This is a genomic window from Bacteroidetes bacterium GWF2_43_63 (genome assembly GCA_001769275.1).
Classification (GTDB): Bacteria; Bacteroidota; Bacteroidia; order Bacteroidales; family DTU049; genus GWF2-43-63.
On sequence record MEOQ01000017.1, the window covers coordinates 1 to 53,215 of the forward strand.

At 43.4% G+C, this 53,215-nt stretch carries 40 protein-coding genes and 1 tRNA gene; 23 read left to right on the forward strand and 18 right to left on the reverse strand.

What is annotated here, in order from left to right; all coding sequences use genetic code 11:
- Nucleotides 1-269 precede the first annotated feature (269 nt).
- The 4 genes from A2W93_03750 (at nt 270) to A2W93_03765 (ending at nt 2,515) form a co-directional block, all read left to right on the forward strand.
- Entirely contained in the window at nt 270-623 is a 354-nt protein-coding gene (locus tag A2W93_03750; protein ID OFY55378.1) for a thioredoxin, read from the forward strand.
- 57 nt (nt 624-680) lie between these two features.
- A complete protein-coding gene (locus A2W93_03755) occupies nt 681-908 on the forward strand; it encodes a hypothetical protein (GenBank protein OFY55342.1) in 228 nt (75 codons plus the stop codon).
- An 80-nt stretch (nt 909-988) separates the two neighbouring features.
- On the forward strand, nt 989-1,726 hold the full coding sequence (locus A2W93_03760) for a hypothetical protein (GenBank protein OFY55343.1): 738 nt from the start codon (nt 989-991) through the stop codon (nt 1,724-1,726).
- A 180-nt stretch (nt 1,727-1,906) separates the two neighbouring features.
- Nucleotides 1,907-2,515, forward strand: coding sequence for a hypothetical protein (locus tag A2W93_03765; GenBank protein OFY55344.1), 609 nt, complete (start codon nt 1,907-1,909; stop codon nt 2,513-2,515).
- A 93-nt stretch (nt 2,516-2,608) separates the two neighbouring features.
- Here A2W93_03765 and A2W93_03770 read toward each other — a convergent pair whose 3' ends face one another.
- From A2W93_03770 to A2W93_03790, 5 genes are all read right to left on the reverse strand, one after another.
- Nucleotides 2,609-4,024: a hypothetical protein gene (locus A2W93_03770; GenBank protein ID OFY55345.1), complete on the reverse strand. Its 1,416-nt coding sequence runs from the start codon at nt 4,022-4,024 to the stop codon at nt 2,609-2,611.
- Nucleotides 4,024-5,256: a hypothetical protein gene (locus A2W93_03775; protein ID OFY55346.1), complete on the reverse strand. Its 1,233-nt coding sequence runs from the start codon at nt 5,254-5,256 to the stop codon at nt 4,024-4,026. Before A2W93_03775 ends, A2W93_03770 begins: the two co-directional genes overlap by 1 nt.
- 219 nt (nt 5,257-5,475) lie before the next feature.
- Entirely contained in the window at nt 5,476-7,635 is a 2,160-nt protein-coding gene (locus A2W93_03780) for a ribonuclease R (GenBank protein OFY55379.1), read from the reverse strand.
- Between the two features lie 108 nt (nt 7,636-7,743).
- Nucleotides 7,744-8,619, reverse strand: coding sequence for a hypothetical protein (locus A2W93_03785; protein OFY55347.1), 876 nt, complete (start codon nt 8,617-8,619; stop codon nt 7,744-7,746).
- Between the two features lie 9 nt (nt 8,620-8,628).
- Complete coding sequence (locus A2W93_03790) at nt 8,629-9,021, reverse strand: hypothetical protein (protein ID OFY55348.1); 393 nt, start codon at nt 9,019-9,021, stop codon at nt 8,629-8,631.
- 353 nt (nt 9,022-9,374) lie between these two features.
- Here A2W93_03790 and A2W93_03795 point away from each other — a divergent pair, with 353 nt between their 5' ends.
- The 9 genes from A2W93_03795 to A2W93_03835 all read left to right on the forward strand — a co-directional run bounded on the left by A2W93_03795 (nt 9,375) and on the right by A2W93_03835 (nt 20,272).
- Nucleotides 9,375-10,385 (forward strand): glycosyl transferase family 2, encoded by a 1,011-nt coding sequence (locus A2W93_03795; protein OFY55349.1) that lies wholly within the window; start codon nt 9,375-9,377, stop codon nt 10,383-10,385.
- A gap of 114 nt (nt 10,386-10,499) precedes the next feature.
- Nucleotides 10,500-12,830: a hypothetical protein gene (locus A2W93_03800; GenBank protein OFY55350.1), complete on the forward strand. Its 2,331-nt coding sequence runs from the start codon at nt 10,500-10,502 to the stop codon at nt 12,828-12,830.
- Between the two features lie 87 nt (nt 12,831-12,917).
- Nucleotides 12,918-14,078: a hypothetical protein gene (locus A2W93_03805; GenBank protein OFY55351.1), complete on the forward strand. Its 1,161-nt coding sequence runs from the start codon at nt 12,918-12,920 to the stop codon at nt 14,076-14,078.
- Between the two features lie 17 nt (nt 14,079-14,095).
- Nucleotides 14,096-15,058, forward strand: a complete 963-nt coding sequence (locus tag A2W93_03810; GenBank protein ID OFY55380.1) for a hypothetical protein — start codon at nt 14,096-14,098, stop codon at nt 15,056-15,058.
- Between the two features lie 17 nt (nt 15,059-15,075).
- A complete protein-coding gene (locus A2W93_03815) occupies nt 15,076-15,552 on the forward strand; it encodes a hypothetical protein (protein ID OFY55352.1) in 477 nt (158 codons plus the stop codon).
- A 481-nt stretch (nt 15,553-16,033) separates the two neighbouring features.
- On the forward strand, nt 16,034-16,384 hold the full coding sequence (locus A2W93_03820; GenBank protein OFY55353.1) for a PadR family transcriptional regulator: 351 nt from the start codon (nt 16,034-16,036) through the stop codon (nt 16,382-16,384).
- Complete coding sequence (locus A2W93_03825) at nt 16,372-17,850, forward strand: hypothetical protein (GenBank protein ID OFY55354.1); 1,479 nt, start codon at nt 16,372-16,374, stop codon at nt 17,848-17,850. The genes A2W93_03820 and A2W93_03825 overlap by 13 nt, the downstream gene beginning before the upstream one ends.
- A 19-nt stretch (nt 17,851-17,869) precedes the next feature.
- Nucleotides 17,870-18,892, forward strand: a complete 1,023-nt coding sequence (locus tag A2W93_03830; protein ID OFY55355.1) for a hypothetical protein — start codon at nt 17,870-17,872, stop codon at nt 18,890-18,892.
- Between the two features lie 201 nt (nt 18,893-19,093).
- A complete protein-coding gene (locus tag A2W93_03835) occupies nt 19,094-20,272 on the forward strand; it encodes a hypothetical protein (protein ID OFY55356.1) in 1,179 nt (392 codons plus the stop codon).
- A gap of 578 nt (nt 20,273-20,850) precedes the next feature.
- On the opposite strand, the gene A2W93_03840 is transcribed toward A2W93_03835, so the two are convergent.
- Nucleotides 20,851-21,798, reverse strand: coding sequence for a hypothetical protein (locus tag A2W93_03840; protein ID OFY55357.1), 948 nt, complete (start codon nt 21,796-21,798; stop codon nt 20,851-20,853).
- A 384-nt stretch (nt 21,799-22,182) separates the two neighbouring features.
- Complete coding sequence (locus tag A2W93_03845; GenBank protein OFY55358.1) at nt 22,183-22,824, reverse strand: hypothetical protein; 642 nt, start codon at nt 22,822-22,824, stop codon at nt 22,183-22,185.
- A gap of 463 nt (nt 22,825-23,287) precedes the next feature.
- Between A2W93_03845 and secA the strand changes: the two genes are divergently transcribed.
- From secA to A2W93_03860, 3 genes are all read left to right on the forward strand, one after another.
- The gene (gene secA, locus A2W93_03850) at nt 23,288-26,608 is read left to right on the forward strand and encodes a preprotein translocase subunit SecA (protein ID OFY55359.1); all 3,321 of its coding nucleotides are present in this window, start codon (nt 23,288-23,290) and stop codon (nt 26,606-26,608) included.
- Nucleotides 26,609-26,730: 122 nt separating this feature from the next.
- Nucleotides 26,731-27,531, forward strand: coding sequence for a hypothetical protein (locus tag A2W93_03855; GenBank protein ID OFY55360.1), 801 nt, complete (start codon nt 26,731-26,733; stop codon nt 27,529-27,531).
- Between the two features lie 142 nt (nt 27,532-27,673).
- Complete coding sequence (locus A2W93_03860; GenBank protein OFY55361.1) at nt 27,674-30,148, forward strand: pyridine nucleotide-disulfide oxidoreductase; 2,475 nt, start codon at nt 27,674-27,676, stop codon at nt 30,146-30,148.
- 15 nt (nt 30,149-30,163) lie between these two features.
- On the opposite strand, the gene A2W93_03865 is transcribed toward A2W93_03860, so the two are convergent.
- From A2W93_03865 to A2W93_03900, 8 genes are all read right to left on the reverse strand, one after another.
- Nucleotides 30,164-32,149, reverse strand: coding sequence for a hypothetical protein (locus A2W93_03865; GenBank protein ID OFY55362.1), 1,986 nt, complete (start codon nt 32,147-32,149; stop codon nt 30,164-30,166).
- Nucleotides 32,150-32,322: 173 nt separating this feature from the next.
- Nucleotides 32,323-35,085 (reverse strand): hypothetical protein, encoded by a 2,763-nt coding sequence (locus A2W93_03870; protein ID OFY55363.1) that lies wholly within the window; start codon nt 35,083-35,085, stop codon nt 32,323-32,325.
- Between the two features lie 143 nt (nt 35,086-35,228).
- Complete coding sequence (locus A2W93_03875; protein ID OFY55364.1) at nt 35,229-35,795, reverse strand: hypothetical protein; 567 nt, start codon at nt 35,793-35,795, stop codon at nt 35,229-35,231.
- Nucleotides 35,796-36,321: 526 nt separating this feature from the next.
- Nucleotides 36,322-37,335 (reverse strand): hypothetical protein, encoded by a 1,014-nt coding sequence (locus A2W93_03880; protein OFY55365.1) that lies wholly within the window; start codon nt 37,333-37,335, stop codon nt 36,322-36,324.
- A gap of 217 nt (nt 37,336-37,552) precedes the next feature.
- Nucleotides 37,553-38,545 (reverse strand): hypothetical protein, encoded by a 993-nt coding sequence (locus tag A2W93_03885; GenBank protein ID OFY55366.1) that lies wholly within the window; start codon nt 38,543-38,545, stop codon nt 37,553-37,555.
- Nucleotides 38,508-41,333, reverse strand: coding sequence for a hypothetical protein (locus A2W93_03890; GenBank protein OFY55367.1), 2,826 nt, complete (start codon nt 41,331-41,333; stop codon nt 38,508-38,510). The genes A2W93_03885 and A2W93_03890 overlap by 38 nt, the downstream gene beginning before the upstream one ends.
- Nucleotides 41,333-42,070, reverse strand: coding sequence for a hypothetical protein (locus A2W93_03895; GenBank protein ID OFY55368.1), 738 nt, complete (start codon nt 42,068-42,070; stop codon nt 41,333-41,335). The genes A2W93_03890 and A2W93_03895 overlap by 1 nt, the downstream gene beginning before the upstream one ends.
- Nucleotides 42,067-43,341, reverse strand: a complete 1,275-nt coding sequence (locus A2W93_03900) for a hypothetical protein (GenBank protein ID OFY55369.1) — start codon at nt 43,339-43,341, stop codon at nt 42,067-42,069. The genes A2W93_03895 and A2W93_03900 overlap by 4 nt, the downstream gene beginning before the upstream one ends.
- A gap of 297 nt (nt 43,342-43,638) precedes the next feature.
- Here A2W93_03900 and A2W93_03905 point away from each other — a divergent pair, with 297 nt between their 5' ends.
- The 4 genes from A2W93_03905 to A2W93_03920 all read left to right on the forward strand — a co-directional run bounded on the left by A2W93_03905 (nt 43,639) and on the right by A2W93_03920 (nt 45,857).
- Nucleotides 43,639-44,172, forward strand: a complete 534-nt coding sequence (locus A2W93_03905) for a 50S ribosomal protein L21 (protein ID OFY55370.1) — start codon at nt 43,639-43,641, stop codon at nt 44,170-44,172.
- 33 nt (nt 44,173-44,205) lie between these two features.
- A complete protein-coding gene (locus A2W93_03910) occupies nt 44,206-44,466 on the forward strand; it encodes a 50S ribosomal protein L27 (GenBank protein ID OFY55371.1) in 261 nt (86 codons plus the stop codon).
- Nucleotides 44,467-44,535: 69 nt separating this feature from the next.
- On the forward strand, nt 44,536-45,324 hold the full coding sequence (locus A2W93_03915) for a hypothetical protein (GenBank protein ID OFY55372.1): 789 nt from the start codon (nt 44,536-44,538) through the stop codon (nt 45,322-45,324).
- A complete protein-coding gene (locus tag A2W93_03920) occupies nt 45,321-45,857 on the forward strand; it encodes a hypothetical protein (protein OFY55373.1) in 537 nt (178 codons plus the stop codon). The genes A2W93_03915 and A2W93_03920 overlap by 4 nt, the downstream gene beginning before the upstream one ends.
- Before the next feature lie 252 nt (nt 45,858-46,109).
- Here the strand turns inward: A2W93_03920 and A2W93_03925 are convergent, their stop codons facing one another.
- The 3 genes from A2W93_03925 to A2W93_03935 are packed head-to-tail and all read right to left on the reverse strand — an operon-like array spanning nt 46,110 to nt 50,321.
- A complete protein-coding gene (locus tag A2W93_03925; protein ID OFY55374.1) occupies nt 46,110-47,063 on the reverse strand; it encodes a thioredoxin-disulfide reductase in 954 nt (317 codons plus the stop codon).
- A gap of 9 nt (nt 47,064-47,072) precedes the next feature.
- Nucleotides 47,073-47,954 carry a hypothetical protein gene (locus A2W93_03930; GenBank protein ID OFY55375.1) on the reverse strand — a complete coding sequence of 294 codons (882 nt, stop codon included), beginning with the start codon at nt 47,952-47,954 and terminating at the stop codon, nt 47,073-47,075.
- A gap of 3 nt (nt 47,955-47,957) precedes the next feature.
- The gene (locus A2W93_03935; GenBank protein ID OFY55381.1) at nt 47,958-50,321 is read right to left on the reverse strand and encodes a TonB-dependent receptor; all 2,364 of its coding nucleotides are present in this window, start codon (nt 50,319-50,321) and stop codon (nt 47,958-47,960) included.
- Nucleotides 50,322-50,524: 203 nt separating this feature from the next.
- Between A2W93_03935 and A2W93_03940 the strand changes: the two genes are divergently transcribed.
- From A2W93_03940 to A2W93_03950, 3 genes are all read left to right on the forward strand, one after another.
- Nucleotides 50,525-50,598, forward strand: a tRNA-Pro gene (locus A2W93_03940).
- Nucleotides 50,599-50,647: 49 nt separating this feature from the next.
- Nucleotides 50,648-50,899 carry a hypothetical protein gene (locus tag A2W93_03945; protein ID OFY55376.1) on the forward strand — a complete coding sequence of 84 codons (252 nt, stop codon included), beginning with the start codon at nt 50,648-50,650 and terminating at the stop codon, nt 50,897-50,899.
- Nucleotides 50,900-51,326: 427 nt separating this feature from the next.
- Nucleotides 51,327-53,003: a hypothetical protein gene (locus A2W93_03950; protein ID OFY55377.1), complete on the forward strand. Its 1,677-nt coding sequence runs from the start codon at nt 51,327-51,329 to the stop codon at nt 53,001-53,003.
- Nucleotides 53,004-53,215 lie beyond the last annotated feature (212 nt).

A 53,215-nucleotide genomic window follows, 5' to 3' on the forward strand; every position in this document is an offset into this window, starting at 1 on the left:
TCACAAAGAAATAAAAATCCGTACGCAGTATAACCAGAAAATCACTGAATATTTACAGGCTCTGAAACTGTCGCACTAAAATGGACAAGTCAGGAGTGAAGTTTTAATTTGAGAAAATGATATTTAGCATAATCCGGATGAATGCTGGTTCCGGATTATGCTTTACCTTTGGTATTATTTTTGAAAAAGCGCAATCCGCAAAAACGAAAAACATGAAAAACAGACTTCTGCTTATTGCCGGCACCATGGCCGCACTTGTATTGACGAATATCAGCACCGTTCAGGCACAAACTGAGGAAAAGAAAAGTCACACCAAGGTTATAACCACCGAAAATTTTGATGAGACCATAAAAAAAGGGGTCGTTCTTGTTGACTTCTGGGCTGTATGGTGTCGTCCCTGTGTTATGCAAGGTCCTATCATCGATCAGCTGGCTGATTCACTCCATGGCAAAGTGGTAATCGGTAAGGTTGACACCGATAAAAACAAAGCCCTGTCAACCCGTTTTGCCATTCAGTATATCCCAACAACCATCATTTTTGTAGATGGAGTAGCTGTTGACAAGGCCTCGGGATTACAAAGCAAAGAAGTATTGCTGAACCGGCTGGCTCCATACATGAAATAAATTCCGCATTGATTGTAAAAAAGTATAATTTTGTGTCACGTCATTGCCTGTTCATACATGAAAAAAGTATTTAAAAGTCTATTTAATCTTCCTGCTCTGATTGGTATGTTTCTGGGTGCAACCGGCGGATACATGTACTACTATTTCGTAGGCTGCAACAGCGGTTCATGCCCCATCACCTCTAATCCATGGGGGTCTTTGGCATGGGGATTGATTACTGGCTGGCTCGTAGGCAGTATGTTCTACAAAGACAAGGACAAAAACTCTAAAAACATTCAGTCATGAAAACCAGGAATCTCATTTCATCCGCCACACTTATTATACTATTCTTTTCTTTCCTCGCGGCCAATGCTCAATACAGATCGATGCCCAACACCGCCTGGAAACGTGGTGAAAAGCTCACTTACATTATTTATTTCGACTCTTTTTTGACCGGAAAGATCAAAGCGGCCTACGGAACATTCGAAGTAATGCCCGAAACAGAAACAGTTGGAGGTCGCACCTGTAATCACATTGTTGCTTCCGGAGCCACCTTTAAAAAATACAACTGGGCTATTTTTGTAAACGACCGCTTCGACTCTTATGTTGATGAACAGGGCCAATTCCCGCTTTTGTTTTTACGCCGCGCTCACGAAGGCAACTTTACGGCTGATCAGGATATCATTTTTAATCATGGTAAAAACCTGGCACAGTTCAAAAACAATAAAAAGGATGTTTCTGTCAATTACTATATTCCAACTTATGCGCAGGATATGATTTCTGCTGGTTATTATGCACGTAATCTCGATCTGTCGAGCTTTACTACCGGACAAAATATCACGATCCCTTATGTTTTTGAAGACAGTCTTTTTTCAACTACACTGGTATATGACGGCATTGCCAACCTGAAAATGGGTTTAGGCACATTCAGCTGTATTAAGCTGAAACCCAAAGTGCTTGTTGGAACAGTGTTCGGCGAAGCTTATCCGCTCACCATCTATGTTACCAACGACAAAAACAGAATCCCGATTTATGCAAAAAGCTCAATTCTAATCGGCACGGTGAAGTTTGAACTGATTTCCTACTCCGGACTAAAAAATCCGCTCGACTCTAAAAAGAAATAATTCTGAAAGCCTCGCAAGAGGCTTTTTTTATTGCCTGCAAAAAGCTCTCGCATTTTCGGGTAGGAAAACATTTGACGTAAAGTGATTTGTTTTCAAATTAGACTTTAAGTTAAGCGAGGCCCAATAACATTTGTATAACTTTGTATATTTGCTTATTGTTAATTATCGAAAATCTCAAAAGTGTCAAAAATTCAGCTTTTTATATTTTTATTGATCCTGATGACAGGTTGCAGACCAGCTGCAGACAATGAGCCGGAATTACCAGACTATTATTTCCATCCGCATAAAGATAGCATGAATTTATTGCGATACGTTGACTATGTGCCAAGAAATATTGAGTTTGTGTTTGACCTGGATTCAGCATTGAAACTTAGTCAAATTAAAGACAAACCGATCTTGATAATATTTACCGGTGTAGGCTGCAAAAGCACTCGGGATATTGACTGGAAGGTTGTAAAAACAAGTGACTCAGAGAAACTAATCAGGGACAATTTTATAGTCGCATTTCTGTTTGTTGATATAAAAGGAAAACTTAAAGAACCGGTGCAAATCATGTATGAAGGCCGACCAAAAATTATTTCCACCATTGGCAGATATAATTGGTATTTGCAAATTGAAAGATATAAATCAAATGCACAACCATATTATTGCATAGTTGACCATAACATGGTTGACCTTGCTGATCCTAGAGGATATGATTTGGATTCAGCCGGATTTAAGGATTTTCTGATACAGGGACTGTTAGAATTTAGAAGCAATAGCCTGAAACTAAAATCTAGCCTGAAATAACAAAGTAAGCACCGGTTTTATAATGGAAAAAGATTTGACATGTAGGACAGGTCACGCGTCGTGAGACGCGCGCCCAAATTTTAATCACCGAAATTATTTTACATCAATCACCATCCGGCGGGTCACAGCTTCAACCCATCTCACCATGCGTGTAAACTGAGGCTGGTTAATGATTTCTGGAGTGTCCGACGGCAGGTGCAGTTGCTGATGTGCGTTGGTATTCACAAAATATAATCCCGGGATACCGGCTTCGTAAAACGGCTTGAGATCGGCGCCACCGCCTTCCCAGGTGCGTTGCGACATGGGCCATTTGTGCTGTTTTGCCACTTCTGCTGCCGTGTTCCAGAGGTCAGGGCAGCTTTTCCCGTTTCCAGCCATCAATGAATCGCCGCACCCAATGCAGTCCATATTGAACACGGCCACAATATTTTCTTTTGGCACTGGTAAATGATTTACAAAATACGACGAGCCATCGAGCCCTTTTTCTTCGCTGCCGAAAAGAACAAAAATCACTGACCGCTTCAACTTACTTCTGTCAGCCGAAAAAATCCGGGCAAGTTCAAGCACTGCCGCGCTGCCAGAGGCATTGTCGTTTGCCCCGGGATATAAAACTGAATTTCCGATGGAACCAACATGATCGAGATGTCCGCCCAGAATGATGTACTCGTCTTTCAGCACCGGATCGACACCGGGCAACATTCCTATAACGTTTGTGGTGTGTCCATTTGAATTATAATTCGCTTTTACATACACCGAAGCTTGCTTTTTTGCAGCAATACTGCATGGCTTTTTCAGTGAATCGATCGAGGCCTGTAGTTGTTTCAGTGAGTATCCGGAATTCGACATAAGGTACTCCGCTTTTTCAACCGAAATCTGAATCTGCGGTAAATCGGCATGCATCGGCCCAGCGCCATGCATCATGCTTCCGATGGGTTCCTGAGGGTGATTCTGATTTGGTTGCGAAACAAATATGACTGCAATCGCTCCATGTTTATATGCAGCATCGGCCGCACCCCGAATGGAATAATCCGGCATTGTGCTTTTGAAAAACGGAGGAATCGTTTTAAAAATCAAAACAATTTTTCCTTCAACGTCGATGCCTTTATAATCGGAGTATTCATCTGAATCGAGCCCGTAGCCACAGAATACAACCGGTGCAGTAACATCACCGCTTCCGGAATAACCGCGGACGGAAAAATCAACACCGGGAATCAGTTCCATTACATCGCGACCTGTTTCAATCAGCACCCGGGCAGAATCAATCAAATTGGTTTCAATTGGAATATTCTGACGCCACGAAATATTCCCAACCTGCTGCAAACCATGATCAACAAAATAATCTTCAGCATACTGAACTGCTTTCAAATATCCCCCGGTGCCAGGCAAACGGCCATTCAGCGCGGGAGAGGCAAAATAATTCACATGCTTCATCAGACTATCGGTACTGACCGACAATGTCTGAGCCTGCATCACAACAGGAAACAAAAAGATCCAGAAAATATTTTTCATTATTCAGGTATCACAACCGGGAAGTTGTATTTGAAATCGATAAAAGTGCGATCACCCAGAATATGATGCATGAAATCGAAATAAGCATCGGTGAAACGGAATTCATCGACATCGTAATACTCTTCCGGGAGTGGCTTGTTGCCTACATTTCCCATATCTATGCTTCCCGTGTTGAATTCTTCCAGTTCCGGATAGCTGACCATTTTGCTGATGACCGGCATTTTGCCATAATCCTCACGCAGCAATAGATCAACGACTTTATCAGCCAAAGTTGCTGTGAGTTTTCGGTCATACAAACGGCATTCGCCCGAGCGTGCATAATAACCGACTGTCTGCGCGCGTGCCTCGATACCGAGCTTGTTCGAAATTTCGCTGGCAATAACACCGCTCACGCCGCCCAGGCGCGGATGACCGTATTCGTCCACTTCGGTAGAAGCATAAACAACATCGGTTTTTCCGGTTTGATCGTCGTACCAGCGAAGGCCTTCTGAGACAGCAATGATAATCGATTTCTTCGGACTGCGCATGAAAGCTTCCTTGACAAATTCGAAAAAGAAATCCTTACGACTTTTATCAATCGGATATTCCGGAACCATAATAATATCTGCCTGACCATAAGCTGCACCACCAGTGAGCCAGCCAGCATCGCGCCCCATGATTTCGAGAACAAGAATGCGTGAATGTGATTCGGCCGTGGTTTTAATACGGCGCGTAAATTCCATTACGCCTTTCAGAGCGCTTGGATAGCCGGGACATAAAACGGCTTCAATTTTTTTATTTGCATATTCATGAATTGTGCGTGTACGCAAATCGTTGTCAATCGTTTTCGGAAAACCAATAACAGGAATGCCTTCGGTTTCGTACAGACGTTTGGCAGCGCCATTGGTATCGTCACCGCCAATGGTGACAAGCACATCGAGTTTGTAGCGTTCAATATTTTTCAGAATCTGAGGAACACGGCTTTCCGGATTTTTCTTTGAAGGAAAAGGATTGGTGCGGCTTGAGCGCAGCGCTGTACCTCCATAAATTCCATCATAGGGCTGATTGGTAAGATCAACTACATCTCCATCACCGAGCAAACCCCGCCACCCGTGACGAATTCCAAAAACCTTGTAACCCAGTAGCTGAGCCCGGTTCCGGATGCTTTCAATGCTAGAGTTGATAGCAGGAGTGTCGCCACCGCCCGAAAGAATGCCTAAGGTTTTCCCTTCAAATATTTTAAACTCTCTCATAGTTCCATGTTTTATCATGCGAAAATAAGAATTGTTTTTGATATTTATTGTCTATTTGTTTATTTGAGTCGAAACAATCGTTACAAGTTACAATCGTGATAGTCGTTTCACGTTACAGGTCGTTTCACTTGACGACACAGTCGCGACGCATAGAGGTTGAAAAAATCAGCGCGAGAGCGCAGCAAAGCCTTATGCCGCAAGCCTCATGCATCATACGTTTTACACGATTGACAAATCCATTTGTTTGCGACCGATATCGATTTTCTTTATCAGAACAGTGACTTTGTCACCAAGGCGATAGGTGGTTTTGGTGCGGTGTCCGATGACCATATAATTGTCTTCGTCGAGATAATAGAAATCGTCCTTCATATCCTCAAGTCGCACCAATCCTTCAGCGTGGCTGTATGAAATTTCAACGAAAATGCCCCATTTGCTTACGCCCGAAATCACGCCATCAAATGTTTTTCCAACCTGATCGGCCATGAATTCCATCTGCTTGAATTTGACCGATTCGCGTTCGGCATCCGCCGCTTTCTTTTCCATGTCGCTGCAATGGTCGCACATATCTTCGTAGTCTCCCTGATTCACCGACGGTTTGCTATCGGCATACCAGTCCAAAAGTCTATGCACCATCAGGTCGGGATAACGGCGAATGGGCGAAGTAAAATGCGTGTAGAAATCGAATGCCAATCCGTAGTGACCAATGTTGTTTGTGCTGTAAATGGCCTTGGCCATTGTGCGGACAGCAATGGTTTCAATCATCGTCTCTTCAGCTTTGCCAGCCACTTTGCTGAACAAATTGTTTAACGAAGCCGAAATGTTATTTTTGGAAGTGATGTTGATGCTGTATCCAAGTTTGCTCAAAAATTCGGAAAAATTCGACAGCTTTTCAGGACTGGGTTCATCGTGAATTCGATAAACAAATGTCTTCGGCGTTTTGTTTTTCTCAGTGACTTTTCCAATGTGAGCAGCCACTGTTTTATTGGCAAGCAACATGAAATCTTCAATCAGCATATTCGATTCCTTCTGCTCCTTAAGATAGACTTCGAGCGGCTTTCCGGCTTCATCAAGTTTGAATTTCACTTCCGTGCTCTTGAAATTAATGCTGCCTTTTTTATTGCGTTCCTGACGCATGATGTCAGCCAGCTTATGCAACAACAAAATTTCTTCGCTGAATTTTCCTTTGCCGGTTTCAATTATTTCCTGCACCTCTTCGTAATTGTAGCGAATATCAGAATTGATGATGGTGTGGCCAATCCAGTATTTCAGAACCTTTGCATCCTCGCTCATTTCAAACACCACCGAATGGCAGAGTTTGTCTTCGTTGGGGCGAAGTGAGCAAACATTGTTCGATAATTTTTCGGGCAACATCGGTATTACGCGATCAACCATGTAAATGGAAGTAGCGCGATCAAAGGCCTCTTTGTCAATCTCAGAGCCAGGTCTCACATAATGCGATACATCGGCAATATGCACACCCACTTCCCAATTCCCGCTTTTCAGTTTTTTCAGTGACAATGCATCGTCAAAATCTTTCGCGTCGGCCGGGTCACAAGTAAATGTAAATGTGTCACGGAAATCCTTGCGTTTTTTAATTTCCTCGGCACTGATTTCAATCGGAATGCGATCTGCTTCTTTTTCGACATGTTTTGGGAAACAGAGCGGAAACTCATAGTTGGCCAGAATACTCTGAATCTCTACTTCGTTGACTCCGGGCTGCCCCAGAACAGTAGTTACCGTTGCAAAAGGATTGCGCGACTGTTGCGGCCAGTCGGTCATGGCAACGATAACTTTTTCGCCATTCTTTGCTTTGTTCAGATTTTCGCGCGGCACGAGGAAATCAACATGAATTTTCCGGTCATCGGGAACAAAGAATGACATTTTCGGTCCAACCTGAATGGTACCCACATATTGCTGACGCTTTCTTTTCACCACACTGATTACTGTTCCTTCAGGTCTGCGATTGCGTCGGCGTGGGAAAAGGCGCACCAGAACCGTGTCTCCGGTGAGTGCCTGATTTAAATCGCCCTGCGCGATGGCAATATCATCTTTATCAGGCATCAGCAGAAAACCTTTTCCGTTGGCTGTGATATCGATGGTCCCTTCTATTTCGCTTGCATTTTCTTCTATTTCGATGGCTTCAGGATTGAGCACGTATTTGCCGCGGTTGCGCACCAGTAACAATTCCTGCGAAACGAGTTTATCGATCGCCACCTGCATTTTTTCACGTTCTGGTCCACGACTGATTCCTAGCCGGCTTGAGATCTGTTTGTAGTTGAATAACATGTACGGATTCTGGCGAAAAATGGCCAGAATATTCATCGCGAGGGTGTTGTCGTCCTGGTTTTTGTTCGGGTTTGTTGTTTTCTTTTTACTCATAATAATCATTTATTAATTTTTCTGTTGCAAAGGTACATCAATATCAAACATGCAAGGCATTTCAATGTTACCGCAATGTTATTGATATTATAATTTATAGCCATGTGACTACCATACAGGCTCCACCAATGGCTGACCTTTCTTCAGTTTTTCGATGCGGCAGCGCATGTGGTTTGGGATTTTCTTTCCTTCGAGAAAACGCATCGACATAAAAAACTCATTGCCTTCGTCATCGTGCAGCAAATATAGTTTATGTTTTTGTCCAATGTACTCGTCGCCGCGATATTCACCAACAAAGTTCAATTCCAGTTCGTATCCTAAAAGAAATACAGGATGCACAGGTTCAAGCGTGAGATCCGCATTCTGCCCAATGCGTACAACGTAGCAATCGAGCGGTTTCCCGATTTTGATCGGATATTTTTCATAGAACCTTACCGGCAATAAATGCAATCGGCCAAAGCTGTCTTCGAGCTGAAAGTATTTTTCGTTATCAATGAGAATTTTGTCAACGACGCTGAAGGAATAAATCTCATTTTCCTTAAACGGAGTTTGCTCCTGCAGCACAGGGTCAAGCAAGACCGGCAATGCTTTGCGCAAACCTATGACGAGCAATTCAACTTCGGATGGCGCATCGTTGGATCCATCCACATGATACTGTATCGGTATTTTGTTTTCGAAAACATCGGTTACAATCAACGATAAAATATTTTCGCTTTTCGAAACAACTGAATGAACCGGAAAAACATAGCTTTCGCCGCGCCTGTACAACGGATGATCGGGCTCTATAAAAACTTTTCCGCTGCAGTTGATTTTATCAACAGTTACCTGAATGCGCTGTCCAATTGCAAATTCATACTTTTCGTATTGCAATGAATCCATCAGAAACCGCTGTCCGTCTACTGTTTCAGCAACCCAATATTGTTCGGTTTCTGAAAGGTCAATGTGTTTTTTCAGTATTACCTGAAGTACGTCTCCGGGATTCATCCGTTGTTGCTATTTCTTGTTATTGTTTTTGATAATCTGCTCGAGTACCGGCTTATCAATATCGGAAAGTCTTTTGATATTCAGACAGCCTTTGCCGGCTTTGAATTTCCCGAGATTTGTCAACAAAGGATCACTTTCGTCAATGTAGCCCAGCAGATAAATGCTCAGATAATTTTTGCGGGGCGAAAAGCCCAGTGGGAACCATTCGCCGCTGCAGGTCTTCCCTTGGTAGGTATAGCGACCGAAACCGATCATACCGCCAGTCCAGAATTCAGGTTTTTCGCCGGTAATTTTCTGCATGGTTTTCAGCAAATAATTGCAGTCGTCGCGCTGTTCATCGGGCAGTGCATCGATAAATGCTTTGATGTCGACATTTTCGGGTTTGGTCTTGAGTTCGGCCATGATGATTTTTTTTCAAAGATAATAAAAATGGTTATTGGGTATTGGTTATTGGGTAATGGGTATTGGGTAATGGTTATTGGGTAATGGTTATTGGTTATTGGTAAGGCTGAGTTTTTAATTGTGCAGAAGGTCACGCGTCAACGTAAAACAGGTTGCCACGTTTTACGTGGTTGCAAGCGGGAGACGCGCGCCCAGGTTGAGGTCAAGGTCAAGGTTGAGGCCGAGGTTGAGATTGTGCTGTGCGCCGCGCCGCATGCCGCACGCCTCATACCCTATGCCTCATGCCCTATGCCTCATACCGTATGCGTTGTGCGCAAAGCATAAATTTTGTAGTTTTGTGCATCCAACGCAAAGTGATAAAAACAGCAGTAGTCATATTAAACTGGAACGGAAAGGGCTGGCTTGAGAAATTCATGCCCGGCGTTATTGCGTCGTTGCCTGCTTCGGCAGAGTTGATTGTGGCTGATAATGCGTCGACCGACGGAAGCCTTGAATTATTAAAAGAAAAATTCGGGCAAATCCGATTGATTGAATTTGAAGTGAATCACGGATTTGCAGGCGGATACAATGAAGCATTCAAGCTGATTGATGCAGAATATTTTGTTTTACTCAATTCAGATGTTGAGACAAAACCGGGTTGGGTTGAACCGCTGGAAGCCTTTATGGATGCGCATCCCGAATATGCTGCCTGTCAGCCAAAGCTGAAATGGTACGGACATGACAACCTGTTTGAATATGCCGGTGCCAGTGGCGGATATCTTGACAAAAACGCTTACCCGTTTTGCCGCGGCCGCATTTTTTCGACAGTAGAAGAAGACAAAGGACAGTACGACGATGTTACCGATGTGCTTTGGGCAACCGGTGCTTGTCTGTTCATCCGCAATAGCGACTACGAAGCCATTGGCGGGCTGGATGAAAAATTCTTTGCCCACATGGAAGAAATCGATCTTTGCTGGCGCCTTTGGAACACCGGCCGCAAAGTAGCTGTGGTTCCTCAAAGCGAGGCCTGGCACGTTGGCGGTGGTAGTCTGCCCCGCTCATCGGCAAGAAAGACTTATCTGAATTTTCGCAACAACCTGTTGCTGATTTATAAGAATTATCCGGCAAAAGGTATTGCCAAAGTGTTGCGCCGTCGCTTCTTCCTCGATGGGATTGCATTCGTTTTGTTTTTATTGCAGCGACATTTTGGTGATGCAGGTGCTGTATGCAAAGCCAGACGGCATTTCAGAAGAATGAAAAAAGAGTTTAAAAAATCTTCAATAGAAAGTTTTCCACCGGTGATGTATCAGGGAAATATTCTGATTGATTATTATTTAAAAAATAAAAAGAGTTATACCGCGTTAAAACAAAGCAATAAAGTTTGACTTTAAAAGTGAATGGGTGTTTTTACCAATTTTCCGGAGTTTGGTCAAATTTTTGAGAGTTGGCGATTTTTTCTGTAAAAACCAGTATTTGAAATTTTTCAAAATTCGTGCTTAATGATTAAATGTGTTGCTGTCATTTTCTTTTTTCTGATTGCTGAATTAATCAGCGCTCAGAGCCCGACAGTGCAGGATTGCATGGGAGCCATACCAGTTTGTCAGTATGTTTATACGCAAACAAACTCGTTTTCGGGCGAGGGCAACTATCCTGATGAAATCAACACTTCTGGGTGTCCCGCAAGCTGCCTTGAATCAGGGGAAAAAAATGATGTCTGGTATATTTTCACTGTTCAGACTTCCGGATTGCTGAAATTTAATATTACCCCAAATAACAGCCAGGATGATTATGACTGGGCTGTTTACAATCTGACCAATGCCAACTGCAACAACATTTATACAAATCCTTCGCTTCAAGTAAGTTGTAACTACGCAGCAGATCCCGGAACTACCGGTGCCAATGGCGGGTCTTCGCTCAATTGCGCAGATGCTCTTGATGTGAATGATAATGCTGCTATACCAGTAACAGCGGGTCAAACCTACGTATTGAACATTTCAAACTTTTCTTCGACACAATATGGATACACCCTCAATTTTTCTGCTTCCTCTGCATCCATTTTTGATAATATTCCGCCGGTATTTCAATCTGTTAATCAGCCGATCGCATGTGGCTCAACTCAGCTGACCTTCACATTCAGTGAGAATGTTTTGTGCTCAACCGCCAGTGTCAATGATTTTAATTTATTTGGGCCGGGTGGTCCATATTCCATTACTGGCATCACCGGAGCTGCATGTGCAGCGGGCGGATCGATGGAAAATACTTTTACTATTACCGTATCTCCTGCTATCATGGCCAGTGGCTCCTATCAGATTTGCCTGAATAACACAGCCGGATCTGTTACGGATAACTGCGGAAATCAGGCAGCACCGGCCTGTTTCAACTTCTCAATCCAAAATATTTCAACTAATATTTCTGTTGTTGATGCAGATTGTGGTCCCAACGGCAGTGCCACCGTATCTGCTACCGGTGGCTCAGGATCATATTCCTACACATGGAGCACCGTGCCCGTTCAATCAACCCAAACTGCAACAGGATTGGGCGCCGGCTCATACTTCGTCACAGTTTCGGACGGACAATGTTCAGCCATCGACACAGCATTGGTAATTGATATTGGCGGTCCCACACTGAATATGTCTGGAAATCCTGATTATTGCGGTCAGGGGCTTGGCACAGCCAGTGTGGTTGCCACGGGCGGTTCCGGTATTTACACGTATATCTGGGATACCAATCCGGCATCAACAAATACGTCCGTTTCAGGACTAACCACAGGTACATATTCTGTAACCGTTGATGATGGAGGTCTATGTCCTGGCGTGGCCTCATATATTGTTCAGGAGATTGCCGGACCTGAGTTAACGATTGTAAGCTCTACACCTGAATTATATGGAATGTTTGACGGAACAGCTACTGTGGCAGTTTCAGGTGGAACAGGAAGCATCACCGTTGTCTGGAATACAAATCCGCCTGTAACCGGAACAGCCATTACAGGTCTTGCACATGGGACCTACATAGTTGTTGCTACTGATTCAAAAGGGTGCACCGATACAATTGAAGTTGTAGTAGGACTTACAACAAATACGTATCTCACCGTTTCTACCACTCCAGATCATTGTAAACATGGAGACGGTACAGCAACTGTACATATTCACAATGCCATCGGAAATACAGCTGTGGAGTGGAATACGACCCCATTACAAACGACAGAAACAATAACCGGGTTGATATCTGGTGGATATCTGGTTACGATGACCGATTCTATCGGCACTTATACAAATATTGCATACGTATATAATGCACCGGGGACAGTTGCAGCGTTTTCGGCCAATCCAAATCCAGTTACCATCGGTAGCCCGATCCAATTCATCAACCAGTCGATAAACGCAGATTTGTTTTTCTGGGACTTTGGTGATGGAGACAATTCGTTGGAAGAGTTCCCAATACACACATATGGCTCCGTTGGAGAATTTACAGTATGGCTTGTCGCGCAGGATTCTTACGATTGCAAAGATACAACGGGTGCGATTGTGATCATAAATGATATTTTTACATTTTATATTCCAAGCGCGTTTTCACCCAATGGTGATGGAATAAATGACTTTTTTATGCCGTATGGTATTTCAGTCAACACCGATCTCTATGAAATGCGCATTTACAATAGATGGGGAAGCCTTGTCTTTTTTACCAGCGATTATAATGTTCCATGGGATGGGAATGTAAACGGTGTTGTCAAAAAAGAAAAAATTCAGGACACTTATACTTATGAAATAATAATTAAGGATGCAACCCAACTTATTCATAAGTATCGTGGCAGTGTAACATTGTTGTACTGATTCCATTAGAAAGCCCTAAGTAAATAATTGCATCAGCAAACAATTATATTCATCTTTTTTAATAATTTTGTTTGTGGCTAAAAACGAATGAAACCAGAATCAACAAAGGAAAGAATCAGCAGTCTTGATATTCTGCGCGGCTTTGCTTTGCTCGGAATTGTCGTTGTGAATTCGCTCGGATTCAATGCATCGTTTTTCAATTTTGGCGGATACTACGGATCCTTGCCTGACCCGGAGCAGCAGCTATTCTACAATGTGTTCATCAGTCTGACCGCCGACAAGTTCATTTTTCTGTTCAGCTTTCTTTTTGGCTACGGCATCTTTATGCAATATCGAAAATTCAAAGAGAACAATCAGCCATTCGGCCATTTTTTCTCGCGCCGGATGATGCTTCTCGCGATGTTTGGAATGGCGCACGTAGTATTGCTTTGGGCCGGAGACATTCTGCTGCCATATGCGATTGCAGGATTGATTGTTTTTCTGCTGCGCAAAGCCCCGACAGTTTTGCAACTGATGCTGGCCATTTTCTTTTATTTCTTTGTAGCATTCTGGATGGCTGCATCAACCTGTATTCCGCTGCCCGACTCCATGACATCGCTTTGTACAGAATGTCTCGGGCAAGCCAGAATTGTTTATTCCAGCGGAAATTATTTTGAAATTCTACAGCTACGATTGCATGAATATGCTGATTTCAGAAACATCAACATGTTTTATTACCTGCCGAAAATCATTGGTATCACATTGTTTGGATTTGTTGCGTCGAAATATTTTCTGCATAAAAAAGTGGCTGCACATAAATTATTGTGGGCGATTTCACTTGTTTTAATTGCAGTTGTTGCAATAATTATTTATCTGAAATATGAATCGGTTTTCAGCATCGAAGGCCCCTTTGCAATGGCTGCATTTATGGCCGGTTATGAGTTGATGAATTTATTTGTAGCATCAACTTATTTATTATTCATTCTTTTAATTGCGTCCTTCCCCGCCCCGGCACGGCTGCTGAAGCCATTTGCGCTCATGGGTCGCATGTCGCTCACCAACTATCTGATGCAGTCGCTCATACTTGGAATTATTTTCTATGGCTGGGGCTTTGGATTTTTCGGACAAACCAATGTGATGATGGTAGTTGGAATCGCGCTTGCAGTCTATGTTTTCCAGATTATCGTCAATATTGTCTGGTTCCGTTTTTACGATTCAGGACCGCTAGAAAAAGTTTGGAGAACGTGGTCGTATAGGAAACTCTTATGACATTTTTGATTTTCGAAATGAAAAACACTAATATACATTTTCCGTTTGTTTTATTGCTTCTGGTGCTGATTTCAGCCGGATGCGCCAAGGAAAAAAGATCAAACAAAGCCGCATTGAAAATGCAGGAATTTGTTATTGACATCTCTCAATATGCGCGTGGCATTGATCCTGATTTTATTGTCATTCCGCAAAACGGAATTGAGCTTGCATATATTGATGCAGAGCCCGATTTTTCATGCAACCTCGATAATTCCTACATAAACGCAATTGACGGCATTGGGATTGAGGAACTCTACTACAACGGGACTTTTCATTGGGATGATTACAGGCAACCACTGGCGGCGGAGCTTTACTATCACACAAAAATTCTTGTTTCGGAATATGTGAACAGCAGCACCATGACCAACGATGCATACGACATGAATTATAATGAAGGTTATATTTGTTTCGTACGTGAATCAGATAACTATGATTACACTCAAATTCCTTTATGGATCCCGGCTGAAAATGACAGCGACATTACAACACTGGCTGAGGCAAGGAATTTTTTATACCTCATAAACACTGAAAAATATTCATCAAAGCAGGCTTTCATTGACGCTGTTGCAGCCACCAACTATGACGTGATTTTAATGGATTTGTTTTTCGAAGATGATGCGTTTACATCTGCTGAAATCGGGCAATTGAAAACAAAGGCCAACGGCGGAAAGCGTCTGGTGATTGCATACATGAATATTGGAGCGGCGGAAAAATTCAGATACTACTGGAAAGACAGCTGGAATATTTGTCAGCCCGGATGGATTAAAAATAAATACAATGGCTATGATGATGAGTATTGGGTGAAATTCTGGAACAAAGACTGGCAGGAAATAATTTACGGCAACAATGATTCCTATACGAATAAAATTCTCGATGCCGGCTTTGATGGCGCGTATCTGGATAATGTGGAGGCGTATTATTTTTTGTATTATAAGGATTAAAATTTAATAAATACACAATGAACAAATTTCTGATTTCGACGATTGCCCTGCTGATCTTTATTACAGCACAAAGCCAGAATTCTACTGACTCAATTACTATTGTCAGAAGCAATAATATATCATTCATTCAGAACAATATAGTTCTGACTCCCAAAAGACTTGCCGGAGTACTGAAATCAAATACCACATCATACAAAGAGCTGAGAGCTGCCAAAAACAATTTGTTTTTTTCTGATTTGTTCAGTTATGCAGGAGGCTTCATGATTGGCGCTCCGCTTGGAACTGTCCTGGCAGGCGGGAAACCCGAATGGGCCCTGGCCGCGGCTGGTGTTGGATTGGTTGTTGTTTCCATTCCACTTCGCCTGGCTTACTCGCGACGCACAATAAATGCGGTGAATATTTACAACACAGATCTGAAAAAAAACGGGTGTTTGCAAAAGGAAGTCCATCTGGCTGCAACCTCTAATGGATTTGGATTAGTTATGAAGTTCTGATTTGTGGATGTGGATGGAGCTTTACGCTTGTCAATAATAGCTATTCATGAAGAGAACTTTACAGTGCTGCAATCCTGTTTCAATTGCTATCGGAAGGCGCTACTGTAGCGCTTTTAAAATACGTTGGGCGTAGTCTGTAAAATGTAATTGCAGGGTTGAGTCTCCAGACTCAACCCTGCAAATTTTTCATTAAAGACTACGCCCAACCTGGATTTACAGCGCTACAGAAGCAAAACTTATAAGAAGAAAACTTTGTTTCTTTCATTCAAAAGACTTTATCTCAAAACGCCAATAATATAATGTGATTCCATATCTGCATCTGAAAACATCAAATTTAAAAGATGGGTATTTCATTGTATTTCTGCATGTTATGTCAATATCAAAAATATTTTTCGCACAACACAATTTTTATTTGCTTTTTGATGTTTTTATATTGTACTTTTGCTATATATAAGTTTCTTTCATATTAAAAATTTGAAACATGATACCAAGTGATCTGCTGAAAGGCTCCCTGAAGTCCATCGTTCTGAAAATGCTCGCCGACGAGAAACGAATGTACGGGTATGAAATTACCCAAAGGGTGGAAGAATTGTCGGACGGAAAAATCAAACTCACCTTTGGCGCTCTGTATCCCATTTTGCACAAACTCGAAACCGATGGGCTGGTGAAAACTGAATCGGAAATTGTGAACAATCGCAACCGGATTTACTACAGTCTCACAAAAAAAGGCCAGTCGACCGCCAAAGAAAAGGTGAAGGAACTTGAAGACTTCATCAATACGCTGCGCACAATGATTAACCCTAAACCGGATCCTGCGCTATGCAAGGCCTGACCTTCAACCAGGTGAGCCAGATTGAGCGTCTTGTCAAATCCGAACAAATTGCGTTCTCGCATCTGGCCGATGATCTGATCGATCACATCTGCTGCATGATTGAAGCAGAATGCGCATCTGGACTGAGCTTTGACGATGCTTTCAGAAAAGCCAGACTGCAAATTGGCGATACCCGCAACATTAAAAAAGTTGAAGAAGACACGCTTATATTAATCGACAAAAAATACAGAAACATGAAAACAACAATGAAAGTTTTTGCACTCATCAGTTTGATAATGATTGCATTTGGTTCGGTGTTCAAAATCATGCACTGGCCCGGAGCCAGCGTCCTGTTTCTTCTTGGGTTCGGACTACTCGCCTTTGTATTCTATCCCTCGGCCATATCGGTCATGAGGCGCGAGTACAAAATAAAGTGGGGAGGGCTCATCTATCCGGTGGCGCTCATCGGAGGTATTGCCCTGATGATGGGAATTCTGTTCAAACTGCAGCATTATCCGGGGGCATCATATCTGTTGCTGACTGGATTTGTACTATTTATTTTTGTATTGATTCCATCGATTGTAATTTCAAAAACCAGCACAACTGAAAGCAAGTTTATCAGGCGGACAAACATTGTAGGAGCCGCTTCGATAGCTGTTATTCTGGTAGGTCTCTGCAGTAAATTTTTTCACTGGCCCGGTGCGGCAGTCGAACTTTTTGTCGGATCGATCGCGCTCAGCCTTGTCTGGCTGCCATTGTACACATACTATGCTTTCAGAGAAAGTGCATTTATCAAAGGCGGATTTATTTATCTGTGCATGGCCGTGATTCTATTCAACCTCTTCAACATGCTGCTGGCACTGAATATCTCACGTGTGGTGTATAAGGATTTCGTTCAGCCATCCATTACTTTAAACAGCGGAACTGATTCTTTCATAAAATACAATGCTTCGCTTATTAACGCTGCAGCAGCGGATTCCACGACCGACACCACACTTGTAAATAAAGTCAATAAAATCCATCAAAGCTCCAAAGAACTCATTGAATATATCAGTGGGGTAAAAACAAGTCTGGTCGCGCTGCTCGATGAAATCCCCGAAAGCGAAGCGCAGTCAATGTCAGATGATTATTATCTTCTGCAAAATAAATTCGATGTAGCAATTCCGACAAAATACCTTTATGGAGAAAACGGAAATGATGGAGTTGGTTACAATGTGCAAATGAAAACCGAAGCATACCGCAACCTTCTGCTGGCCGAGGCCGGCGATGATCAGGACGAAGTGGAATTCATCAAACAGCTGTTGCCCACCTCGCCGGTAAAAATGGTTCTAAGCGGCGACGATGTATCGTGGGTAATGTATCATTTCTACAATATTCCTGCAATTGGAGTACTCAACACTTTGTCGGGGCTTGAATACAAAGTGGCACTCGCCGAAAACAGCATGATCAGCCACCTGAAAGAAGTACAGAAGGAAACGAAACAATAATTCCAAAATAATAACTGACATGAAAAAGTTCATATATATATCAGGCGTTGTGCTGGTCAATCTGTTTGTCATCGGCACTATTTGTAAGCTTCTCCACTTTCCGGGCGCCAACATTTTTATTCTCACAGGGCTTGTGCTGTTTGTTGCAGCATTGCTGCCCTTGGCGCTCATCAATAATTACCGCAACAACGGAAAAGAAAAAGGCACGCTGTACATTGCTGCCTATCTAACTTCTGCACTGATTCTGGTTGCTGCTATGTTCAAAATCTTTCACTGGCCCGGTGCCAGTTATCTGATGATTGTTGCCACCCCACTTCCATTTGCGTTGTTTCTGCCTGTATTTCTGTATCACAATCGCAAAAATGAACCACGACAGAGTCTCAACTTTATTGGCGTCATGCTGTTGCTGGTGTATGTGGCGGTCTTCAGTAGTTTGATTGCGTTGAATGTGAGTAAGACTGTAATTGACGGAATAACCATAACTGCCCATGATTTTTCAACTTCAACAGAGGTTTTCGAAGCAAAAAATACGGCAACCTATCAATCAATTTCAAAAACCAGTCGTACTGAAACACCAGTAGCAATCAACGATCTGAAAAAGAAAACCGAAGACGTCTGTCAAAAGATTGAAGCTGTACAAAAAGAACTGATACAAAACATCGATGGGGAGGAATCTCCTGCATTCAGCTCTGAAAACAAGATCAACATCAATAAAGTACAGAACTTCACCGAAAGCAATACAACTACAGCCATCATGCGTGGATACGATAATCACGCAGGCAAAGCAACAGAGCTGAAAACAATGCTTGAAGAATACCGGTCATTTCTCATGGAGGTCGCAGTTGATGCAGATTTACAACAACTCATCGGTTCGCTGCTGTTGACAAATGATAAACCATCTGCCGTCAATCCCGGCGAAACCGATACCTGGGAAGATCAGTATTTTCCACGCAATGCTTATCTGATAACCATTCTCGGAAATCTTTCAGCATTGGAAAACAATGTACGCATTGCTGAATCATGTGTGCTAAAACAGTATTGAGTTTGCTCATCCGCTGACAAAATCATATTTGCCTGCACTAAGCAAAAAAAATTCCCGGACTGATGCACTGCTTGGATCCGGGATTTTTAATATTTGATTGAATAAAGTTCTTTGGTACAAAAATCAATACCAATCCTTGTTTTGAGTATCATAACCAACAATTTCATTTCCTGATTTTGTTAAGCCGAAATAAGAATAAATATGTCTAGCCACTTATTAAACGACAATTCAAGAAAAAACAATTCGGTGTACAATCATTTTAATATTCAATCAATTTTGCTTAATATTGTTGCACCAAATCACGCTCGTATGAAGATTAATTCAAAAATAAGATCGTTTATGCTTCTCAGCATTGTCCTGATTGGCATAATTCAATTTGCTGGCTGCACAAAAAACAACAACGAAAAGGAAATCAAATCGCTGATTGTGGCTAATGATGCGGTGATGAAAACAGATGCCATAATAGAGAATCAGGTAAAAGGACTTTTTAGTATGATCAGAGTCAGTCACATGATTACTCCTGGAAAAACAAAAGATATGATGGAAAAAAGCGAGGCGTCTTTTGAAAAGTATCAGTCGTTAATAGATTATGTGCAAAATCTAAAATATGAACTTATTAGTTTAGTAACAGGAATTTCGGCTGAACAGGTTCAAATCGCAGAAGAATATTCAATTAAAGAAGACTCGAGTTTTCTATCAAAATTCACACGATTGGATAATTATGAAATCCCGACCAAGTTTCTGTTCGAAACACACAAAAACAATGGTGGGCTTCCAATAACAACTGAGCTTAAACACCGGATTGTTGCATATAAAAATGATATGAAAGCATTGTTGGGTTTCAATAACTCGAGACGTGTCAATCTAGGTCTTAATGTTGAAAAAATGGTTTCATTAACCGATAACAAAGATTTTCAAACATGGGAAGACGCAAATTTCAGGAACACAAGTCTTGCGGCAGATGTTTTATTACTCAATACACTAATTACTGAAATCAGATCTGCTGAGATTCAAGTTTTGGCATATTTGTATCGTACTGTAAGTGGTCCTGATCCTGAATATAATTCAATATTTGCAAAAGCGATTGCTGTAAGTAATCATGTACGTGTTGGCGACGTGTATGAAGCGGAAATTTTTGTTGCGGCCTATGACTCACAATATAGTCCACGAATAATAATAGGCGCAGGTGTCGATACTTCGACAATGACGGTGCTTGGTAATCCGATAGTAATTAAAGGGAAAGCTGGCAAAGGTATTTATAAAGTGCGTGCTGACAAACCCGGCGAGCATAAATTCGGCGGCGTTGTTGAATACACCACAAGGTATGGTACTACTGCAAGATATCCATTCAGTTCCTCTTATTTTGTTGAGCCAAAATAAAATGCATAGGTAAACAAGTAATCTTCACGGAATTTGGCCAGAAGAGATCCCGGAGCAAGTCCGGGAACTCAGTGGTAAATAGATTTCATGTCTTTGTGAACTCGCGGCAAAACACCCATTGGGCGCGCGTCTCCGGCTTGCAGCGTTTCACGTTGACGCGTAACCTTGTGTGGGTTGTTGTGTCTTTGTGCCCTCGTGGCAATTCCGATAGTATCGAAACTCTCTGCGTCTCTGCGACCTCTGCGAGCAGCTCTCGTGCACACTCTGCGCACCCCACTGAATCAGGCTTCATCGCAGATGAAGATTGATTCTATTCGCGTTCATAAGACCTGCTGAGGGAAGCAAAATCCATTCGCGCAAATTAGTATAATTCGCGGAAGAAAAATGGAGATGCTGCGAGGGTTTTCCAGGAGATCCCGGCACAGTAAGCAAAGCTGTGTCTCAATCAGCGACCGGGAACTCAGTGGTATCAATTTTTTGTGCCTTCACGTAAAACGTGACAAGTAGTGTCTTCGCGGCAAAATTTCTCTCGACTCCGCGTGCAATTCTCTGCGTCTTTGCGCTCTCTGCGAGCAACTCTACCAACTCAGCGCGACGATTTTTGCGAGCAGCACCTCAGCGTGCTTCACGTTCGATTCGTGCGTCCAGCCGGCAATGTGCGGGCTCAGCACTACTTTATCGCTTTGCGTCAGCCAGGTGAATTCAGGTGGCAGCTCCTGTTTGAAGAAATTTTCGAAACTGAAATCTTCCCATTCGAGCACATCGAGCGCGACACCTAACACCAATCCCGCTTCGAGTGCGGTAATCAATGCTGATGTTTTGCACACCATTCCGCGCGAAGTATTGATGAACCAGATCGGTTTACGAAAAGAATCAAAGAAATTTTCATTCGCCAGATATGTCGTTTCTTCGGTCAGGGGCACATGCAGACTCACGACATCGCATTCCTCAAACAAAGTCTGCATGGGTTGTTCTTCTACAATCGCGCTTCCATAGCCGGTTTTATACTTGTCGTAAGCGATCACACGGCAGCCGAAACCGCTTATTTTCTGCGCGAAAGCGCTTCCCATATTTCCATAGCCGATGATGCCAACAGTTTTTCCGGTCAGCTCAAAGCCACGGTTGGCCTCACGTTTCCAGATGCTTTTGCGAACTTCATTGTCGGCGCGCCGCAGGTTGTTCATCAGCATTAGCAACATTCCGAGTGCCTGTTCGCCGACGGCATCCCGATTGCCTTCGGGACTGCTGAGGCATGCGATGCCTTTGCTTTCTGCAAAAGCAACGTCGATGTTTTCCATTCCGGCACCGGCACGCGCAATGAAACGTAGGTTTGATGCGCATTCCAGAACATCACGAGTTAAAGTGAATTTACTACGTACAACGAGTCCGGTCACATCCGGCAACATCGCCTTCAGATCGTCAAGCGTTCCTGAAAAGAGTTTCACCTCAAAGCCAGCATCCTCCAGTTTTTGCGGAAGCAGTGGATGCGTGGTGTCGAGAAATAATATCAGGCCGCGGGAATTCATGATGCAAAGATAAGAATTAGTGGCCAGTTGTGAGCTGAGCAAATGTGGAAATGTGCGGTTTCGCCGATGCGACGCGGAGTTTATCCCGCTGGAAGCGGGGCGCATATGCAAATATGAGTAATATTGAAACTGGCTGCTAACTACTGGCAATTGATATGGCGTATTTGCGATTATTAAAAGAAGCATCGCCGATCTCTCTGCGTCGATGAAATCGACCTGAGTGCATCGGCCTGGACAGTAGTTTCCAACAACGCAGAGAGGTTGCTTCAATTAGCACTGCCGATCTCTCTGCGTCGATGAAATCGACCTGAGTGCATCGGCTGGCATGGTAGCTTCCCACAACGCAGAGAGGTCGCTCCGCGACGCACTCAGATGCGGGAAGATTTAGATTAAATCAGTTGGTGAATAATTATCTATCGAAAATTTAAAATTATCAGAGCTCTCAAAAAACTGCTTCATGAAAGCAATGTTAGTAATACCATCATTTTTCCCACTTATTAGCGATTTACATGAAGACCATTTGTACTTCTCAGCGTACTTGCAAATTGAATGTTTCACGGGATTGAAATTTATATATAGAAACAGAGTTGTCAAATAATCGTCATTTTCCACAAGGACTCTTTCGTATTTCTTCTCAATTACAGAACCCGTTCTCTTGTAAACTCCATTGCAATGCAGAGTATAAGTGCTGAATAAATGTTTAAATTGCATTCCTGGCTTAGGTCTAACGACATTGTTCTTACCTAAAAAAGTATGTGAGTATAAATTCCATTTATCAGCCAAATTTCTGGAATTAGCATTTGCAGGATTCAAATACCCAATTTCATCATCATCCTTTATCCGTACTAAAAAATGAAAATGATTTTTCATTAAGCACCACGAAAGCGTATCAGCAATTCCGGAAATAAAAATCTTGTATAGTTTCATAAAATACAAGTAATCAGATGAGGTCTGAAACATCACGTCCTTATTGTTCCCACGGTTATATATATGGTAATACCTGCCGTTTTCAAGTAAAATGCTCATATTCTAAACAAATTGATTTTAGTAAATATAGAAAAAAATGACATGGTTGATATAAATTTTCTTTCTATTTAGAGTGTTTTTAATCAGGATTCAAGCCGATCTCTCTGCGTCGATGAAATCGACCTGAGTGCATCGGCCTGGACAGTAGTTTCCAACAACGCAGAGAGGTCGCTTCAAGAAGCACTGCCGATCTCTCTGCGTCGATGAAATCGACCTGAGTGCATCGGCTGGCATGGTAGCTTCCCACAACGCAGAGAGGTCGCTCCGCGAAGCACTGCCGATCTCTCTGCGTCGATGAAATCGACCTGAGTGCATCGGCTGGCATGGTAGCTTCCCACAACGCAGAGAGGTCGCTCCGCGACGCACTCAGGTTGTGGAAAGGCAGCTCCGCGACACACTCAGGTTGTGGGGAGAGAAAATTCGAAAATTTCAATTACTTTTGTAGGAATAATTTCAAAGTGATATGGCAACAATCTGGCAAAAGCTGTTTGGCAACAAGGCTGACAAGGATATGAAAGAAGTGGCTCCCTATGTTGATAAAGTACATGTGGAGTATGAAAAAATCAAAAAACTAAGCAACGACGAACTCAGGGCAAAAACCCTTGAATTCCGTGAGCTGCTGCTGGCTTCAGTGAAAGAGCAGGAAGATCAGATCAAGGCATTGAAAGATCAGATCGAAACAAGCTATGAAATGCCGATTGATGAGAAGCAAAAATTATACGGCGACATTGATAAACTTGAAAAGCAGGTTTACGAAATAACGCAGGAGAAGCTCACTGAGATAATGCCTGCTGCATTTGCTGTTGTAAAAGACACTGCCCGACGTTTTAAGGAAAATGAAGAAATTGAAGTTACCGCCACTGAATTTGACAAAGAGCTGGCTGCCAAGCGCAACAGCATTGTTATCAGAGGCGACAAGGCCTATTGGAAAAACACATGGACAGCCGGAGGCACCACGATTGCATGGGACATGGTTCACTACAATGTTCAGCTTATCGGCGGTTATGTACTGCATTCAGGAAAAATCTCTGAAATGGCTACAGGAGAAGGTAAAACGCTGGTCGCCACGCTGCCTATGTACCTGAACGCGCTTCCGGGAAAAGGTGTTCACGTTGTAACCGTCAATGATTATCTCGCCAAACGTGACTCTGAATGGATGGGCGTTTTGTTTGAATTTCACGGTCTGGTGGTAGATTGCATCGATCGCCACGAACCCAACAGTGCCGCTCGCAAAAAGGCCTATCTGGCCGATATTACCTACGGTACCAATAATGAATTTGGTTTCGATTATTTGCGCGACAATATGGCCCGTGGCATTGATGAAATCGTTCAGCGCGGTCACAACTACGCCATCGTCGATGAAGTTGACTCCGTTTTGATTGACGATGCCCGTACACCGCTCATTATTTCAGGTCCTACCAGCAAAGGCGACCATCAGGAATTCGATGACTTGAAGCCCTTTGTTGTTCTGATTGCCAACGCTCAAAAAAATATTTTCAACGGATTTCTGGCCGAAGCAAAACAATTACTTTCCAAAGAAAATCCCACATCGGAAGAAGAAAAGCTCGGCGGGGTTGCACTTTTGAAATGTTTCAGAGGTCTGCCTAAAAACAAGGCCCTGATTAAGTTTCTGAGTGAGCCCGGCATGAAGACTCTGCTTCACAAAACAGAAAATCTCTACATGGCCGAGAACATGAAGAACATGCATCTGATTGATGATGAATTGTTCTTTGTGATTGAAGAAAGACAAAACTCGATTGAACTTACCGATAAAGGTATTGATCTTCTGACTGAAAAAACAGGCGATGCGAAATTTTTCATCCTGCCAGACATTGGATCAGAGCTGGCAGATCTTGAAAAATCAGGATTGTCCGACACTGAACGCATTGAGAAAAAACAGCTGCTGCGACAGGATTATGCTATAAAATCAGATCGCATTCACACCATGAATCAGTTGCTGAAAGCGTACACCCTGTTTGAGATTGATGTTGAATACGTAATCATCGACAATAAAATTAAGATTGTTGATGAGCAAACCGGTCGTATCATGGAAGGACGGCGTTACAGCGACGGTCTTCACCAGGCCATCGAAGCCAAGGAAAATGTAAAAGTTGAAGCGGCTACGCAAACATACGCTACCATCACTTTGCAGAATTATTTCCGCATGTATAAGAAGCTCGCTGGTATGACTGGTACTGCCGAGACTGAAGCAGGTGAGTTGTGGAATATCTATAAATTGGATGTGGTTGTAATTCCTACAAACCGGCCCATTGTCCGGAAAGATCATCAGGACCTCGTTTACAAAACCAAACGGGAAAAATTCAACGCCGTCATTGATGATATAATTCTTCTGAAAGAACAGGGACGCCCGGTATTGGTTGGTACCACATCGGTTGAAACATCAGAGTTGCTCAGTCGCATGCTGACGATGAAAAAAATAAAGCACAGCGTACTTAATGCAAAACTGCACGCAAAAGAAGCCGATATTGTTGCTGCAGCCGGGCAGGCAGGCAGTGTTACGATTGCCACCAACATGGCCGGTCGTGGTACGGATATCAAGCTTGGAGCTGGTGTAAAAGAAGCCGGTGGTCTGGCCATTATCGGTACCGAACGCCATGAATCACGACGAGTTGACCGCCAGCTGCGTGGACGTTCCGGACGTCAGGGAGACCCGGGTTCAACTCAATTCTATGTTTCGCTCGAAGATGATTTGATGCGCCTTTTCGGTTCCGACCGCATCGCCGGCATTATGGATCGTCTTGGCTTGAAAGAAGGCGAAATGATTCAGCACAGCATGATCACAAAAGCCATCGAACGCGCTCAGAAAAAAGTGGAAGAAAATAACTTTGGAATCCGTAAGCGGCTTCTGGAGTACGATGACGTTATGAACTCACAGCGTGAAGTTATTTATAACCGGCGTCACAATGCGCTTTATGGTGATAAATTATCGATTGACTTATCAAATATGTTCAGCGATATTGCCGAAACCATCGTTGCTGATGGTCAGGATTCACGCGACTTTGACCTGTACTCATTTGAAGTAATGAAAACTTTTGCCGTTGAACCAGGTATTGATGAAAAGGAATTCTTTTCAGAAAATACTGCAAAAATGGCAGACAAACTTTTTGAACAGGCCTATTCGGAATACGAGCAAAAATGCGAAATTACAGCACAGCGGACATTCCCCATTATTAAAGAAATTTTTGAAAACACCAACCGCAAATACGATGATGTAGCCATTCCATTCACTGATGGAAAGAAATCTTTCACCGCATTAGCCAACATTAAAAAATCATTCGAAAGTCAGGGCAAGGAAGTCATGCGCGGTGTTGAGCGAAGTCTTGCTCTTGCCATTATTGACGACGCATGGAAAGAACATCTGCGCGAGATGGATGATTTGAAGACGAGTGTGCAGAATGCTGTTTATGAGCAAAAGGATCCTTTGTTGATTTACAAATTCGAGTCATTTGAATTATTCAAACAGATGCTGACAAAAGTGAGTAAAGATTTACTTGGCTTTCTCACACATGGTCGCATTCCGCTGGCTGAAGACAGGAAACTCACGGAAGCTGAACAAACGCGTCGGAGTAATAATACCAATCTGAAAACAAGCCGTGAATCGGATATTCCAGGAACTCAGCATCCGAAATATCATGACCCAAGCACCAATCAATCAATAAAAGAGCCCGTACGCGTTGAGAAGAAAGTTGGTCGCAACGATCCATGTCCGTGCGGTAGCGGAAAAAAATTCAAAGCTTGCCATGGCAAGGACAGTGCTGACTAAAACTGCATTTTAAAATTCCAGATGCCTTACCCCGCTGTCATACTGAGCCCCCTGTGAAATGCGATATAAAGTACGTCGAAGAATTAGCAGCGGACTTCCACATAATTTGATTAATTGAATCAATGGTCAAACGCAGCAAACATAGAATCAATCGCTGGTACATAGTACTTGTTGGATTTCTGCTGTTGATTTTCGCATTGTTTTTTACAAATCCGGGGAAGTTCTTTGTTTCGTGGTTGCGCTACCAGAGCGGAATTCAGAAGAGTCCTCCGGAAAAAGTCACTCGCCTTGGTGTTCCACTCCCGGATGGCTACAGTGTGTACGGCATCGATGTATCGCGCTACCAGAACAATATTGAATGGCTGAGAGTTGCTGATTTCAAATCAGAAGATTTCACCGTCGAATTCGTTTTTATAAAAGCAACTGAAGGCAAAACACTGCGAGATCCAGCCTTCCCGGTCAACTGGGATGGCGCAAAAGAAGCAGGAATTCCACGCGGGGCCTATCACTATTTCAAACCAGGAATTGATGCCGAAGCTCAAGCCAATCATTTTTGCAGAACTGTTACAATGGAAAAAGGGGATCTTCCGCCAGTGCTCGATATTGAGGAAACTGCACGTGGCGTTAGTCGCAATGCCTTGGTAAAATCGCTTTGGACCTGGCTTCAGATTGTGGAGCAGCATTATGGAGTAAAACCAATTGTATATACAGGTGTTGTTTTTTATGAAACTTATTTAAGTGGAACTTCAATTGAAAAATATCCCCTTTGGGTAGCACATTATTACAAAAAACGTCCAGCTACATTTGCACAATGGAAATTCTGGCAATTCAGCGATAAAGCCAGCATCGACGGCATCTCCGGACCAGTGGACGTGAATGCGTTTTCAGGCGACCTTGATCAACTGCAGGAAATGTTGAAATAGTTCAGCGCAATCTGAATTCACTTCAATTACAAATACAATCATTTTGCGAAGCATGATAAACATCATGGCTGTATCATTACACAGTATTTCTAATTCCGGTAACTTTGCATTCAGAAAATTTTAAGCATTAAAACACATTGTTATGAAATACCTGATTGTTGGCGGTGTAGCCGGCGGAGCAACAACTGCAGCACGATTGAGAAGACTGGATGAAAAAAGTGATATCATTGTTTTTGAACGCGGAGAGTATATTTCTTATGCAAATTGCGGTCTCCCATACTATATAGGTGGTACAATTCAGGATCGTGAAAATCTGTTTGTCCAGACTCCACAAACATTCGGACAACGATTCAACCTCGAAGTCCGTAATTTTTCAGAAGTAACCGGCATCGACAAAGATAAAAAAGAAGTCACGGTACGAAAAGTACTCACAGGTGAAACCTACACCGAAAGCTATGATAAACTGGTGTTGTCGCCCGGCGCAGAACCCGTAAAGCCGCCCATTCCGGGCATTCAGCAGGAAGGAATTTTCACGCTGCGTAATGTACCCGATACCGACAAAATCAAACAATATATTGATGAGAAAAAACCGCGTCATGCTGTTGTTGTAGGCGCCGGATTTATTGGTCTTGAGATGGCCGAAAACCTGCATAAAGCGGGGCTGCGCGTTACCATTGTCGAAATGGCCGAACAAGTAATGTCCCCACTCGATTATTCTATGGCCGCGATGGTTCATCAGCATCTGAAAACAAAAAATGTTGAGTTCTATCTGAAGTCTTCAGTTGCTTCGTTTGCACAAAAAAATAATCGCATCGAAGTGAAAATGAATTCCTCAAAAACCATCGAAACCGATATGGTTATATTATCCATTGGCGTAAAGCCCGACAGTCAGCTGGCCAAAGCTGCAGGCCTTGCAATAGGCAAATCGGGTGGCATCGTGGTGAATGAATTTTTGCAAACAACGAACGAACATATTTACGCGGTTGGCGACGCCATTGAATTCCCCAATCCGATTACCGGAACAAATATGATTACATATCTAGCCGGCCCCGCCAACAAACAAGGACGCATTGCCGCTGATAATCTCGTTTTCGGAAATAAAAAAACATACAAGGGTTCAGTAAATACAGCCATTGCAAAAGTATTCGATGTTACGGTAGCAGCAACAGGTGTTTCCGGAAAACAGCTCGGCAAGCTGAATGTGCCGCATATTGATTCAACAACGCATTCATCCTCACATGCGGGCTATTATCCGGGAGCACAGCCGATGACCATAAAAATTTCGTTTGCACCTGACAATGGGCGTTTACTGGGCGCACAAATTGTCGGCTACGAAGGAGTAGATAAACGGATCGACTTGCTCTCTACGGCCATTCAACATGGCGCTACTGTGTACGATCTGGCTGAAATTGAACACGCCTATGCCCCGCCCTTTTCATCGGCCAAGGATCCGGTGAACATTGCAGGCATGGTTGCGGAAAATATTCTCAATGGTGTTTCAAAACCAATCTCATGGCGCGAAGTACATAAGGAATCGCGCAGTGAAATGTTTTTGCTCGATATCCGCACCCGCGATGAATTTCAGTTGGGAACCATCGATGGCGCCGTAAATATTCCACTCGATGAATTGCGCGATCATCTGAATGAAATTCCGAAAGACAAAAAAATTATTGCTTTCTGCGGCGTTGGTTTGCGCGCACATGTTGCATGCCGGATACTGACCCAGAGCGGATTTGATAAAGTGTATAATCTTTCCGGCGGACTGAAAACGTACGAAACAGCCAGTCAGAAACAAAGCAACGAAGACATTTTCGCCAATGATTATATCGGCATCGATGATCATATTTATCAGGGCAGCAAACAAAAACCAGTGGCAACAAGAGTTATCGCTGAGAAAATAAAAATCGTTGACGCCTGTGGATTGCAGTGTCCTGGCCCGATTCTGAAACTTAAAAAATCAATGGATGACATTGCCGAAGGCGAAGCCATCCGGATTACCGCTTCCGATGCGGGTTTCTATAAAGATGTTGCGGCCTGGGCCAAGGTGACCGGAAACGAAGTGGTTGAGCTTACACAAAACGGAGCTGAAATAACTGCACTTATTACAAAAGGAAAAGCAGCTGAACCGACCATTCAGTCTCATCAGACAGGCACCAGTGCCACACTGGTTGTTTTCAGCGACGATCTCGATAAAGCGCTTGCGACCTTTGTAATTGCTAACGGTGCCGCGGCTATGGGTAAGAAAGTAACGCTGTTCTTCACTTTCTGGGGATTGAATGTTATAAAACGATTGAACAAACCGCAGGTGAAAAAAGATTTCTTCGGAAAAATGTTTGGAATGCTCATGCCAAAATCAAGTCGAAGACTGGGTTTGTCAAAATTCAACATGGCCGGAATCGGGCGCTCAATGATGCGCAAACGCATGGCCAGCAAACAGGTCGATGCACTTGAAAAAATGATTCTGACGGCTCAGGAAATGGGTGTTGAATTCGTCGCCTGCCAGATGTCGATGGATGTGATGGGCGTTTCCGCGTCCGAGTTGATGGATGGCGTACAGATTGGCGGCGTGGCTACCTATCTCGAAAAAACGGAAGGCAATCTGAATCTGTTTGTGTAAAAACTTGCGCTGAGATCACTGCAGCTGAATTCTGAAAACATGGGATTCATCTTCGTAACTGATTACGACAAGATATGATCCACGCTCCAACGATGCAACATCAACAATTGCTTCCTGTGAATTATAATTCTGGCTTAAAACAATCTGTCCTGCCGAGTTGATCAGCTGTAGCTGGAAGTCGCCACCAGCGCGGTTTTCTATAATCACGTAGTCGCTGGCTGGATTCGGATATACGCTAAATGAATTTTCATTTTCCAAATCAGCAATAGCATTTGGTCCCGGCAATTCAAGATTCAACGCGAATTCCGAAGTGTTGCCGCTGCTGTCGGTAGCTGTTGCTGTCACATAGTTCCACGCAAGCACGATTGTTATTTCAAAGCTGAAAGTGCCACCGGCTGCGGGAGAAACAAATCCGAGAAATTCGTTGGCTTGTCCATGACCGCTTGCATCGCCGCTGCTGCCGAAAAATTCAACGCTACAATATTGCGCCAGCGGATGATCAAGATGTCCGTATACGGTGGTTTTATCAAGACCAGCATCAAATGAGGCTGAATCAAGTTCCGGAAAGTTCATCAGCTTATTGGCGCCGGCATCGCTGTCGCCGGCATCGTTATCAGTCACACCCTGTGGATACAGATCGATGCCCAGCTGCGCGTTTCCGTAAATCAGATTTTCAGAAAAGGTGTTTCCGTAATCGGCGGCGGTCAACACAGTAATACCATTGCCTCCATTAAATGCAATTACATTTCCCGAATCTGGTTTACCAATCACGTTGTACTGTCCTCCTTCCGCAATGCGGATTCCATCGCCACCATTGCCCAGTGGTTGTGTCCCGGTAATATCGGTTCCAATAAAATTTCGTGTGATAATATGTTCATTGGTTCCTGTAATATGTATGGCAATACCGCTCTGAATATTTCCAGATATCACGTTTTTGTCAAGTATATGCCGTGTTGCAATGCCATCGATCACAACTCCGTTTCCATTCGGAACGGCCGATGTACCTGAAAAGTTAGTTCCAATCAGGTTTCCATAACACCAGTTTTCTGTCGTACCATTGTTGTATAAAAACAATCCATATCCAGTATTACCTGAAAGCAGGTTCCCTTCTCCGTTTCCGAGTCCTCCGACGGTATTGAAATGCGAACCGTCATCGAACAGAATTCCGTAGGTATTTGCAACAGCAGCAGTACCAGCTGCATTGGTACCTATGTAATTTCCCTGAATAATATTATGCTGCGTATCATAACCAATAAGCGGAAGTCCATACGCGACGTTGCCCGATATTACATTGCGCTCTGCCGGCGTGTTTCCGCCAATCTGATTGTATTGAGTGAAAGCTTCAAGACTGAGTCCATCGAAGTTTCGCAATGCAAAAGTTCCGGTGCGATCGATTCCAATATAATTATTGATCACCGTATTGTGGCTTGAACTCAGCAGCCGAAGCCCGATGTGTTCATTGCCGCTGATGATGTTGCGGTCTTCTGCATTGAGTCCGCCGATGGTTGCATATCCGGCGTTGTTTAAAAATTCAACACCAATGTAGCAACCTGCAGTGTCAGAGGCGTCTTCGTTGGTGCCGATGTAATTTCCTGCAATCACCCACCCTGTCGAGGGACTGCCGGAAATCTGAATTCCATACGTAAACTGCCGAATATTGAATCCGCGGATCGTAATGTTCGCTGCATTCATGGCGAAAAAACAGAAGTCAGTACTCCCTCCTCCATCCAGCACAATTTCGGGTCCTTCAGGATTGTTGTTTCCAACATTCGTGGTCTGGGTTGATCCGTCAATCGTAATGTTGGAGCCGATGATGTAGGGCAATCTGGCAGCATTGGTGATGTGTATGATCCAGACACCCTGAGCCGCATTGTAATTCGGATCGCTTACAGGAATATTGAACACAATGCTGTGCGGCGCACCCGGAGCGGTGTTTGCAGTTGTTATTGCCGCCTGTAAACTTCCAGCACCCGACGTGTTGGTGTTGGTAACGGTGTACACCGTGGCTTGCGCTGTTAGTGCGAAAACGCACAGAAAAAAGATTGGAAATATTCTCATTGTATTTCATTTCTTTTGGCTGTCACTCTGAGCGGAGTCGAAGAGTCAACAGCCATTTGCATCAATATCAACCGCTAATCATCCTTCGACTCCGCTCAGGATGACAAGGTGATTTTTCACTTCACAATATCAAATTTCGAAACCAGCAGTCTTCCATCCTCTGTCAACACACGCACAACATACACACCGCTCTGCAACTCAATTCCGAATGACAATTGAAATGTATTTTCATTGAGTCCGGTTTGCTCAAAAACTTTGCGGCCGTCGAATGCGAAAATGGAGACACCTTCGATTACAGCTCCTGGAGCGGAAATTACAATGTTATCACGACATGGATTCGGAAAAACAAGAATCTTATTCGCAATTTCTTCTTCAACAGAAGCGATGACCGAAAAGTTTTCACAAAATTCCGAAGTGCTTCCACTCACACTGGTAGCTGTTGCTGTCATCAACATTCCATCCGTAATGCCAGGACCATAGAACATCCAGTTACCCGTTGCATCGCACCAGGTGCGGCCCAGGAACGTCTGGCCCTCACCGTGATTTATTGTTGAATCAGGTAATGCAATGAATAATTCGATGATTGCATTTTCCGGCGATCCGGTATCCAGTGTGCCATACACCCAAACCATTCCATTCGATGCATTGTATGCTGCGTGCGAAATCACTGGAAAATTCATAAGCTCATTTGGCCCGGCATCCACATCCCCGGCATCATTCGCATTGGGCCCTTCTGGAAAAACATCAATTCCCATCAACGAATTTTCGTAAATGCTGTTTTCTGAAAGGGTGTTATACAAAGTGGTATTGTCTTTTATTGCAAAACCGCATGAATCGTGGTATGCAATAACATTACCCAGCCCTTCGCCACCGATCTGATTGTACGAAGATCCGTTCCAGAGCACAACTCCAACGGTTCCGTTTCCTATGGCCGTTGTACTGTCGGCGCCCGGGCCAATGTAATTGCGTGTGACAATATTGCTGTCGGCATTTTCGAATAGAAGAATTCCGTAATGAGCATTGCCCGAAATCACATTCGCATCAATCGTATTCTGCGAACATTCCGAAATAACGCTGATGCCGTACAAATTAGGTCTGGCCTGCATTCCGGTAATGTCAGTTCCGATATAATTACCGATGATAGTATTGAAACTTGTACCCTGATCGGCAATTTCAATTCCGCCGAAACGATTTCCCGAAAAGATATTGCGTTCAGCTGGCGTTGTGCCGCCAATGATATTATACTTTGTTCCTCCGCCAATCAACAAGCCTGCATCGTTAGGCACCGTGTCGGTTCCGGCAGCATTAAGGCCCAGAATATTTCCGGTCATCGTGTTATAATAGGTTCCGGTTGTCACAATAAAAATTCCGTAACTGTAATTTCCGCTGAGTACATTGTTTTCAATCGGATTGTGGTTAGAGCCGCCATCCACGCAGATTCCGGTGGCATTGGGCAACGCGTTGTTTCCGGTGGCATCCACACCGATGTAATTTCCGACGACCGGATTGTAGCTGCAATTGCCGTAATACACCATGCCATATACACGGTTGCCCGACACTACATTGCGCTCTGCAGACGTGTAACCGCCCAACCGGTTGTGTTTTGCCACTGTGTTGAATTCAACGCCATTGCTCTGCAACAAAGTGTCACCGCCGATTTTGAAAGCATCGAGTCCGGTGGAATCGGGTCCGAAATAATTATTGATTAAAACATTACTGTCGGCAGCCTCAATGTACACACCCATTTCGAGATTGCCGGAAATGATATTTCGTTCAGTTGCCAATGTCCCTCCGATGGTATTTCTATTGGCATTACTGAGAATATTAATACCTGAATAATTATGCAGTGCAGTCATACCGGTGATATCGGGGCCGATGAAATTTCCTTTCACAACATTGTTGCGCGTACCGGTTCCGTTCATGACAATGGCGGCGCCCCTATTACCGGAAATAATATTTCTGTGTTTGTAAGTTGAGCCGCCAATGGTCGTATTGCTTGCATACGAGAGAATAATACCGTTTTCATTCGGAATACTGTCGGTGCCATGCACATCAGTTCCGATGCGGTTCCCGAAGATCTGATTGCCTGTGCTCGGTAAGCCGTCGATGACAATACCTGCAGTGGAATTTCCTGAAATAAGATTGAATTCACCACTTATCAAACTTCCGATGGTATTCGAAAAAGCGTTCTGAAGGCCGATTCCGTAGCTATTTGGTATCGCAGTAATTCCGCTGCTGTCGGTGCCAATGCGATTATTTTTAATGATGTTATTACTTGATTCCGTAATGGCAATGCCCGCCATGGTATTTCCGGAAATGACATTGTTGCTGATGGTATTTCCCGATGCACCGTTGGCAATTGCAACGCCATACATATTGGTCAGCGCAGCAGGAGCCGTAGCCGAATGATTGGTCCCAAGATAATTCTGAGTGACAATATTGCCTGTTGCCGTAGAATTATAAATCATGATGCCATATGAAAACCCCTGAATGACGAATCCTTTTACGGCGTTGCCCGGCGATACCAGCAAGATAGGATAATCAAAGGTTCCGCTGCCTTTACGCAGCACAATTTCATACCCGTAAATATTTGTATTACCCTGATTTGTTTGTTGCGAAGTCGCATCAATATTGATGTAGCCGGTGCTTATCATCGGGAGTGTCGAAATCAGCGTTATGGTAAACGTTCCGCTTCCTGCATCGTATCCCGGATCGGTGTTCGGAATGTCGAAATAAATATTGTCGGCACCTACGGCAGCATTGGCCGAAGTGATTGCTTCGCGCAATGAGCCGACGCCACTATCGTTTGTATTGATAACGGTGTAATTAGCTGTCAGAGCGCGAAACGACAATGCTATAAAAAATGAAACAAGTAACATTCGGGGCATAATACTTTCAATTTGGGATGCAAGGTAAAAAATATTTATTTGATGTGCATTTGTAAATCAATAAATACGAACTGCATTTATAAACAAAAAAAGCTGCCTTAATAAGACAGCCCCTATTTTTTCCGAGAATAGAATCACTGCGTTCTGATCACCGTCGCATGGCCAATGACATAAACCGGGAGTTTTTTGACAGAGATTAAATGCTGGTCGGTTGTTTTTCTGAATAATTGATGATGCGCTGTAAATGATGCTGGATCGCAAGATATGGGCTTTTTGGTCGATGCATAAAGATTTGTTTCCATCATGGCCCAACCTTTTCGCGTATAATACTCAGCCACAAAGTCGCCGGAATTACAAAACAATCGTAATTCACCAATATTGGCGCCATCGCCTCCATCATAGTTTTCAGTCCTTATAAACAGTGGAAAATACAGTGTGTCTTTTTGATTCTCGAATTTCGAAATCCATCCCCATTGAGTGTCTGACAAACCGAAATCAATAAATGAATTTTCGCCAAAAGCAAACCCTGTGTAAAACTTATTGGTTGGGGTCAACTGTACTGACTCCTTTGTTGGAGCTGAACGCAATTCCTGAAACACTTCGTCCTGCTCGCATGCTGTAATAAAAAATGAAAAAAATGCCAATATCAGCATTAATTTGAGTCTTGATTTTGTTTTCATGGCATCCAATTTTAAACACATAATATACAATTCTGGATGTTTATTTACAAGCAAAACAAATTAAATAACATATGAATTGTTTATGAGTGAGACGGCGCTCCGCATCAGGCTTTGGCCTCGACGAAGCAGGTTAAATTTTCCTGGAAAATCAGTTGAAAAATACTGCGGAAATTTGCCTCATTCGTGGACAAAAAAAGAAAACTCCCGGATCCTCTGTCTGGGAGCTTTCCGCTTCATGCTGTTTCATCTACAGCCGCCTTCAACAATCTCATCGTTGAACCGGCAGCATTGAGCAGGTGACTGCATGAGCAAATATCTATCAATATCATCAATCAAAAGCACTTCGAAAATCATACTCATTCGATTGCGAGGGTGATGTACTTAAATTTACGATAGATTAAGTGCCTCATGCAAATTAAATATGCATAAATTATTTCAGAAAAATACTAACACCTGAGTTTAACAGATTTTCAAGCCATTAAAAGAAGAAAACTCCCGGAAATTACCGGGAGTTCTTTTCAATGAATACTAAACCATCAGAAAGCAATTATTGCCGCACCGCTTGCTTTGAACAAACCACGGCATGAGCAATAACATAAACAGGAGGTCCGCCATTAAGTTCGATAAAGTATGCGTCTGATTTTGGGTCAGGATCTGAATTGGAATGTCCGAATAGCCCCGGAGAAATGGTTGTTGGAAAAGCCGAAGAAGCATATACATGAGTTTCGCTGAGAGAATACCCGCCGAAAGTTTCGAATTCAACTTTCAAACCACTGCCATTGTAACTGTATGTCACAGTCCCAACATGAAGGCCGTTGTTGATGTTGTTTTGTCCTGCACCTGCATACAATGGAGTTTCGAAAGTTCCACCTGTACTCAGCGTATATATCCATCCCCATCGGCTGCTTGTTAGGCCGGCATCAATAAAAGTGAGTGGGCCGTAACCGAAAGCAGTTTCGCAGGGACCAGCAGAATAGTAGTCGTCTTCACACATGAATTGCACTAAGAAATACATAGCCCAGCTGCCTTGCTCGTTCATCTGGCTGCCGTTTCCCCATGCAGTTTCTGTTTGTACCGCACCGCCGCTTCCGGTTTTATACAACGAAGCATGGGCTGCCAAATAAAGTACAGACGAGCACATATTATCATAGCCGCCAAAAGCGCTCAGGGGAATAGTGAATGTGTACGAAGTTGATCCATTCAGACCGCTGGCTTTATAAGGAAATTGACCAATTTTTGGATTTCCGGAATTGGTTTGGGGCATCAGGCTCAGGTCTGGTCCTACCCAGAGATGTACTTCGCTGAGGAACCAGTCGTTCATCGTGTTGTACGAAACATATAGATTGGTGTTGTCAAATGATACTGACACTTTTCCGGCTATCATGTTTTGACCTGCAATCAGGTCGACGCTGCTGATTGCGCCTTCTGTAACCTGAATTGTATTAATCTGGGATTTTGTGTTTTGCGGGATCATTTCAGCAGCATCCTTTTCACAGGAACTGAAAATGAATCCAGTTGCAAAAATCAACAATAGAATCGGGAATTTTATTTTTGTTTTCATGGCATTTTGATTAGTGGGATAAAAGTACCGCCATGACTCCCTTGATTGCAAACCAACATGATATAAATCACATCACTTTTCAAACAAAAGGAGTAAGTTAACAGATGAATTAATTTACCTGAATGATTTGGGAATGTTGCCACAAGGACACGAAGACACGAGAAAATATTGATTTCCTGGCGCCTTTGTTACAGTTTTTCAGAAAGCGACAATGCACCTAATTACCACATTTATCCGTGCTCCAGCACTTCTCAAAGCGCGTAATAACAATGCCGATTTCCCAGGCGTTTTTGTATTTGCTTTCGAAATCCAGAAATTTCATTGGCATATCATAGCTGATTGTTCCGTCAAGGGTAAAGGTCTTCTTGCCGCGACCATAAAAACGCAAACCTGCCGACCATGTGAGATGATTGCTGGATCGATAATGCAAGCCCAGACGGGCGCGGTCCCAATAGGCATAGTGCACAATTGGGAAAAAAATCGCATAGGTTCCGATTGCGAAATCACTGGTGCCATTGTACCGGTACAAACCATTCACTACGAAATTGACCTGCTCGATTTTTTTGATCAGAAAGCCTGCGTGGGCCTGAATTTCACGTCCTGGCAACACCGCAGTGTCAGCCCAGTCACTCAGAATATTATAAGCGGCAATGCCAATCTGGTTTTTGAAAATCTGGTCTTCCTGCCAGCAATATATTGAACCGCTACCCCACAATAGACCAGCATTTATGTCAAATTTTTTCTCCGCTTCGCTTCGCATATACCCTGGCTGAATGCCGAAGCCAAATGTGCTTTTTTTGAATGCATGCCGATAGGAAAATGAAAAGTAATCGGCAATGTATTCCGCACCGGCGCTGTCGCTGCGTCGGCGGTCATCCATAACGCCAAATCCAAAAGTGTTACCTGTCGCCTCGTCCATTACAAGTCCGTAGCCGCCGCTTTTTTTAATTATTTCCTTGCGAAAGTCGGCCGACAGTGTATTCCACTGCAGTGTGCCTCCTTCGTTGAATGTCTGGCTCCGGTGATTTTCCATCAATCGCCATTTTCCGGTCATAACGCCTGTCAATGCCGGATTCAGTCGCAACTCCGGCGACCAGAATATTCCATGCGGTTGCTGGCCAAAGCTGCGAAAGCTCATTGCCGTAATAAACAGAAGTAAAATAATTGCAGATTTATTCTTCATCTTCAGAAATTCCAAAAGTGTTTGCATAACAAATAACGCCATTGTAGGGACAATATTGGCAGGCTTTGGTGGAAGGTGTTGCAGAAAATGTCTGCCCGGGATCATAGATCTGTTCAACTAATTCTGTAATGGCTTCGCCAAAACCAGTCAGCTGCTCCTTAGTCAATACAAGTGATTCCTTTGATTTATTTTTCAACAGATCTGGTTTGTAACCGGTATTATTCAGCACAGGATAAACGCCACCGGTAATCGCAGTCACGTTTTCCTGAGAGGCGTATAGCCAGGAATAAAACATTACCTGCAACATATTCCGGTTTTCAGGGTCTGTGATTTGTGCAGGAATATCAGCGTCGGGAGAAATATCGAAAACAAACTCTGTCCTTTTGTGCGTTGTTTTAAAATCCATCACGCGCATAACGCCATTACAAAATTCAACACGGTCGGCAATGCCTTTCAGTGCAACTTTTCGTCCATCATGCAACGAAATCACAGGTTTTAGTTCAGCTTCAACCGCTTTGACATAATAATCTGCCGGGACCGAATCCTTCATCCTCTGCAGCCAATGAACAAGCGATTCCAATAAAATTTCTTTCACCAGATAATTATAACCGCTGGATAAATGAGCAATCTTTTCGTGTTCAAATGCTGCCTCCAGATGCGTTTCCGCAGCAGCTGCCATCGTTTCAAAATCTTGCTTCACCAGCACTTTGCCAAGAAAAGGGATGGTCAGCTTTTCAATGGCATCGTGAAACACGCTTCCCATGGTGTTTATGGCAATATCGCCGCTTTCATCCTCCCATTTTTCAATTTTATAAATACCTTCCAGTAAAAAGCGATATGGACATGCGATGAAATTATAGAATTTCGTGAACGACAATCCTGTATTGGCAATACTTTCGAGCATCACATTGATTTTCTCGCGATCAACCATTTCGAAGGGGCTGACTGCGCTTTTATCATATTTGATTCCCAAAACTCTGCGATTAGCTGTAATTGTCGAAAATGCCGGAAGCAACTCATGTTCGATTTGTGCCAGAAAACGACTAGGCTCCTTGCCATAAACCGGATCGCTTTCGGTATTGTAAATAAGCGTTATCTCACTCGCACGCTGCATCAGTCGCCAGAAATGATAAGCATACACCGCGTCGCGCTCATATTGCAGCGGCAGCTTGAGTTCACGTCTTACGTCATTCGGAAGAAATGAATCGCCTTGTCCACCGGCAGGCAGAAATCCTTCGTTAGCACCCAGAATAATCACGTTTTTAAAATCAAGCGATCTTGTTTCAAGCATTCCGAGAATCTGAATTCCTTTTAAAGGTTCACCTTTGAGGGGAATCTTGGCTATCTGCAGATGACGACGAATAAAATAAACAACGGAACCGATGGTGATATCTGAGACATCGCCGTAGCTTGTCAAAGTATTGTGCAAGGCCTTTAATGCCGAATGAACCAGCCATGCAGCCTCATGCTCCAGATCGACCTCGCGGCACTTTTCAAATAACTCGCCGGTAAGTTTTATCAGCCTTGTAAGCACCTCTTCCCATCCAGCACATGGAGAAACCAGACCAGGGATAATCGCATCAAAGCGTTTCAGAAAAAGCGTGTCTTCCTTGTCACTCTCGCACCAGCGGAAGTACCGAAGTCTGCCTGAGCTGATGTCGTCAACAACCTGAATAAAATCACTCCGCTGTTTGTCATCCGGCAACAGCCTCAGCAAAGGGTTTGAAACAAGTGCAAGCAAAGACTCATAGCGATAGGTCCGCGTGGCGCCACTATCATTCAATGTGCCGGCTAACAGCTCAAGCTGAGCATTGACAATTTGTCCAAGCAACGTATTCCGCAGCGGATATCCGCCAGAAATATTGACACGATCGGCCCAATCTTCGGGAAGACTGCTCAGCAGAGGCATCATAAGTCCTTCATCGGCCAGGACCAGCACTGTGTCGGTGAGTTGATCCTTATAAGTGGTTTCAAGCAGAGTGAGTGCTGTCTGTACTTGTGTGTAACCAAGCGGGGCGCCAATAATGTCAATATTCTTTTTAGAGCTTTCAAAGAAACGCGGAATTTCGCCAAACGATTTCGGCCATGCATTTCTGTTAAATCGCATGAAGTGCCCGGCTTCGTGATTGGCATTATCGAGATACCAGCTGTCGGCATCCCAGATCAGCTGCGCTTGTTCGCTAACGATCAGTTTGTTTATGTGGGCTTCGAGCGATGGAGTCACTGCATTTAAGCCGGCAAAAACAATTGTAGAAAATTCGGGGAAAGCTTCTTTCTGAGATAAAACACGTGAAGCCATTCCCTGATAGCACATGCCCATTTCCCGGCATTTTTCAGAAAAAAGATGGTACATCGGATTGAGCAATTGATAGAAACTCAGGTACTTTTTCTGAAGTTCTGTTTCGGCTTCACCCGGCATCCAATTTTCAATTTCACGCACCCGCATCAGATAGGTAAACACTTCGACGGGATCGAGCAGATAGTCATCGACATCGTTGAAATCAGCCAGCAGTGTTTTGCCTGTGGGCAGGAATTCATCAATCGGGAACGCGCCCGGGCCGGCATGTTTCTTATAAACCGTATATAGCAGAGTCAGCATGGTGGTTTCATCCATTTTGCGCATGCCGCTCTGATAATAGATGTACTCTTCGATGCTGAAAATCTGCGGGAGCAGTATGGTTTTACCGGCAGCCAATGCCAGTGCTTTTTTCAGGAACAGGCCACCGCGTCTTCCGGGCACAACCACAGCTACAGAGCGAAGATCAGTTCCGCAGGTCTCAACAATTTTTTTCGCAGTTTCTTGAATAAAATTCATTATGCAAATTCATTATAATAAGTATGTACGAATTGTTCGGCTTTTTGCAACAATTCAGGTTTGCCCACATCAAGCCAGTCATGAGGAGTGTCGTACTTTTGGATTTTTACTTCAGCTGCCAGTGAAAGACAAGCCGGTACAAAGCCAAAAACGCCACTTTCCTTCAACATTAGAGGAAACGTAGAAGCAACCATTGAAATTCCTGAGAAAGCAAAACGATTCACTTGTCCGGAAAAATCATTCACCTTGATATGTTCTCCGGTGGTTTCATTCACCCAACCGCACAAAAGGCCGGCATCTGAAAACTCGAGTTTTCTTGCAGTGTTGCGGTCTTTTGCGGCAAGCATGGCCGGAACTGCGGCTTTCAAAAAGGTATTCTCAAACTGTTTAAAATCCAGATTGCTCAGAATATCCACATTGTGAATCAGAATGGGTTCATCGCCTTGCAACAACGACGCAGCTTTCTTAAGGCCTCCCCCGGTATCGAGCAATAGGTCCGATTCATCTGAGACTATTAAATTCAGTCCTTTAAACGGATGGCTGTTTAAAAAGCCAACGACCTGCTCTGACAAATGATGAACGTTGATCACAACGTCACGGATTCCGCTTGCGGTCATTTTCAGCAGCAGCCATTCCAGCAGCGGTTTCCCACCGACTTCTACCATTGCTTTTGGGACAGTGTCGGTGATTGGCCGCAGACGCGTTCCTTTCCCAGCGGCAAAAATCATGGCCTTCATGGCAGACTGTTTTTAATGAACAAATGGTTTTCAGGAGACTGATTTTCGGAAAACAATACTAAAAAGTAAGCTCCTTCAGGCAAATGGGATATATTCAAACCAGCGTCCTCTTTACCGGATAATGTATTTGAGCAGATCAATTGTCCTGATGTTGCATAAATACTGTAAGAGCTAAATCTTTCCCTGTCAAAGAATATTTTGTCAACAGCAGGGTTTGGCCAGACTGTCACTTCCAAATTCAAATGCTGGTCTGTGATTTCTGCATGAGCACATACGGTGTCCAGCATTGACAAATACACATCGTAGGCAGGTTTCGGGTTGCCGAGCGAATCGAGCAATCCGCGCGATTTTATGCTTTCATAGAATTCCGAGGCATATGTCAGATATAAGTTCTGATAGTCGTAAATAGCCGTTGAGTCGAAATCACCCAGGTAATAATAACCGACCGCCTCTATCAGTGGCTCATTCATAGTATGTAAGAAGGTGTTTCTGACAAATTCAGACTGCACATCACTTCGCGTCGGCATCAGCGCTGTTGGAAGACCACAATCCGAAATCACAACGGGTTTACTCCCGCATTCTGCAACCAATGTAGCGATAGTCGAACCTGCGGCATTCACTTCAGCCGTATCGGCGTAATAATTAATCAAGGGCCACCATGAAACGGACATGATATCTCCGATTGTCAAAGTTCGATTCCAAAAAAGCGTATCCGTGTTCTGAGAACATTGCATACTTACACCGACACCGAATTTGATTGTGGGATAATTCAAATCAATATAATCCGATACGTTGCCAGCCAAAACAAAAAACGAGTCGCGTTCTGCCGGTCGGCTTTTAAAATAAACATCTGATTCACTTCCCAAAACGAAATAGTCCAATACCGGATGCATAGTGTCGAGTAACGCCACGATAAAACGAAACATAGCCTTCGTTGTATTGGTGTCAGTCAGCGGATTTCCACACCAGACCGGGGGCATTGGATTTGCGACAGTCACCGGGTTCTTCAGCTGAAAGAGATATTTTTCAATGCCTCCGTTGGATTTTGCCCAGCTGACTTCATCGCGAAAAGGGATCAGCTGATTGCTGTCCATCATAACCTGGAGCTGCCGCCATGTGCGACCATCGCTCTGAAAGCCCTGCCCATGCGTTGCCATCTCAAAATACCAGTTCTGGCGGTCAGTCTGACTCCAGCTAACAGGCCAGACAGGATTCAGTCCGTATTTCGAAGCAGGACATTGAGCCTGGGCTTCAACAGAAGCAAAAATCAAGGCGAGTACAATAATTAAAACACTGATTGTCTGAGATTTCACGAGAAAGCATTTTAGTGTTTAAAGATAGTAATAAGTTTCAATACGTTAAAGCTGATTATTTCAGAAGATTCATTTCCTGAAAGTGTTGAAACACAGACAAACACAAATTGTAAAAGGTCAAAAAGAGTTTGGAAAGAGAACCGGAGATACCTTTATCAAAATATTTTTCTGACTTCAGGTTTGCGAATCAAAAAAAGTTTATATCTTTGCACTCCCGTTTCAAAAAGTATTGATTAACAACTGAAATCACTTACGATGTACGCAATTGTGGATATAGCCGGACAACAGTTCAAAGTAAACAAAGCCGGAAAAGTGTATGTTCATCGCCTGCAGGCCGAAGAAGGCAGTCAGATTGAACTGAAAAATGTATTATTGATAGACGACGAGAAAAACGTTCAGGTTGGGAAACCCAATGTTGACGGCGCTCATGTTCTGGCCCAGGTGGTTGAACATATGAAAAGCGACAAGGTTCTTGTTTTTCACAAAAAACGTCGTAAGAGCTATCAGAAAATGAACGGCCATCGTCAGTACATGACTCAGCTGAACATTTTGTCAATAGTTAAAGACGGTGTTAGTCTCACCGGAGAAGAAGCTCCTATGGTTGAGAAAAGAATTGTCTTGCCTCCTGCTAAAATTAGAAGAGTGGTCGCAGCTTCTGAGCCAAAAGCCGAAAAAGAAGTTGCTGTAAAAAAAGCCGCTCCCAAAAAAGCTGCCGCAAAAAAACCGGCTGCTGAGAAAAAACCAGCTGCTAAAAAGCCAGCTGCCAAGAAAACCAAGAAGGACGAATAATTCCCAATCAGTTAACTCTTAAAATATTAAGATATGGCTCACAAAAAAGGTGTCGGTAGTTCAGAAAACGGTCGCGAATCCCACAGTAAGCGACTCGGCGTAAAAATCTACGGCGGACAGATTGCCAAAGCAGGCAACATCCTCGTTCGTCAGCGCGGTACCAAACATAATCCCGGTGAAAATGTCGGAATGGGTAAAGACCATACGCTTTTTGCACTGAAAGATGGTGTTGTTGAATTCCGCAAAACCAGAGACGAAAAATCTTTCGTCACTGTGAAAGAACAGCAGAATTAAAATCTCTGGATAAAGTTACTGTAAACCATTTCCGGCTGCGGAGGTGGTTTTTTTATTTTGTGACATTTTTTGTTTATTTTTACAACCGGAAGATTGTTGATGAAAAACAGAATACTTATATCTCTGATAATTTCTCTGCTGTTTGGTAAATTACTGAAAGCTCAGGGTGATATTGACAGCTCCTTTCTTGAAAAGTTCCGTAGAATATCCATTGATTCAATGTATCGTGAAACATATTGGTTCCTTCAATCAGACTTTGATGGTATCAATCTGAAAGAAGCAAAAGTCGTTTTTGATTCTTTACCGATACAGAATGATAATTTGATTGTCTGGCAAAAACGGACCATGAATATTGTGGAACTCCGCACGATGCCGTATGGGTTCAGCGACCACGGTATAGATTTTTATAATGTTTATAATAATGCAGAGAACTGGAAACACGAGGATATAAATCAGTTTGATGAGTTACCCTACTTCCCGGCTGACACCCAAATTACTCCGCTTTATGAGGCAATCTGCAATCAGGTAATGGCAGGGAAGTTAAAAGCATTCAATAAAAGCGGAAAAAAACCTTATTCAATAGAAGAATTCCGGAATGGGGAGTTTTATAGAAAAAGGGTTCAAATTGATACCGCAAATATTGGATGGCAAGCCATTCGATTTGAAGACATTATTCCAATTCAGAAGCTTCCGGTGTACAGATATATTGTAATTGAAGACTGGGTCTGCTATTCAGACATGCGCTTTGAATCAAAAGCAATTGCAATTGCTCCTCTAAAGCGAGAGTACGAGGACTTTAATCCCCAGTTCCATTGTTTTTATGACCAATTATTATTATTCTGGATTTTCTTCAAATGAAAAACATATTCTTCCTCATATTAATATTGCTTTTTCGCCCTGCAAGCGGACAATCGTTGATTTTTGCACGTGATATCAGGATTCCAATCACTCAGCTCGATTCAAATGTGCTTTGGGGAAAAACCGTTTACCGCTTTCTTGCCCTGAGTGACGATACTTCATTATATGGCGGGATTTCCGTTACAATGAAAGGAACAAAGGAACAACTGGTTGAAAACATCATCAAGTCTGTCAAGTCTGGACGCGATACGGCCTACTATTCCAACAAACGACTCGCTCCAACCATGATGGATAGCCTCAGAGTGCGTGTCGGGCGAATATATGAAATGAACACCTATTTTCGGGAATTTGAATACGCTGATGTTCAAAGTCTGATTATCATTGAAAACTGGTATTATCTGAAAAAAGAGCAGATTATCCGAAAAGAATTTGTTGCAATTTGCCTTAGGCTTGGTGAAGTTCATCCAGCTGATCCCATAAATGACTATAATCCCCTTGATTTCTGGGAACAGGGCGTATTCTGGATTTATTGATGTGTTCTAATCAAACTGGGCGCACGTCTCCCGACGCGTGACCACTTGCATTTCCCTTCCCGCAATAACACTAATGCATGCAATTGATTTTCGCCTAAAGGGACACAAATTCTGAATATAGAAGAAGGAACAAGGATATATGAATATAGAAGTATGTTTTAAATTGAGTTTACTTCAAACTTCCTTGTTCCATGTTCAGAGTTCGAAGCCCGGTATTCCCTTCAAACTTCCTTGTTCCATGTTCAGAGTTCATTACCCTTTCATACTCAGATACCGCTCAGCCTCGATGGCGGCCATGCAGCCCGAACCGGCAGCAGTAATGGCCTGACGGTAATGCAGATCCTGAACATCGCCGGCGGCAAAAATACCCGGAATATTGGTCTGAGCTGTGCCCGGAATGGTTTTGATATATCCATTGTCGTGCAGTTCAACCTGACCTTTGAAAATATCGGTGTTGGGAGTGTGCCCGATGGCAATAAAGACACCGTCCACCGGAATGGTTTTTTCCTCACCAGATTTCGTGTCAGTAACAACAACGCCGGTAACTGCTTTTGCAAAACCTTTGGTCTCACCAATAATTTCTTTCGGAATAGCATTCCAGACCATTTCTATGTTGGGCGTATTAAGCACTTTTTGCTGCATGGCTTTCGAAGCGCGCAGCTCGTCGCGGCGATGAATCAGAAATACTTTCGAAGCCAGATTCGATAAATAGGCCGCTTCTTCGGTGGCGGTGTCCCCTCCTCCGATTACAGCAACGGTTTTACCTTTGTAAAAGAATCCGTCGCAGGTGGCACAGGCCGATACGCCATAGCCGTTGTAATCCTGTTCGCTTTGTAAACCAAGCCAGCGGGCCGAAGCACCGGTAGCAATAATCACGGTTTCGGCCAGGATTTCTTTGCCACTGTCGTCGATTAACAAAAAGGGCGATTTCGAAAAATCGACTTTATCTATAAATCCAAAACGGATTTCAGTTCCAAAACGTTCGGCTTGTTTTTTCAGATCTTCCATTAATACAGGACCAGTCACGCCTTCCGGGTAACCCGGAAAATTCTCGACTTCGGTAGTAATGGTCAGCTGTCCGCCTGGCTGCATTCCTTCGTATAACAATGGTTTCATATCAGCACGGGCTGTATAGATTGCAGCAGTGTAACCGGCAGGACCTGAGCCGATAATCACACATTTTCTTTGTTCTCTTTCGTTTGCCATATATTTTGATTATTGAATGATCACTGTATCGAGCACACTGCCATAACCGCCGAAAACTCCAAGGGCTCCTTCGACTGTATGTCTGATTGTAACAGGGTTTGTGAATGGATTTCCACCGGCCATAACATCCTCTTCGAGGGTTCGCCAGAAATCGTAATGCGCTTTATTAATTGATGAAAGCTTGACAACAACGGTGTCTCCACTTTTATAGCTGCCAAATTCATCATCTTCAAATATTTCTTCGTCCTCGTAGTTCAATTCGCCGCGCATGATCTCATATTCAAACGTTAGCCCGTTGAAATAGATATCATCATAAATGCTTTCCATCACCGGGACGAAATTGTAATCGCGGCCCAGTCTTTTCGAAAAAATGCGGTAATAGTTTTTCTCACTGCCGTTATCAGTCACCATAGCGTGAATATAGCCCAGCGAATCTCCGGTGCCGGCTTCTGCCTCCCACCACAGGGTATCGAAAGCAACCAGTGATGGAATAGATGCTTCTCCCGTAATTACTTCACCCTCGGCCTCAATATACAAGGAATAGTTTCCGTTTTCAACCCCCAGTATTTTTGAACCTTTATAGTAAAAGATTGGCCAGGCCCCGTTTTGATATGCGGCTACATCAAGAAATGGCTGTAGCGTGTCGCTCTGAAAACCATCGGAAACAATTACCAATGCATCGGTGATGAACAATGAATCCATGAGGAAATTTGTGTCGATGGGCGCAAAATAGCTGCTGTTGCGGGTTACGATAACTACCGGATATTCTCCGTTTTCGATCCAACCTTCTACAACCAGCTTTGCGTCGGGCTGAGGCAGATCAATGTCAAGTTCTTTCTCGCAGGAAGCAAAAAGTGAAATGGCTATTATAATGAACAAAAACTTTTTCATGACTTAGAATTTAAAATTCCATGTAACAGATGGAAGGATTGAAAAGATGGAAACCTGCTTGGCTGTTATGGCCGCGCTTCCGGCAAGAATATCGCCCTCCACATCAAAAAAGATGAAGTAAGGATTCTTGCGATTGTAAAGATTATAAATGGAGAAATTCCAGCTTTCTTCAATTTTTCTTGTTTTCTTTTTGCTTTTTGGATACCAGGTCAAACTCACGTCGGCACGATGATAAGCCGGCATGCGAAAACCGTTTCTGGGGCCATATTCGCTAACAACATTTCCACCGATTATATAGCGCGAAACCGGCATAGTGGCGCAGTTTCCGGTTGCATACACCCAAACGGCGGACAAAGTCAGCTTCTCATTAAGCGAATGCGTAACGACCACTGAAATATCGTGGCGACGATCGTATTTGGCAGAAAACACATCGCCATTATTAATGTCATCGAATTGCCGGGAACTGCGTGCAAGCGTATATCCGACCCAGCCGGTCGTGCTTCCGAACTTTTTGTTTACAAAAAACTCAATTCCGTATGCAGTGCCCGTACCGAAGACAAAGTTGTTATCGGTGTTGTTGTTTACATTGTCTTCAATCAAAGCGCCCTCCGCATATTCAATCTGATTTTTCATCTCCTTGTAATATACTTCCACGCTGGTTTCAATCAAATTGTCGTCGAAATTCCGGTAGTACCCCAGCGAATATTGAGTTCCAAACTGCGGCTTCACAAGCTCAGTGCTTGGAAACCAAACATCGGTCGGCATGCTCACGGTTGTTGGCGATGCAAGATGAATGTACTGGTAGTTTTGGGTAAACGAAGCTTTCAGCGAACTTTTTGGATTCAATATAAAGCGGGCGCTGGCGCGGGGTTCAAGATGCCAGTATGGTTTCACCATTTCACCATTGCCGTATTTTATCGTATCCACAATCTGATCGGTAATGGAGTCTTTTATAAATCTGTCAAAGGGTCCTACATGCGCAAAAAAGCTTCCACGTAAACCAATATTGAACTTGAACTTTTTACCAATGCTGAATTCATCGTTTAAATAAAGTGCAGCTTCGTGAGAATACAATTTCACCGCATCCCCAACAATCAGATCCACATCGCCGGAGCGGGCAGAAGCATTGTTTGGAGTGAATACATGAAAAATGTAATCGGCTCCGAATTTTATAACATGGCTTGAAGCCGGAAGATAGGTGAAATCTAGTCGTGCGTTATAATCATTAATGCCTGACAACAAGCTGATGTCATACATGTCCATCGTCGTACCGAATTCAAAGCGGTAATCGCTGAAAATAAACGAGGCGTTTGAAAACAGCTTCTGGCTGAAAAGGTGATTCCATCTGGCCGTTACCGTGCCGTTGCCCCAATACATTTTCATTTTCAGATCATCATCTTTAATATCCATATTGAAAAGATCTCTGCCGAAATAGGCGCTTGCAAAAATGCGGTCTTTGTCGCTGATTTTATAATTGATTTTTGCGTTGAGATCGTAGAAATAATAGCCGGTGTGTTTGAAATCGCTCGTTTTTTTGATGAAAGGTTTCATAACGAGGTCGGCATAGGTCCTGCGACCACTTATAATGAAAGACGAAGTGTCTTTTTTGATGGGTCCTTGCACTGTTAGTCGCGAAGATATAAGACCAATGCCTCCATCGACATGGTACTTTTTCAAGTTGCCGTCTTTCATGCTTACATCAAGCACCGAGGCCAGACGGCCACCATAATTGGATGGCATACCCGATTTCGTAAGTTCAACATGCTGCAATGCATCGGCATTGAATACACTGAAAAATCCAAAAAGATGACTGGCATTGTACACAACGGCCTCGTCGAGTAACACCAGATTTTGATCCGGTCCACCACCGCGCACATAAAAAGCGCTGTTGCCTTCTCCGCCCGACTGAACGCCGGGAGTAAGTGTAATGGTTTTCAATATGTCAACTTCACCGAATAAAACCGGAATGGATTTGATTTTTTCGACAGGCATGTTAAATGTCCCCATATCCGTATTCTGCAAATTTTCATCAGGGCGGTCGCCGGTAATGACCACTTCTTTTGTTGTTATTACATGTGAGGAAAGTTCAATATCCAGAACAATATTTTTGTTCAGCGCAATATTTTTTCTAAAATCCTTATAACCGATAAAAGAGCCAACGAGTGTGTAATTGCCAGCATCCGCTGTTATGGAATAAAAACCATAAGTATTTGTAGTGCCACCTTTCATCAGTTCTTTCAGATAAACACTGGCTCCGATCAGTGATTCCCCGCTGGCCGAATCTTTCACGTGACCACTGATCGTAAACTTCTGTGCAAATCCGGTCAAAGATGCCAGAATCAGCAAAAAAACAAGAATATATTTCATAGTAATTTGTTGCGTGCGCTTGTCATTAATTATGCCAGCCAAAATAACTGACAAATAGACATGGAACAAACCTGAAAAGTTACATTTTGTCGAAAATAAAGTTTTTTTTGTTTATTTATGACAGTTGTGATTTTCGAAAAATTGCAGCGAAAAGATTAAAATAATTCCAGAAACATATTTTTTGTATCTTTGCACTCCTAAATCGGGGCGTAGCGCAGTTGGATAGCGTACTTGGCTGGGGGCCAAGTGGTCGTCCGTTCGAGTCGGACCGCTCCGACAGACAGGTTGTCAGCAATGGCAACCTGTTTTTGCTTAAACCAAAAAGCATGTTTACTACATACATTTTGTATTCTGAAAAAGCCAGGCAATATTACGTCGGACAAAGCGGCAATTTTGAAAACAGATTACGGGAACATCTGCGCTCAAAATGCAAATCAACCTGTTTTGCTGATGACTGGACCTGCGTTTTTAAAACTGATGTTGCAACAAGAACTGAAGCTGTGGCAGTGGAAAGAAAAATTAAAAAACGCGGCGTTATCAGATTTTTAGAAGACCTGAAAGATAGCGCAGTTGGATAGTTCCGCCTCTGGCGGAATAAACTCCCTTGGCTGGGGCCAATCTGTGGAATTCGAGTCGGGGAGTTTAGTCCGCTGAAAGCGGACCTCCGACAGACAGGTTGTCAGCAATGGCAACCTGTTTTTGTTATAAGAAATATCCGATTGTCGCTCTTGAGATAATCAAATTAACCCACTTTTACACAACCTGAGTGCCTCGCGGAGCGAGCTCTCTGCGTTGTGTAAATGCTCTGAAGCCAACGCACTCAGGTCGCATTCTGCGACGCAGAGAGGTTGGCTTGAAACGTCAAAAAAGCAGTTTCTTAAAAAGACAATCTTTCGAATCGTATAATTCACTTCGTCAACAATAAATACAGTTACGTCTGAACGCATTATTGATACTGAATTTCATAAATTATTTCTTCCTACTTTTGGTATTATTTTCCCCGTCATGCCATATCCAAAAATTCAAAATCCAGAACTACAGGCAACCTTTAATGGTTTCATGCAAGCCTCAATCAGAGAGCATTTCGCAATGAAGGCTCTTTCTGACTACGAAGGTGAGACCTGGACCTATGGACAGATAGCAACTGAAATTGCTATGCTGCAAGAGGGCTTCAAAGCCATGGGCATTAAGCAAGGTGACAAAATTGCACTGATCGGAAAAAATTCCGCCAACTGGTGCAAAATATATCTGGCATCTGTTACCTACGGCGCAGTCATTGTGCCGATACTGCCTGATTTCAGGCCGGCCGACATGCATGCAATTGTCAATCACAGCGACTCCGTGCTACTTTTTGCCGAAGAATCAATTTACAATACGCTTGATCTGAAAGAAATACCGGCAATTCCGGTCGCCTTGCGGGTTCGCGACTTTTCCATTCTTGGAGCAACCGACCAGAACGAAGCCGGGCGCTTTGAGCAAGCAATCAGTCAATTCAAAACCACTCATCCTGAAGGTATCAAGCCCGAAGATGTTATTTATCGCGATCAAACGCCGGACGAACTTATTGTAATCAGCTACACTTCAGGAACCACAGGCTTTTCAAAAGGAGTCATGCTGCCACAGCGCAGTTTGCGCGACAACATCATTTTCGCGCGCACCTATATGTTTATGAATCCCGGCGAGCGGATACTTTCATTCCTGCCGCTGGCACACGCCTTTGGCTGTGCCTTTGAATTTCTTTTTCCTTTTACACTCGGTTGTCACATCACTTTCCTCACCAAAACGCCGGCGCCATCAACCATCACCGAAGCATTCGGGAAAGTGAAGCCCAATCTCATTTTATCCGTTCCACTCGTCATTGAAAAAATATACAACGGAAAACTCCGGCCCGTCATTTCAAAACCACTAATGAAGATTTTGCTGAATATCCCCGGAATCCGCCGCGTATTGCTGAATATAATTAAAGCAAAGCTTACAGCCACGCTGGGTGGCGAATTCCGCGAAGTGGTTATTGGTGGCGCTGCTTTCAATCCCGATGCGGAGAAATTCTTCCGCAAAATGCGGTTTCCTTTCACTGTTGGCTATGGCATGACCGAATGCGGCCCGCTGATGTCGTATCGTGGATGGAAAACAACAGTCCTGCAAGGTTGTGGAAAAATCGTGGATGAACTCACATTGAAAATCGATTCTCCGGATCCGGAAAACATCAGCGGTGAAATTATGGTGAAAGGAAGTCATGTCATGCTCGGATATTACAAAAATCCCGAAGCAACCAAAGCCATCATAGACGATGACGGCTGGCTGCATTCAGGCGACATTGGAACCGTCGATAGCAACGGAAATATTTTTATCCGTGGCCGCATGAAAAGCATGATCCTGAGCGCTTCGGGACAAAACATCTATCCCGAAGAAATCGAAGCAGTGCTTGCCAAATATAGGCTCTTTCTTGAAGTGCTGGTCGTTGAACGAAAAAACAAACCTGTCGCACTCATTTTTCCCGATGCCGATTACATGAAAAAACACGGCATCAGCCAGAATCATCTGCCCGCAAAAATAAAGGAAACGATCAAAGACGCCAATCACCACCTCGCGGCCTATATGAAGGTAGCCGATTTTGAAATTATGACTGCGGAATTCGAAAAAACACCAAAGAAAAGTATTAAGAGGTTTAAGTATCAGTGATTGGGTATTGGTTAATGGTTATCGGGAAATGGTTAATGGAGAGCTAAGTTTGTGTGACTAATCCTGAAGGATAAAAAAGCAGTCCGGTTGTTTTAGATTTTATTGAGGACTTTTGAAAAAGTTTTCCTGACTTGTCCATTTTAGTGCGACAGTTTCAGAGCCTGTAAATATTCAGTGATTTTCTGGTTATACTGCGTACGGATTTTTATTTC

Coding starts and splice junctions, on each gene's coding strand:
- A2W93_03885 (OFY55366.1), bottom strand. CDS start 38,545: ATGCAAACACTTTTGGAATTTCTGAAGATGAAGAATAAATCTGCAATT.
- A2W93_03780 (OFY55379.1), bottom strand. CDS start 7,635: ATGAGTAAAAAGAAAACAACAAACCCGAACAAAAACCAGGACGACAAC.
- A2W93_03810 (OFY55380.1), top strand. CDS start 14,096: ATGAAAAACACTAATATACATTTTCCGTTTGTTTTATTGCTTCTGGTG.
- A2W93_03755 (OFY55342.1), top strand. CDS start 681: ATGAAAAAAGTATTTAAAAGTCTATTTAATCTTCCTGCTCTGATTGGT.
- A2W93_03925 (OFY55374.1), bottom strand. CDS start 47,063: ATGGCAAACGAAAGAGAACAAAGAAAATGTGTGATTATCGGCTCAGGT.
- A2W93_03775 (OFY55346.1), bottom strand. CDS start 5,256: ATGAGAGAGTTTAAAATATTTGAAGGGAAAACCTTAGGCATTCTTTCG.
- A2W93_03760 (OFY55343.1), top strand. CDS start 989: ATGCCCAACACCGCCTGGAAACGTGGTGAAAAGCTCACTTACATTATT.
- A2W93_03805 (OFY55351.1), top strand. CDS start 12,918: ATGAAACCAGAATCAACAAAGGAAAGAATCAGCAGTCTTGATATTCTG.
- A2W93_03870 (OFY55363.1), bottom strand. CDS start 35,085: ATGTTACTTGTTTCATTTTTTATAGCATTGTCGTTTCGCGCTCTGACA.
- A2W93_03930 (OFY55375.1), bottom strand. CDS start 47,954: ATGAAAAAGTTTTTGTTCATTATAATAGCCATTTCACTTTTTGCTTCC.
- A2W93_03815 (OFY55352.1), top strand. CDS start 15,076: ATGAACAAATTTCTGATTTCGACGATTGCCCTGCTGATCTTTATTACA.
- secA (OFY55359.1), top strand. CDS start 23,288: ATGGCAACAATCTGGCAAAAGCTGTTTGGCAACAAGGCTGACAAGGAT.
- A2W93_03790 (OFY55348.1), bottom strand. CDS start 9,021: ATGGCCGAACTCAAGACCAAACCCGAAAATGTCGACATCAAAGCATTT.
- A2W93_03845 (OFY55358.1), bottom strand. CDS start 22,824: ATGAGCATTTTACTTGAAAACGGCAGGTATTACCATATATATAACCGT.
- A2W93_03950 (OFY55377.1), top strand. CDS start 51,327: ATGCCATATCCAAAAATTCAAAATCCAGAACTACAGGCAACCTTTAAT.
- A2W93_03910 (OFY55371.1), top strand. CDS start 44,206: ATGGCTCACAAAAAAGGTGTCGGTAGTTCAGAAAACGGTCGCGAATCC.
- A2W93_03840 (OFY55357.1), bottom strand. CDS start 21,798: ATGAATTCCCGCGGCCTGATATTATTTCTCGACACCACGCATCCACTG.
- A2W93_03800 (OFY55350.1), top strand. CDS start 10,500: ATGATTAAATGTGTTGCTGTCATTTTCTTTTTTCTGATTGCTGAATTA.
- A2W93_03860 (OFY55361.1), top strand. CDS start 27,674: ATGAAATACCTGATTGTTGGCGGTGTAGCCGGCGGAGCAACAACTGCA.
- A2W93_03935 (OFY55381.1), bottom strand. CDS start 50,321: ATGAAATATATTCTTGTTTTTTTGCTGATTCTGGCATCTTTGACCGGA.
- A2W93_03905 (OFY55370.1), top strand. CDS start 43,639: ATGTACGCAATTGTGGATATAGCCGGACAACAGTTCAAAGTAAACAAA.
- A2W93_03835 (OFY55356.1), top strand. CDS start 19,094: ATGTCTAGCCACTTATTAAACGACAATTCAAGAAAAAACAATTCGGTG.
- A2W93_03895 (OFY55368.1), bottom strand. CDS start 42,070: ATGAAGGCCATGATTTTTGCCGCTGGGAAAGGAACGCGTCTGCGGCCA.
- A2W93_03855 (OFY55360.1), top strand. CDS start 26,731: ATGGTCAAACGCAGCAAACATAGAATCAATCGCTGGTACATAGTACTT.
- A2W93_03880 (OFY55365.1), bottom strand. CDS start 37,335: ATGAAAACAAAAATAAAATTCCCGATTCTATTGTTGATTTTTGCAACT.
- A2W93_03890 (OFY55367.1), bottom strand. CDS start 41,333: ATGAATTTTATTCAAGAAACTGCGAAAAAAATTGTTGAGACCTGCGGA.
- A2W93_03785 (OFY55347.1), bottom strand. CDS start 8,619: ATGAATCCCGGAGACGTACTTCAGGTAATACTGAAAAAACACATTGAC.
- A2W93_03820 (OFY55353.1), top strand. CDS start 16,034: ATGATACCAAGTGATCTGCTGAAAGGCTCCCTGAAGTCCATCGTTCTG.
- A2W93_03875 (OFY55364.1), bottom strand. CDS start 35,795: ATGTGTTTAAAATTGGATGCCATGAAAACAAAATCAAGACTCAAATTA.
- A2W93_03825 (OFY55354.1), top strand. CDS start 16,372: ATGCAAGGCCTGACCTTCAACCAGGTGAGCCAGATTGAGCGTCTTGTC.
- A2W93_03945 (OFY55376.1), top strand. CDS start 50,648: ATGTTTACTACATACATTTTGTATTCTGAAAAAGCCAGGCAATATTAC.
- A2W93_03770 (OFY55345.1), bottom strand. CDS start 4,024: ATGAAAAATATTTTCTGGATCTTTTTGTTTCCTGTTGTGATGCAGGCT.
- A2W93_03920 (OFY55373.1), top strand. CDS start 45,321: ATGAAAAACATATTCTTCCTCATATTAATATTGCTTTTTCGCCCTGCA.
- A2W93_03830 (OFY55355.1), top strand. CDS start 17,870: ATGAAAAAGTTCATATATATATCAGGCGTTGTGCTGGTCAATCTGTTT.